Source organism: Rhizobium sp. NZLR10 (assembly GCF_019685125.1).
Classification (GTDB): domain Bacteria; phylum Pseudomonadota; class Alphaproteobacteria; order Rhizobiales; family Rhizobiaceae; genus Rhizobium.
The window spans coordinates 113,830-169,876 of record NZ_JABDWE010000007.1 but is presented as its reverse complement, the minus strand read 5'-3'; the positions used below and the strand labels follow the sequence as shown (position 1 = coordinate 169,876).

General features: G+C 61.2%; 58 protein-coding genes (2 of these 58 running past the window's edge). 21 read left to right on the top strand and 37 right to left on the bottom strand.

Annotation, left to right across the window (positions count from 1 at the left end):
- The 4 genes in view from HJB82_RS13035 to HJB82_RS13020 are tightly spaced (at most 51 nt apart) and all read left to right on the top strand, a layout consistent with a single transcriptional unit that may run on beyond the window.
- Positions 1-51 carry the end of a GntR family transcriptional regulator gene (locus tag HJB82_RS13035; protein ID WP_207582085.1) on the top strand. It extends 660 nt beyond the left edge of the window, so 51 of the gene's 711 nt are visible here — the last part of the coding sequence; the start codon falls outside the window, past its left edge; it ends in the stop codon at positions 49-51.
- Between the two features lie 48 nt (positions 52-99).
- Complete coding sequence (locus HJB82_RS13030; protein ID WP_207582086.1) at positions 100-1,266, top strand: mandelate racemase/muconate lactonizing enzyme family protein; 1,167 nt, start codon at positions 100-102, stop codon at positions 1,264-1,266.
- Between the two features lie 51 nt (positions 1,267-1,317).
- A complete protein-coding gene (locus HJB82_RS13025; RefSeq protein ID WP_207582087.1) occupies positions 1,318-2,679 on the top strand; it encodes a mandelate racemase/muconate lactonizing enzyme family protein in 1,362 nt (453 codons plus the stop codon).
- A gap of 17 nt (positions 2,680-2,696) precedes the next feature.
- A complete protein-coding gene (locus HJB82_RS13020; RefSeq protein WP_207582088.1) occupies positions 2,697-3,896 on the top strand; it encodes a mandelate racemase/muconate lactonizing enzyme family protein in 1,200 nt (399 codons plus the stop codon).
- Positions 3,897-4,093: 197 nt separating this feature from the next.
- Here the strand turns inward: HJB82_RS13020 and lpdA are convergent, their stop codons facing one another.
- The 18 genes from lpdA to sdhC form a co-directional block, all read right to left on the bottom strand.
- Positions 4,094-5,500 (bottom strand): dihydrolipoyl dehydrogenase, encoded by a 1,407-nt coding sequence (gene lpdA / locus HJB82_RS13015; protein ID WP_221140161.1) that lies wholly within the window; start codon positions 5,498-5,500, stop codon positions 4,094-4,096.
- A 26-nt stretch (positions 5,501-5,526) separates the two neighbouring features.
- On the bottom strand, positions 5,527-6,165 hold the full coding sequence (locus HJB82_RS13010) for a LysE family transporter (RefSeq protein ID WP_207582090.1): 639 nt from the start codon (positions 6,163-6,165) through the stop codon (positions 5,527-5,529).
- 19 nt (positions 6,166-6,184) lie between these two features.
- Positions 6,185-6,937: an SDR family oxidoreductase gene (locus HJB82_RS13005; protein ID WP_207582091.1), complete on the bottom strand. Its 753-nt coding sequence runs from the start codon at positions 6,935-6,937 to the stop codon at positions 6,185-6,187.
- Entirely contained in the window at positions 6,934-7,464 is a 531-nt protein-coding gene (locus HJB82_RS13000; RefSeq protein WP_221115496.1) for a hypothetical protein, read from the bottom strand. The genes HJB82_RS13005 and HJB82_RS13000 overlap by 4 nt, the downstream gene beginning before the upstream one ends.
- The gene (locus HJB82_RS12995; protein WP_221115495.1) at positions 7,461-8,210 is read right to left on the bottom strand and encodes a DUF4241 domain-containing protein; all 750 of its coding nucleotides are present in this window, start codon (positions 8,208-8,210) and stop codon (positions 7,461-7,463) included. The genes HJB82_RS13000 and HJB82_RS12995 overlap by 4 nt, the downstream gene beginning before the upstream one ends.
- An 11-nt stretch (positions 8,211-8,221) precedes the next feature.
- Positions 8,222-9,481, bottom strand: a complete 1,260-nt coding sequence (odhB, locus tag HJB82_RS12990; protein ID WP_221140160.1) for a 2-oxoglutarate dehydrogenase complex dihydrolipoyllysine-residue succinyltransferase — start codon at positions 9,479-9,481, stop codon at positions 8,222-8,224.
- Between the two features lie 40 nt (positions 9,482-9,521).
- Positions 9,522-9,830, bottom strand: a complete 309-nt coding sequence (locus HJB82_RS12985; protein WP_221115493.1) for a YciI family protein — start codon at positions 9,828-9,830, stop codon at positions 9,522-9,524.
- A gap of 15 nt (positions 9,831-9,845) precedes the next feature.
- Positions 9,846-12,830 (bottom strand): 2-oxoglutarate dehydrogenase E1 component, encoded by a 2,985-nt coding sequence (locus HJB82_RS12980; protein ID WP_207582096.1) that lies wholly within the window; start codon positions 12,828-12,830, stop codon positions 9,846-9,848.
- Between the two features lie 170 nt (positions 12,831-13,000).
- Entirely contained in the window at positions 13,001-13,903 is a 903-nt protein-coding gene (sucD, locus tag HJB82_RS12975; protein ID WP_207582097.1) for a succinate--CoA ligase subunit alpha, read from the bottom strand.
- Positions 13,904-13,916: 13 nt separating this feature from the next.
- Positions 13,917-14,408, bottom strand: a complete 492-nt coding sequence (locus HJB82_RS12970; RefSeq protein WP_207582098.1) for a DUF1579 family protein — start codon at positions 14,406-14,408, stop codon at positions 13,917-13,919.
- 8 nt (positions 14,409-14,416) lie between these two features.
- On the bottom strand, positions 14,417-15,610 hold the full coding sequence (gene sucC, locus HJB82_RS12965; protein WP_221140157.1) for an ADP-forming succinate--CoA ligase subunit beta: 1,194 nt from the start codon (positions 15,608-15,610) through the stop codon (positions 14,417-14,419).
- Between the two features lie 35 nt (positions 15,611-15,645).
- A complete protein-coding gene (gene mdh / locus HJB82_RS12960; RefSeq protein ID WP_221131674.1) occupies positions 15,646-16,608 on the bottom strand; it encodes a malate dehydrogenase in 963 nt (320 codons plus the stop codon).
- Between the two features lie 178 nt (positions 16,609-16,786).
- Positions 16,787-17,950 carry a cell division protein ZapE gene (gene zapE / locus HJB82_RS12955; protein WP_207582101.1) on the bottom strand — a complete coding sequence of 388 codons (1,164 nt, stop codon included), beginning with the start codon at positions 17,948-17,950 and terminating at the stop codon, positions 16,787-16,789.
- 81 nt (positions 17,951-18,031) lie between these two features.
- A complete protein-coding gene (locus HJB82_RS12950; protein WP_221115490.1) occupies positions 18,032-18,544 on the bottom strand; it encodes a protease inhibitor Inh/omp19 family protein in 513 nt (170 codons plus the stop codon).
- A 362-nt stretch (positions 18,545-18,906) separates the two neighbouring features.
- Positions 18,907-19,686, bottom strand: a complete 780-nt coding sequence (locus tag HJB82_RS12945; RefSeq protein ID WP_007632536.1) for a succinate dehydrogenase iron-sulfur subunit — start codon at positions 19,684-19,686, stop codon at positions 18,907-18,909.
- Positions 19,687-19,704: 18 nt separating this feature from the next.
- Complete coding sequence (gene sdhA / locus HJB82_RS12940) at positions 19,705-21,546, bottom strand: succinate dehydrogenase flavoprotein subunit (RefSeq protein ID WP_221140155.1); 1,842 nt, start codon at positions 21,544-21,546, stop codon at positions 19,705-19,707.
- 7 nt (positions 21,547-21,553) lie between these two features.
- The gene (gene sdhD / locus HJB82_RS12935) at positions 21,554-21,934 is read right to left on the bottom strand and encodes a succinate dehydrogenase, hydrophobic membrane anchor protein (protein ID WP_007632532.1); all 381 of its coding nucleotides are present in this window, start codon (positions 21,932-21,934) and stop codon (positions 21,554-21,556) included.
- Between the two features lie 10 nt (positions 21,935-21,944).
- Entirely contained in the window at positions 21,945-22,340 is a 396-nt protein-coding gene (sdhC, locus tag HJB82_RS12930; RefSeq protein ID WP_221115488.1) for a succinate dehydrogenase, cytochrome b556 subunit, read from the bottom strand.
- Positions 22,341-22,652: 312 nt separating this feature from the next.
- Here sdhC and HJB82_RS12925 point away from each other — a divergent pair, with 312 nt between their 5' ends.
- Positions 22,653-23,147 carry a hypothetical protein gene (locus HJB82_RS12925; RefSeq protein WP_221131673.1) on the top strand — a complete coding sequence of 165 codons (495 nt, stop codon included), beginning with the start codon at positions 22,653-22,655 and terminating at the stop codon, positions 23,145-23,147.
- A 24-nt stretch (positions 23,148-23,171) separates the two neighbouring features.
- On the opposite strand, the gene HJB82_RS12920 is transcribed toward HJB82_RS12925, so the two are convergent.
- The 6 genes from HJB82_RS12920 to HJB82_RS12895 all read right to left on the bottom strand — a co-directional run bounded on the left by HJB82_RS12920 (position 23,172) and on the right by HJB82_RS12895 (position 28,803).
- The gene (locus HJB82_RS12920) at positions 23,172-23,525 is read right to left on the bottom strand and encodes a RidA family protein (RefSeq protein WP_207584395.1); all 354 of its coding nucleotides are present in this window, start codon (positions 23,523-23,525) and stop codon (positions 23,172-23,174) included.
- A 308-nt stretch (positions 23,526-23,833) separates the two neighbouring features.
- Complete coding sequence (locus tag HJB82_RS12915; RefSeq protein ID WP_207582106.1) at positions 23,834-24,703, bottom strand: LysR substrate-binding domain-containing protein; 870 nt, start codon at positions 24,701-24,703, stop codon at positions 23,834-23,836.
- Between the two features lie 131 nt (positions 24,704-24,834).
- Positions 24,835-25,902: an ABC transporter ATP-binding protein gene (locus HJB82_RS12910; protein WP_207582107.1), complete on the bottom strand. Its 1,068-nt coding sequence runs from the start codon at positions 25,900-25,902 to the stop codon at positions 24,835-24,837.
- A gap of 10 nt (positions 25,903-25,912) precedes the next feature.
- Positions 25,913-26,752, bottom strand: a complete 840-nt coding sequence (locus HJB82_RS12905; protein WP_221140153.1) for an ABC transporter permease — start codon at positions 26,750-26,752, stop codon at positions 25,913-25,915.
- On the bottom strand, positions 26,749-27,633 hold the full coding sequence (locus HJB82_RS12900) for an ABC transporter permease (protein ID WP_207582109.1): 885 nt from the start codon (positions 27,631-27,633) through the stop codon (positions 26,749-26,751). Before HJB82_RS12900 ends, HJB82_RS12905 begins: the two co-directional genes overlap by 4 nt.
- 93 nt (positions 27,634-27,726) lie before the next feature.
- Entirely contained in the window at positions 27,727-28,803 is a 1,077-nt protein-coding gene (locus HJB82_RS12895) for an extracellular solute-binding protein (RefSeq protein ID WP_207582110.1), read from the bottom strand.
- A gap of 261 nt (positions 28,804-29,064) precedes the next feature.
- On the opposite strand from HJB82_RS12895, the gene speB reads away from it, so the two are divergent.
- From speB to HJB82_RS12870, 5 genes are all read left to right on the top strand, one after another.
- A complete protein-coding gene (gene speB / locus HJB82_RS12890; protein ID WP_207582111.1) occupies positions 29,065-30,126 on the top strand; it encodes an agmatinase in 1,062 nt (353 codons plus the stop codon).
- A gap of 84 nt (positions 30,127-30,210) precedes the next feature.
- Positions 30,211-31,008, top strand: coding sequence for a transporter substrate-binding domain-containing protein (locus HJB82_RS12885; RefSeq protein WP_221131671.1), 798 nt, complete (start codon positions 30,211-30,213; stop codon positions 31,006-31,008).
- Between the two features lie 144 nt (positions 31,009-31,152).
- Positions 31,153-31,821, top strand: coding sequence for an amino acid ABC transporter permease (locus tag HJB82_RS12880; protein ID WP_221115483.1), 669 nt, complete (start codon positions 31,153-31,155; stop codon positions 31,819-31,821).
- Entirely contained in the window at positions 31,818-32,465 is a 648-nt protein-coding gene (locus HJB82_RS12875; RefSeq protein WP_221140151.1) for an amino acid ABC transporter permease, read from the top strand. Before HJB82_RS12880 ends, HJB82_RS12875 begins: the two co-directional genes overlap by 4 nt.
- Before the next feature lie 168 nt (positions 32,466-32,633).
- Complete coding sequence (locus tag HJB82_RS12870; RefSeq protein WP_221140149.1) at positions 32,634-33,605, top strand: ornithine cyclodeaminase family protein; 972 nt, start codon at positions 32,634-32,636, stop codon at positions 33,603-33,605.
- A gap of 53 nt (positions 33,606-33,658) precedes the next feature.
- Here the strand turns inward: HJB82_RS12870 and HJB82_RS12865 are convergent, their stop codons facing one another.
- From HJB82_RS12865 to tsaD, 5 genes are read right to left on the bottom strand one after another with little or no spacing between them, the layout of a single operon-like run.
- Positions 33,659-34,306, bottom strand: a complete 648-nt coding sequence (locus tag HJB82_RS12865; protein ID WP_221115482.1) for a methyltransferase — start codon at positions 34,304-34,306, stop codon at positions 33,659-33,661.
- Entirely contained in the window at positions 34,303-34,734 is a 432-nt protein-coding gene (locus HJB82_RS12860; protein ID WP_221140147.1) for an EVE domain-containing protein, read from the bottom strand. The genes HJB82_RS12865 and HJB82_RS12860 overlap by 4 nt, the downstream gene beginning before the upstream one ends.
- A 2-nt stretch (positions 34,735-34,736) precedes the next feature.
- A complete protein-coding gene (locus HJB82_RS12855; protein ID WP_221115480.1) occupies positions 34,737-35,030 on the bottom strand; it encodes a YciI-like protein in 294 nt (97 codons plus the stop codon).
- 9 nt (positions 35,031-35,039) lie between these two features.
- Entirely contained in the window at positions 35,040-36,023 is a 984-nt protein-coding gene (locus tag HJB82_RS12850; RefSeq protein ID WP_221115479.1) for an NAD(P)H-dependent glycerol-3-phosphate dehydrogenase, read from the bottom strand.
- On the bottom strand, positions 36,020-37,141 hold the full coding sequence (gene tsaD / locus HJB82_RS12845; RefSeq protein WP_221115478.1) for a tRNA (adenosine(37)-N6)-threonylcarbamoyltransferase complex transferase subunit TsaD: 1,122 nt from the start codon (positions 37,139-37,141) through the stop codon (positions 36,020-36,022). The genes HJB82_RS12850 and tsaD overlap by 4 nt, the downstream gene beginning before the upstream one ends.
- Positions 37,142-37,213: 72 nt before the next feature.
- On the opposite strand from tsaD, the gene hemC reads away from it, so the two are divergent.
- The 6 genes from hemC (at position 37,214) to HJB82_RS12815 (ending at position 43,049) form a co-directional block, all read left to right on the top strand.
- Positions 37,214-38,143, top strand: a complete 930-nt coding sequence (gene hemC / locus HJB82_RS12840; RefSeq protein ID WP_221115477.1) for a hydroxymethylbilane synthase — start codon at positions 37,214-37,216, stop codon at positions 38,141-38,143.
- A 7-nt stretch (positions 38,144-38,150) separates the two neighbouring features.
- A complete protein-coding gene (locus tag HJB82_RS12835) occupies positions 38,151-38,858 on the top strand; it encodes a uroporphyrinogen-III synthase (RefSeq protein WP_221140145.1) in 708 nt (235 codons plus the stop codon).
- Between the two features lie 68 nt (positions 38,859-38,926).
- Positions 38,927-40,192 carry a COG4223 family protein gene (locus HJB82_RS12830; protein WP_221140143.1) on the top strand — a complete coding sequence of 422 codons (1,266 nt, stop codon included), beginning with the start codon at positions 38,927-38,929 and terminating at the stop codon, positions 40,190-40,192.
- 4 nt (positions 40,193-40,196) lie between these two features.
- Positions 40,197-41,804 carry a heme biosynthesis protein HemY gene (locus HJB82_RS12825; protein ID WP_221140141.1) on the top strand — a complete coding sequence of 536 codons (1,608 nt, stop codon included), beginning with the start codon at positions 40,197-40,199 and terminating at the stop codon, positions 41,802-41,804.
- A gap of 17 nt (positions 41,805-41,821) precedes the next feature.
- Entirely contained in the window at positions 41,822-42,307 is a 486-nt protein-coding gene (locus HJB82_RS12820) for a TerB family tellurite resistance protein (RefSeq protein ID WP_207582125.1), read from the top strand.
- On the top strand, positions 42,294-43,049 hold the full coding sequence (locus tag HJB82_RS12815) for a glutamine amidotransferase (RefSeq protein ID WP_259671331.1): 756 nt from the start codon (positions 42,294-42,296) through the stop codon (positions 43,047-43,049). Before HJB82_RS12820 ends, HJB82_RS12815 begins: the two co-directional genes overlap by 14 nt.
- Positions 43,050-43,079: 30 nt before the next feature.
- Here HJB82_RS12815 and HJB82_RS12810 read toward each other — a convergent pair whose 3' ends face one another.
- Positions 43,080-44,315, bottom strand: a complete 1,236-nt coding sequence (locus tag HJB82_RS12810; RefSeq protein ID WP_221131663.1) for an MFS transporter — start codon at positions 44,313-44,315, stop codon at positions 43,080-43,082.
- 111 nt (positions 44,316-44,426) lie between these two features.
- Here HJB82_RS12810 and HJB82_RS12805 point away from each other — a divergent pair, with 111 nt between their 5' ends.
- Together HJB82_RS12805 and HJB82_RS12800 are read left to right on the top strand one after the other, a co-directional pair.
- A complete protein-coding gene (locus tag HJB82_RS12805) occupies positions 44,427-44,747 on the top strand; it encodes a YggT family protein (protein WP_164007631.1) in 321 nt (106 codons plus the stop codon).
- Positions 44,744-45,058: a DUF167 domain-containing protein gene (locus tag HJB82_RS12800; protein ID WP_221131710.1), complete on the top strand. Its 315-nt coding sequence runs from the start codon at positions 44,744-44,746 to the stop codon at positions 45,056-45,058. The genes HJB82_RS12805 and HJB82_RS12800 overlap by 4 nt, the downstream gene beginning before the upstream one ends.
- A gap of 50 nt (positions 45,059-45,108) precedes the next feature.
- Here HJB82_RS12800 and ppa read toward each other — a convergent pair whose 3' ends face one another.
- From ppa to HJB82_RS12780, 4 genes are all read right to left on the bottom strand, one after another.
- Positions 45,109-45,642, bottom strand: a complete 534-nt coding sequence (ppa, locus tag HJB82_RS12795) for an inorganic diphosphatase (protein WP_011653868.1) — start codon at positions 45,640-45,642, stop codon at positions 45,109-45,111.
- A gap of 147 nt (positions 45,643-45,789) precedes the next feature.
- Positions 45,790-46,296, bottom strand: coding sequence for a GNAT family N-acetyltransferase (locus tag HJB82_RS12790; RefSeq protein WP_207582129.1), 507 nt, complete (start codon positions 46,294-46,296; stop codon positions 45,790-45,792).
- Positions 46,297-46,558: 262 nt separating this feature from the next.
- A complete protein-coding gene (gene typA / locus HJB82_RS12785; RefSeq protein WP_221140139.1) occupies positions 46,559-48,379 on the bottom strand; it encodes a translational GTPase TypA in 1,821 nt (606 codons plus the stop codon).
- A gap of 157 nt (positions 48,380-48,536) precedes the next feature.
- Complete coding sequence (locus HJB82_RS12780) at positions 48,537-50,624, bottom strand: M3 family metallopeptidase (protein WP_221140137.1); 2,088 nt, start codon at positions 50,622-50,624, stop codon at positions 48,537-48,539.
- Positions 50,625-50,834: 210 nt separating this feature from the next.
- On the opposite strand from HJB82_RS12780, the gene HJB82_RS12775 reads away from it, so the two are divergent.
- Positions 50,835-51,266, top strand: coding sequence for a hypothetical protein (locus HJB82_RS12775; protein WP_221140135.1), 432 nt, complete (start codon positions 50,835-50,837; stop codon positions 51,264-51,266).
- Between the two features lie 136 nt (positions 51,267-51,402).
- Here HJB82_RS12775 and HJB82_RS12770 read toward each other — a convergent pair whose 3' ends face one another.
- Complete coding sequence (locus tag HJB82_RS12770; protein WP_221140134.1) at positions 51,403-52,044, bottom strand: LysE family translocator; 642 nt, start codon at positions 52,042-52,044, stop codon at positions 51,403-51,405.
- A 455-nt stretch (positions 52,045-52,499) separates the two neighbouring features.
- Here HJB82_RS12770 and HJB82_RS12765 point away from each other — a divergent pair, with 455 nt between their 5' ends.
- Positions 52,500-52,946: an alpha/beta hydrolase gene (locus HJB82_RS12765; RefSeq protein ID WP_221140132.1), complete on the top strand. Its 447-nt coding sequence runs from the start codon at positions 52,500-52,502 to the stop codon at positions 52,944-52,946.
- Positions 52,947-53,120: 174 nt separating this feature from the next.
- Here the strand turns inward: HJB82_RS12765 and HJB82_RS12760 are convergent, their stop codons facing one another.
- Positions 53,121-53,747, bottom strand: coding sequence for a transposase (locus HJB82_RS12760; protein ID WP_405049238.1), 627 nt, complete (start codon positions 53,745-53,747; stop codon positions 53,121-53,123).
- Positions 53,748-54,040: 293 nt separating this feature from the next.
- Positions 54,041-55,264: an argininosuccinate synthase gene (locus HJB82_RS12755; protein WP_221140130.1), complete on the bottom strand. Its 1,224-nt coding sequence runs from the start codon at positions 55,262-55,264 to the stop codon at positions 54,041-54,043.
- 178 nt (positions 55,265-55,442) lie between these two features.
- Here HJB82_RS12755 and HJB82_RS12750 point away from each other — a divergent pair, with 178 nt between their 5' ends.
- On the top strand, positions 55,443-56,047 hold the 5' portion of the coding sequence (locus tag HJB82_RS12750; RefSeq protein ID WP_221115468.1) for an SDR family NAD(P)-dependent oxidoreductase. It continues 247 nt past the right edge of the window; only the first 605 of its 852 coding nucleotides appear in the window; its start codon is at positions 55,443-55,445; its stop codon lies beyond the right edge, outside the window.

Sequence of the window (56,047 nt, the reverse complement as noted above, 5' to 3'; positions counted from 1 at the left end):
CGGCACATCCTCGAACACATGCGTGCGCGAAACGCCGCTCGGGCAGGATAGAGGCCTCGAATATCGTTATCCCGACCACTTCAGATAAAGGCAGTTGAGATGAAAATCACCAGCGTTCGGCCGTGGCTGATCAAGTCCGATGCTTCTTATTGGGGAGAGTATCTGTTCGTCGAAGTGACGACCGACGAGGGGGTGAGCGGCTGGGGAGAAATCACCACAACGACAAGGCTCGCTAATCGCGCCCTCTGCACGATCCTGCGGCAGATCGGTGCCGCTGTGACAGGCGAGGACCCGGCGCGTATTGAGTATCTGTGGCACAAGATATTCCGCAGCTTCACCTACATGGGCAGTCGGGGTGCCGCAGTCGAATGCGTGAGCGCCATCGACATAGCCCTCTGGGATATCCGAGGCAAGGTCCTGGGTAAGCCGATTTACGAACTGTTGGGTGGACCGGTACGCGATGAAATTGCGCTCTACACCCATCCCAACCAGGCCAAATTTACCAGCAACGAGGCTGTGGTCCGCGAAATTCGAGACATCGTCGAGTCCGGCCACACGGCGCTCAAGTTCGATCCTTTCCCCCACCAAGGCCGCACCGCCGATGGACAGTTTCGCGAACAGCGGGACGGCTACCTCGATGGCAGCATGACCCGCAAAGATGAGCGCGAAGCCGCCGAACTCACTGCTCTGATCCGCGAAACGGCGGGCTCTGATGTCGACATCCTCATCGATGCGCACGGCCGGTTCGACGTTCCCACCGCCATTCGCCTTTGTCGAAGCCTCGAGGAAGCTGGTCAGATCGACTGGTTCGAGGAGCCCTGTCCACCGGAGAGCCTCAACGCTCTCAGACAGGTCCGTGAGAAGGTCAGCGCCGCTATCTCGTGGGGCGAACGCGGCCACACGAAGTGGGATTTCGTGCCGGTGCTCGAAAACAAGCTCGCTGACTACATCATGCCTGATGTCACATGGACCGGCGGCATTACCGAACTCAAGAAGATTTCTGCCCTATGCGAAGCCTACTACATCCCGGTCTCGCCGCATGACGCCGCAGGGCCGATCAATGTGGTTGCGGGAGCGCAGGTGATGATGACCGTTCCCAACTTCTACAAACTCGAAACGTCGGAGTGGAACCTGGGTAAATACGATCACCTCATCGACAGACCACTCGATGTTTCGAACGGTAGCCTCAAGCTTACGCCCAAGCCCGGTCTCGGCGTCGAAATGAACCGCGACTACCTTCAAAACCACGAGATAGAGCTGGACTAGCAACCCAGCGTGCACGGCGATGAGCCCAGCCGACCAAAACGAGGATAAATCATGCCAGAGGCAGATGGAGCCGACGAGGCGCTCAATCGGGTGAACACGCATTCCAAGCCGTCCGATCTTCGCATCACCGACATGCGGGTAGCCGAAATTGTCGGCGCGCCGTTCACCTCAGTGCTGCTTAAGATTTACACCAACCAGGGCATCGTCGGGCTTGGCGAGGTGCGCGACGGCGCCAGCGCCACCTATGCGCTGATGCTGAAGAGCCGGTTGCTTGGCGAGAACCCTTGCGACATCGACCGCCTGTTTCGCCGGATCAAGCAGTTCGGCGGGCACGGCCGGCAAGGCGGTGGCGTATCGGCGATTGAAATCGCGTTGTGGGATCTTGCCGGCAAGGCCTATGGCGTCCCCATCTACCAGATGCTCGGCGGTCGTTTTCGGGAGAAAGTGCGCGTCTACTGCGATACCGACGCCACCGTGCCGAGCGGCACCGAGACTGGTAAGCGCCTCAAGCAGCGCATGGAGCTCGGCTTCACCTTCCTCAAGATGGACTTAGGACTGATGCAGATCGCAGATGTGCCCGGTGCCGTCGTCTTTCCTGCCGGCTCACTGGAAGGATACCGCGATCCTCCCAATCGCGGGCCGCTGAAGACCATTGAAGAGCGGCGTGTCCGCAACGCTGCGTACGATTTGCATAACGTCCAGCACCCGTTTACCGGCCTCCACTTTTCCGACAAGGGCCTCGACCTGCTTGAGCAATACATCGCCGAGGTTCGTGAGGTCATCGGCATGGATGTGCCGCTCGCCATCGATCATATCGGCCATATCTCGATGCAGAACGGCATTCGCCTCGCCCGGCGAATTGAAAAATACGTGCCGGCCTGGCTCGAAGATGTGATCCCATGGCAGTATACCGAGCAATACCGACAACTGCAGGACGCCACCACGGTGCCGATCTGCACTGGCGAGGACATATACCTCAAGGAGGGCTTCGAGCCTCTGCTCAACAGCGGCGGCGTCTCCGTTATCCACCCGGACCTGCTCACCAGCGGGGGCATCCTCGAAACCAAGAAGATTGGTGATATGGCGCAGGACCAGGGCGTCGCCATGGCCATCCATATGGCAGAAAGTCCAATCGCCGCAATGGCCGCGGCACATGTCGCGACCGCGACCGAAAATTTCATGGCGCTCGAATACCATTCCGCCGATGTCGACTGGTGGGACGATATCGTCACGGGCCTTCCCCGGCCGCTGGTGAAGAATGGCTTCATCACTGTCTCGGACAAGCCCGGCCTGGGGATTGACGACGTTGTCGACGAGGTGATCTCGCAGCATCTGCAGCCGGGCGTCACCGGCATTTGGCAGCCTACGGATCACTGGGACGATGAGTATTCCTGGGATCGCACCTGGAGCTGAGGCGAAAAGGAACGAAGATGAAGATCACCGATCTCCGCTGCGCCGTTATTGGCAAACACCCGATCGTGCGCATCGTTACGGACGAGGGCCTCTATGGCTTGGGCGAAGTCGAATTCACCAAGTCCTACCTCAAGCCCTTTGTGCTGCATTTCCACGAGGCGCTGGTCGGCGAGGATCCGACCGACGTCGAGAGAGTCATGCTGAAGATCCGCCAACGCGGCTCTTTCAAGCCGTACGGCGCGGCGGTGAGCGCTATCGAGCATGCGCTGTGGGATATTGCTGGCAAGGCCGCGGGCGTGCCCGCCTATAAACTGCTCGGCGGCAAGGTGCGGGACAAGGTGCGCGTCTACAACGGCTCAGTTCGCCAGAAGCGCACGGGCGACCGGCCGGAGGATTACGCCGCTGACGTCAAATGGATGATGGAGCAGCCGCAGAACTTCTTCATGGTCAAGCAAGGAATCTCGTTCCACTCCAACATGAAGGACACCATCGAGGGCTTCCACTACGGCGTGACGCAGAACAAGGCCGGCTATCACGGCGCCATGGATCAAGGCGTGATCAGCGAGCGCGGTTTCAATCACATGCTCGACTGCGTGATCGCGATGAAGGAAGTGCTAGGCGACAAAGTCAGCCTGGCGCTCGACTGCGGCCCGGGCTGGATGCTGCCCGATGCAATTAAGTTCGCTCGCGCGGTCGAGAAGTACAATTTGATGTGGCTCGAGGACATGCTGACCGGCGACTACGTGCCGTGGGTCAATCCGCAGGCCTACCGGGAACTGACAACCTCCACCTCGACGCCAATCCACACTGGTGAGCAGATCTACCTGCGGCACAATTTCAAAGAACTGATCGAGACGCAGGCGGTACGCGTCATCGGCCCCGATCCAGCGGACGTTGGCGGCATTGCCGAGCTCAAATGGGTCGCCGAGCATGCCTACATGCATTCGATCCTGATGGCACCGCACGGCACCGCTAACGGCCTGCTGGGCCTCGGCGCGTTGATCAATGTCTGCGCCACGTTGCCGGCAAATTACGTCGCGTTCGAATATCCGACCGCTTCCGACCCCTGGTGGGAGGATCTTGTCATCGGCTTGCCGCCGCAGATCGTGAAGGACAGCATGGTGGACCTACTGGAAGCGCCGGGGCTGGGCGTCGATATCGACGCTGAAGGAGCCAGGAGATATCTCAGGGAAGAGGATGCAGGCTTTTTCGACTGAACCTCCCTCCACCTGCCGTGCCCATCTTGTCGGGCGTAAGGGAATAGGGTTGTCGAAATAAGCGGCATCGACCTGTAAGCAGGGAATGGCGGTTCGATGCCGCCTTTGCGCACCGCGTCGAAAGCGCTGAAGGTTTAGTCTAAAAAAGCCGCCCGCCTTCCGGCAAGCGGCTGTATGCTTTGTTACGATATGTAGGATTACATATGGATCGGCTTGAAGAAGGTCGCGAGCGCGGCCTCCTTCACCGCTTCCGACATGGTCGGATGCGCGTGGCAGGTACGGCCGAGATCTTCCGACGAGCCGCCGAACTCCATCAGCACGGTGATCTCGTGGATCATCTCGCCGGCGCCGAAGCCGACGATATGGCCGCCGAGCACCCGGTCGGTTTCCTTGTCGGCAAGGATCTTGACGAAACCGTCTGTCGCCAGCATCGCGCGGGCGCGGCCATTGGCCGTGAACGGGAACTTGCCGACCTTGTAGGCGATGCCCGCGGCCTTCAGTTCTTCCTCGGTCTTGCCGACCGACGCGATCTCCGGCTGCGTGTAGACGACGCTCGGAATCACCTCGTAATTGACGTGCCCATGCTGGCCGGCGAGAATTTCGGCGAGCGCCACACCCTCGTCTTCCGCCTTGTGCGCCAGCATCGGACCCTTGACCACGTCGCCGATCGCATAGATGCCGGCGACATTGGTCTTGAAGTGACCGTCGATCTCGACGCGGCCGCGATTGTCAAGCGTAACACCGGCCTCTTCCAGGCCGAGACCCGCTGTATAGGGCTTGCGGCCGGTGGCGATTAGCACGACGTCGGCGTCGAGCGTCACCTTGTCACCGCCCTTGGCCGGCTCGAATGTGATCTTGGCGCACTTGTCGCCCTTTTCGACGCCGGTCACCTTGGCGCCGAGATGGAAATCGATGCCCTGCTTGGCGAGCATGCGCTGGAACTGTTTGGAGACTTCGCCGTCCATGCCGCCGAGAATGGTGTCGAGATATTCGACGACGGTGACCTTGGCGCCAAGCCGCGACCAGACCGAGCCGAGTTCGAGCCCGATGACGCCGCCGCCGACGACGATCAGCGTTTCCGGCACCTTTTCCAGCGCGATGCCGCCGGTGGACGAGATGATGGTCTTCTCATCGATCTCGACCTGCACGCCGGGAATGCCGGCAATGTCGGAGCCGGTGGCAATGACGATGTTCTTGCCTCCGATCTCCTGCACCTTGCCGTCGTCGGCGATGACGGCAACCTTGCCTGCCGAGACGATCTTGCCGCTGCCCTGGAAGGCATCGATCTTGTTTTTCTTGAAGAGGAAGGCGACGCCGTCGACATTCGACTTCACCGTGGCGTCCTTGTGGGCCATCATATTGCCGAGGTTGAGCGTCGGCGCCGGGACGTCGATCCCGAGAGCGCTCATGCCGTGGCCGGCCTGATGGAAGATTTCGGAGGCATGCAGCAGGGCCTTCGACGGAATGCAGCCGACGTTCAGGCAAGTGCCGCCATAGGTCGCGCGCTTTTCGACGACAGCGACCTTGAGGCCGAGCTGGGCTGCTTTGACGGCGCAGACATAGCCGCCCGGGCCGGTGCCGATAATGATCACATCGTAGGACATTGCTTCTTTCCCTTTGGATTTTTCGTTTAGTCGGCCGCGCGCGACAGCGCGAGGCGGAAGCCGAAGCCGACGAGCGCCGCTCCGGTGATGCGGTTGAACCATTTGCCGCTGGCAATGAAGCGGTCACGGATCGCCTTGACCGTGAAGAAATAGGAAACGCCGGCAAACCAAGCGATCAGCGCCGTCGCCATGCCGATGCCGTACGAGAACTGGATCAGCGCCGGCGTGTCGTGATGCACGAGCGTCGAAAACAGCGACAGGAAGAACAGCACCGGCTTCGGGTTCAGCGCATTGGTGATGAAACCCATGCCGAGGCATTTCAGCATCGAGACCGGCTTGCGATCCTCGGCCGTCACCTCGATCTCCTGCACCTTGAAGCCGGGGTCGCGGAACGACTTGATGCCGAGATAGACCAGATAGGCGACACCAGCCCATTTGATGACCCCAAACAGCATCAGGGATTTCGAGACGATCAGGCCGAGGCCGAGGATCGTGTAGCTGATATGAAAGAGCAGCGAGAAGCCCATGCCGAGCCCGGTCATGATGGCGGCGCGCCGCCCATGCACGATGCTCTGGCGCAAAATGACGGCGAAATCGGCCCCCGGCACGACGATGAAGATCGAGAAGACGGCCATAAGGCCGAGGAATTCGAGGATGTAAGGCATGCTGTTTTCGCCCTGTCTTTTAGCGGCCGCCGCTCACGTTAAGGATCGCGCCGGTTATATAGGAAGCCGAAGGGGATAGAAGATAGAGGATCGCATCCGCCACCTCCTCGGGCGTGCCGCTGCGCTGCATCGGGATCGATGGCGCCATTTCACGGGCCCGGTCCGGCAGCCCGCCGGATGCATGGAGATCGGTTTCGATGACGCCGGGCCTGATAGCGTTCACGCGGATGCCCTCGGCGGCGACCTCGCGCGAAAGCCCGACGGTGAACGTGTCGATCGCACCTTTCGAGGCGGCATAATCGACATATTGCGTTGGCGAACCGAGGATCGCCGCCATCGACGAGACGTTGACGATCGCGCCGCCCCGCCCACCATAGCGGCTCGACATGCGGCGCACGGCCTCTGCGGCGCAGAGCATGGAGCCGGTTACATTGATGCGCATCATGCGTTCGATCCGCTCTGCCGCCATCTCGTCGACGCGCTGCGGATAGTCGACGACGCCGGCATTGTTGACGAGCCCATCGAGCCGGCCGAAATGCCGATCGACCGCTGCAAACATCGCGACGATATCCGCAGCCTTGCCGACATCGCCCGCAATCGCCACGGCATCGCCGCCGTCTTCGGCAATCGCCGCAACGACGGCATCGGCGGCTTTGCGGTTGGAAGCGTAATTCACCGCAACACGCCAGCCCTGGCGCGCGGCGAGCCGCGAGACGGCCGCGCCGATGCCCCGGCTTCCGCCGGTCACGAGAACAACCGGTGCATTACTCATATCGCGCACTCCTTGAATGTCAGCACGTCCCAGGGCGCCAAGGTAGCCTTGCCCTCGCCCCAGGCGCTGGATTGGCGGATGGCGGGACCGAGACCGGGGAACACGAGCTTTTCGGCCGCCGCGGCACCTTCCGGCTGCAGATTGTCCATCTCGCCCTTGGCATCCATGCCATAGACGGCGCCTTGCCAGACGGTGCAGGCATTAAGATCGGCACCGGTCGCGTCACCCTCGGGGCAATTGAACATCAAGATGCCGATGGCGCGCACCGGATCTTCCGACGGCATGACATAGCCTTCCATCACCACCGGCGTCTTGAGAGCACTGACCTTGAACTGGTTGCTCGCCGCGGCCGACTGTGAATTCAGCGGGGCAAAGCGCAACTCGTATGCCCCGTCGCGATCGACGTAAATGGCCTGTTCCTGCTTGCAGGCGGCGCTGAGCGTCGATAACGGAACGGCGAAAAACGCGGCGGCTGCGATCGCAGCCATGCCTTTCCGTTTCGCCGTGATCCCAATCCTCCTGCTCATTGCAGCTTCGGCTCCTTCCGCCCGTCGGCATTCTCGACAACGCTGAAATCCGTCAGCAGCACCAGCGCCCGGCCATCGCGATCGAGCCCCCAGAAAACCGGATAGAAGCCGTCGCCCCAACCGCTCCAGAATATCGCGACATTGCCCTTCTTGCCGGCGACCGGCCGGTGCAGCGCGTAACTGCCCTTGTTGGCGTCGAGGTCGGATGCCAGCACGTCGTCGTAATAATTGATGTCGGCGTCAGGCTTTTGCGCCTGCACCTGCGCTTCACGTTCTCCGATCAGACCAAGCGTCTCGGCATCCATGTAACAGCCGAGGCCGGCATCGACGGGGTAACCGAAGATCTCGCCGTCCTTCAGTGTCGCTACATCCTGCCCGGGCAGGACCGCAAGCTCCCAGTGATCCGGCTTGCCCGCGGCAAACCGCATGCTGGCGGCCGCGATGCGTCCGAAGGCCTGGTAGAGTGTCACCGGATATTCGCCCTGCGCAACCGTTCTTGCCAGCGCCGGACGATCGGGCTGAGCGAGCGGATCGGCCGCAACGATGCGCCCCGAGGTCAGCTCGACATTGCCCATATGGATCACGCCGATCGACCGGCCGGAGAGTTCGGCGTCGCTGAGCGCCACCAGTTCGAAATTGCTGCTTGCCTTGCTGATATCTAAGCCGGCCGCCGTTGCTGAAACCGGGACATGCGCGGCGGCAGCGCAGAGAAGAAGACGCGCCGCTCGCATGATCCGGTTTCGCATGGAAAGCTCCCTTAAAGATCGAGAACCAGACGTTCCGGATCTTCCAGGCTTTCCTTGACGCGCACGAGGAAGGTGACCGCTTCCTTGCCGTCGACGATGCGGTGATCGTAGGACAGCGCCAGATACATCATCGGACGGATAACCACCTGGCCGCCGATCGCCACCGGACGCTCCTGGATCTTGTGCATGCCGAGAATGCCGGACTGCGGCGCATTGAGGATCGGCGAGGACATCAGCGAACCGTAGACGCCGCCATTGGTGATGGTGAAGGTGCCGCCCTGCATGTCGGCCATGGAGAGCGAGCCGTCACGGGCTGCCTTGGCAAGACGGCCGAGTTCCTTCTCGATTTCGGCGATCGACATCTGATCGGCGTCACGGATGACGGGAACGACGAGGCCCTTGTCGGTGCCGACGGCCATGCCGACATGGCAATAGTTCTTGTAGATGAGGTCGGTGCCGTCGATCTCGGCGTTGACCGTCGGCAATTCCTTCAGCGCATGCGTCACCGCCTTGGTGAAGAAGCCCATGAAGCCGAGCTTGACGCCATGCTTCTTCTCGAAAATATCCTTGTACTTGTTGCGCAGGTCCATGACCGCCTTCATGTCCACCTCATTGTAGGTGGTCAGCATCGCGGCGGTGTTCTGCGCATCCTTCAGGCGCTTGGCGATCGTCTGGCGCAGGCGCGTCATCTTCACGCGCTCTTCGCGCGAGGCATCCTCGACCGTCGACGGGCCGCGCGGGGCGGCAGGCGTTGCAGCCGGTGCTGCCGCCGGAGCCGAAATGCCCTTGGCGACGGCAGCGATGACATCGCCCTTCAGCACCTGGCCGCGCTTGCCGCTGCCATCGACCTGATCGGCCGAAATGTTGTTTTCAGCAAGCATCTTCGAAGCCGCCGGTGCCGGCGGCATGGTGGAGACGGAAGCGCTCGACGATGCGGCAGCAGCGGCAACCGGCGCCGGCTGAGCAGGAGCAGCCGCGGCTGGCAGGACAGGAGCGGCGGCCGGTACCGCAGCAGCGGGCGCGGCAGCAGCAGCACCATCGGCGATCTGGCCGAGCAGCGCGCCGAGGCCGACGGTCTCGCCGGCGGCGACAACGATTTCCGAAAGCGTGCCGGAGGTCGGCGCTGGAACTTCGATGGTCACCTTGTCGGTTTCAAGCTCGAGAATCGGCTCGTCGGCCTTGATGGCGTCGCCGACCTTCTTGAACCAGGTGCCGACGGTTGCCTCGCTGACGGATTCACCGAGAGTTGGAACGCGGATTTCTGTGGCCATTGTTCAGATCCTGATTTCGTGTGTGTTCGTTTAATGCGTTTCAGACGGCGGGCGGCCGCAAGATGATCGAGGGCATCGGCAGGATATCAAAACGGAAACCGAAACCGGAAGCGATGATCGGATCGCTGTCGGCAAGAACCTGTGCCGCCGCTTGATCCTCGACTTCGACGATCGCCATGCCGAAGGCGCCTTCGCCCTCAAACACCGGACCGACGACGATCGCCGATCCCGCAAGGGCGTGCCGGTGCCAGTATTCGACATGGCGTTTCATCGCCGCCATTTCCTCTCCGGTCCCGTCATGCGGGAAAGTGGGGCGCGGCGGCAGCAGTCTCAGAAAGAAATAAGCCACTGCGCCCCCCTTGTGTTAACCGCCCAATGCATCCTCGAGGAATGCGGCGAGCTGCGACAGATGCTTTGACATCAGGCCCGTCGCCGGCGAGGCGGCGGCCGGACGGCCGGTATAACGGACGCGCTGATACTTTGCATCGATATGGGCAAGCACCCATTCGAGGAAGGGGTCGATGAACGACCATGCGCCCATGTTCTTCGGCTCTTCCTGGCACCAGACCATCTCGGCATTGCGGAAGCGCGACAGCTCGTTGATCAGCGCCTTTGCCGGGAACGGATAGAGCTGTTCGACACGCAAGAGATAGATGTCGTCGATGCCGCGCTTTTCACGCTCTTCGAGAAGATCGTAATAGACCTTGCCGGAGCACATGACGACACGGCGGATCTTGTTGTCCTTCTGCAGCTTGATCGGGCCGTCCTTGATCACTTCGGCATCGTCCCAGAGCAGGCGATGGAAGGCGGATTCTCCGGCCATTTCGGCAAGCGTCGAGACTGCCCGCTTGTGGCGCAGCAGCGACTTCGGCGTCATCAGGACCAGCGGCTTGCGGAAGTCGCGCTTCAGCTGCCGGCGCAGGATGTGGAAGTAGTTCGCCGGCGTCGTGACGTTGGCGACCTGCATGTTATCCTCCGCGCAAAGCTGCAGGAAACGCTCGAGGCGGGCCGAGGAGTGTTCCGGACCTTGGCCCTCATAGCCATGCGGCAAGAGGCAGACGAGGCCCGACATGCGCAGCCATTTGCGTTCGCCCGACGAGATGAACTGGTCGAAGACCACCTGCGCACCGTTGGCAAAATCGCCGAACTGCGCTTCCCAGAGCGTCAACGCATTCGGGCGGGCAAGCGAGTAGCCATATTCGAAACCGAGCACGGCCTCTTCCGAAAGCATCGAATTGATGACTTCGTAGCGACCCTGCGTTGGCGAGAGATTGGCGAGCGGGATGTAGCGTTCCTCGGTTTCCTGATCGTAGAGAACCGAGTGGCGCTGCGAGAAGGTGCCGCGTTCGCAATCCTGGCCGGACAGGCGGATCTTGCTACCTTCGACGCAGAGCGCCCCGAAGGAGAGCGCTTCAGCCATCGCCCAGTCGATACCTTCGCCGGTGGCGATCATATTGGCGCGGTTTTCCATGAAGCGCTGGATCGTGCGGTGTGCAGTGAAGCCCGCCGGAATCTCCGAGAGCTTGCGGCCGATATCCTTCAGCGTCTTCATCGGCACGGCGGTCTTTCCGCGGCGCTGCTCGTCGGCATTGTCGGCCGCGCGCAGGCCCGACCACTCGCCGTCAAGCCAGTCGGCCTTGTTCGGCTTGTAGTGCTGGCCGGCCTCGAACTCCTGTTCGAGATGGGCGCGCCAGTCGGCCTTCATCTTCTCGACTTCACCTTCGGTGAGCAGGCCCTCGGCGACTAGGCGCGCCGCATAGATCTGCAGCACGGTCTTGTGGCCGCGGATCACCTTGTACATCTTCGGCTGCGTGAAGGACGGTTCGTCGCCTTCATTGTGGCCGTAGCGGCGATAGCAGAACAGGTCGAGCACGACCGGCTTGTGGAACTTCATGCGGAATTCGGTCGCGATCTTGGCCGCATAGACCACCGCTTCCGGATCGTCGCCGTTGACGTGGAAGATCGGCGCCTCGATCATCTTGGCGACGTCGGACGGATAGGGCGACGAACGCGAGAAGGCGGGGTTCGTCGTGAAGCCGATCTGGTTGTTGATGATGACGTGCATGGTGCCGGCGACGCGGTGGCCGCGCAGGCCGGAAAGGCCGAGGATTTCGGCAATGACGCCCTGACCGGCGAAGGCTGCGTCGCCATGGATCAGAAGCGGCAGAACCTTGGCACGCTCGGAAAGCGGAATGATGTCGCCGTCCCAGACGGTAGCATTCATGTCCTGCTTGGCGCGGACCTTGCCCATGACGACGGGATCGACGATTTCAAGATGCGACGGGTTGGCTGTCAGCGAGACATGCACCTTGTTGCCGTCGAATTCGCGGTCTGAGGAGGCCCCGAGATGATACTTGACGTCGCCCGAGCCTTCGACTTCGTCGGGTGCGGCCGAGCCGCCCTTGAACTCGTGGAAGATCGCCCGGTGTGGCTTTCCCATGACCTGCGAGAGCACGTTGAGCCGGCCGCGATGGGCCATACCGAACACGGCTTCCTTGAGGCCGAGATGGCCACCGCGCTTGAGGATCTGCTCGAGCGCCGGGATCAGCGATTCGCCGCCGTCGAGGCCGAAACGCTTGGTGCCCTTGAACTTGACGTCAAGGAACTGTTCGTAGCCTTCGGCTTCGGCGAGCTTGGCGAGGATTGCCTTCTTGCCTTCAGGCGAGAAAGCGACGCCCTTGTCCGGCCCTTCGATACGCTCCTGGATCCAGGCCTTCTCTTCCGGATTGGAGATATGCATGAATTCGACGCCGAGCGTCGAGCAATAGGTGCGCTCGAGGATATCGATCATCTCGCGGATGGTCGCGTATTCCAAGCCGAGCACGTTGTCGATGAAGATCCTGCGGTCGTAATCGGCGGCCGTGAAGCCGTAATTCTCCGGCGACAGCTCGCGATAGTCGTCGACGGGAGCGGCGATGCCGAGCGGGTCGAGCTTGGCATGCAGGTGGCCGCGCATGCGGTAGGCGCGGATCATCATGATGGCGCGCACGGAATCGCGCGTCGCCTGCAGCACGTCGGTGCTGTCGGCAGGCTTGCCCTCGGCTTCGGCCTTGGCCTTGACCTTGGTCTCGATAACCTTCTCGACGATACCCCAGTCGCCGTCGAGAGCCGACACCAGATCGCCGCCGGCCGCCAGCGGCCAGTTCTTCCTTCGCCAGGAAGCCCCCTTGGCCGCCCTCTTCACATCGCTGGGATCCTCCTCCAGCGCCTTGAAGAAGGTCCGCCACTGATCGTCGACCGACGCGGGGTCCTCTTCGTAGCGCGCATGCAGCTGCTCGATATAGGCAGCGTTGGCGCCATCCAGAAACGAGGTGATCTGAAACTGCTCGTTGGCTTCTTGCCGTGCCATGGTGATATGCGGACGCTGCCGCCCGCCTCCTGACTTTGATGAATTTGCCGGCTTGCTCGCCGGCTGCCGCATTCCGATTGCCGCCTGTCTGCGGCGCATCTGCATGTCTCGTGCCGTCAAGACCGGGCGGAAGGCGCAGATGCCGCTCCTCCGCCCGGGTATAAGTTGGTTTAGCCCTTGAGGACTTCAACCAGCGTCTTGCCGAGGCGGGCCGGAGACGGCGACACCTTGATGCCTGCCGATTCCATCGCCGCGATCTTCGATTCCGCATCGCCCTTGCCGCCGGAAACCACAGCGCCGGCATGGCCCATGGTGCGGCCCTTCGGCGCCGTGCGGCCGGCAATGAAGCCAGCCATGGGCTTGCTGCGGCCCTTCTTGGCTTCATCCTTGAGGAACTGCGCAGCATCTTCCTCTGCCGAACCGCCGATTTCGCCGATCATGATGATCGACTGGGTGGCTTGGTCGGCCAGGAACATTTCCAGGACGTCGATGAATTCGGTGCCCTTGACCGGGTCGCCGCCGATGCCGACGGCCGTGGTCTGGCCGAGGCCTTCGTTGGAGGTCTGAAACACGGCTTCATAGGTCAGCGTGCCCGAGCGGGACACGATACCGACCGAGCCCTTGCGGAAGATGGAGCCCGGCATGATGCCAATCTTGCATTCTTCCGGCGTCATGATGCCTGGGCAGTTCGGGCCGAGCAGGCGCGACTTGGAGCGGTCGAGGCGAGCCTTGACGCGAACCATGTCCATGACCGGGATGCCTTCGGTAATGCAGGTGATGAACGGGATCTCGGCATCGATCGCCTCGATGATCGCGTCGGCGGCACCGGCCGGCGGAACATAGATGACGGACGCGTCGGCGCCGGTCTTTTCCTTGCCCTCGGCAACGGTTGCGAAGATCGGCAGGTTTTCGCCCTTTGCGCCGGTCCAGGTTTCGCCGCCCTTCTTCGGGTGGATACCGCCGACCATCTGCGTGCCGTAATAGGCGAGCGCCTGTTCGGTGTGGAACGTTCCGGTCTTGCCGGTCAGACCCTGAACGAGGATCTTGGTGTCTTTATTGACGAGAATAGACATGCGAGGCCTTTGTCTAGGAGAGGTTGGAAGACGTGGGGGACGAGCGACGATAGATGCCGCTGACGACCTCCTGCCAAGTATCGCTGCCTGCAGGCGAAAAGCTGACGCCCATCCGGTAGCAGTCTTCATTTTCAAATGTGAATGCGGTGCGCTGTCTGCCGCGCGGCGAAGCCTTCATCAGCACGAGTTCCTTGCCGTTCCATTCGCCGGAAGCTGGCGACGGTGGCGCGAAGCCCGCGCTGTCGAACTGGTAGAGCTTGTAGGTCTGGTCCGAAGCATCGAAGCCGAAAACATTTCGGGCCTCGAACGAAACAGCCCCATCGCGCGACTGGCGATAGCGCTGCTCGAGGAAGAACCCGCCGAACAGCGCCTCGCCGGAAAGTTTAGCACTGGCCTTACCTTCAGTCGTCCACGCCGACCCTGCGACGCGCTCCTCCCCTTCCCATACGCCGGCAAAGGCATTGAGACGGATATGAGCAGCAGATGGCGTGGACTGGAAGGTCATGATCGCTCTCAGCCGTTGATCGCCGCGACGATCTTCTTGGCTGCATCGTCCAAGTCGTCAGCCGCTGTGATCGCGAGACCCGACTCGTTCAGGATCTTCTTGCCGAGCTCGACATTGGTGCCTTCAAGGCGCACGACGAGCGGAACCTTGAGGCCGACTTCCTTGACCGCGGCAATGACGCCCTCGGCAATGACATCGCACTTCATGATGCCGCCGAAGATGTTGACGAGAATGCCTTCGACCTTGGGGTCTGCGGTGATGATCTTGAAAGCCGCAGCAACCTTCTCCTTGCCGGCGCCGCCGCCGACGTCACAGAAGTTAGCCGGCTCCTTGCCGTAGAGCTTGATGATATCCATCGTCGCCATGGCAAGACCTGCGCCGTTGACCATGCAGCCGATGTTGCCGTCGAGCGCCACATAGGCGAGGTCCCACTTGGAAGCCTCGATTTCCTTGGCGTCTTCTTCAGTCTCGTCACGCAGCGTCTTGACGTCGTCGTGACGGAAAAGCGCATTGCCGTCGAAGGACATCTTCGCGTCGAGAACGCGCAGGCGGCCATCCTTCATGACGATCAGCGGATTGACTTCGAGCAGCGCCATGTCCTTCTCTTTGAAGGCCTTGTAGAGCGCCGGGAAGAGCGACTTCGCATCTTCGGCGGCAGCGCCGTCGAGCGCGAGCGCCTTGGAGATCGCGGCAACGTCGGCAGCCGTCACGCCGGCTTCCGGATCGATGGCGATCGTGTGGATTTTCTCCGGCGTGTCATGGGCGACGGCTTCGATGTCCATGCCGCCTTCGGTCGATACCACGAAAGCCACGCGGCCGACCGAGCGGTCGACAAGGATCGAGCAATAGAGTTCGCGGGCGATGTCGGCGCCATCTTCGATGTAGAGGCGGTTGACCTGCTTGCCGGCTTCGCCAGTCTGCGCCGTTACTAGCGTGTTGCCGAGCATATCCTTGGCATGGGCGATCACTTCGTCGATCGACTTGGCGAGACGCACGCCGCCCTTGGCTTCCGGGCCCAGTTCCTTGAACTTGCCCTTGCCGCGGCCGCCGGCATGGATCTGGCTCTTGACCACGTAAAGCGGGCCGGGGAGCGCCTTGGCGGCAGCTTCGGCTTCCTCGACCTTGAGAATAGCCACACCCTCGGCAACCGGCGCGCCATAGCCCTTCAGCAGAGCCTTGGCCTGATATTCATGAATGTTCATGGGTTTATCCCTGTTTGATGACTTCAGCGCGTCGACTACTTGAGGGCAGGCGCGATGTTGATGCAGGCTTCGCAGAGACCGGCAACGGCACCGACGGATTTGTCGAAGGCTTCCCTCTCGGTCTTGTTGAGGTCGATCTCGATGATGCGCTCGACGCCACCAGCGCCGATGATGGTGGGAACGCCGACATACATGTCCTTGACGCCGTACTGGCCGGTCAGCTGGGCAGCGCAGGGCAGAACGCGCTTCTTGTCCTTGAGGTAGGATTCGGCCATCTCGATCGCCGAGGCGGCCGGCGCATAGTAGGCCGAGCCGGTCTTCAGTAGGCCGACGATTTCGGCGCCGCCGTCACGGGTGCGCTGGATGATCTCTTCGAGGCGTTCCTTGGTGACCCAGCCCATGGTGACGAGGTCGGTGAGCGGAATGCCGCCGACCGTCGAGTAGCGGGCAAGCGGCACCATCGTGTCGCCGTGGCCGCCGAGCACGAAAGCGGTGACGTCCTGGACGGACACGTTGAATTCCTTGGCGAGGAAAAGACGGAAACGCGACGAGTCGAGAACGCCGGCCATGCCGACGACCTTGTTGGCCGGAAGGCCGGAGAACTTCTGCAGCGCCCAGACCATGGCGTCGAGCGGGTTGGTGATGCAGATCACGAAAGCGTTCGGCGCATATTTCTTGATGCCGGCGCCTACCTGCTCCATGACCTTGAGGTTGATGCCGAGAAGATCGTCGCGGCTCATGCCCGGCTTGCGGGCGACACCGGCGGTGACAATGCAGACATCGGCGCCTTCGATCGCGGAATAGTCGCTGGCGCCCGTCAGGTTGACGTCGAAGCCTTCGACCGGAGAGGACTGTGCGATGTCGAGACCCTTGCCCTGGGGAATGCCGTCCGCGATGTCGAAGAGGACGATGTCGCCCAGTTCCTTCAGGCCGGCGAGGTGTGCCAGCGTGCCACCAATCATGCCAGAACCAATGAGTGCGATCTTGTTACGCGCCATTTCGCTGTTTCCTTTGCGATCAAATTCGTCGAGCGATGCGCAGCAAGGCACAGCCCAATGACGCAATCGCATAGACCCAAAGCCCAAAAATGGCAACTCATTAATTTTGATGTAGCAATTTCAATCGTTTAGATACTAAAATTCTTACGTAAACGTAAGATATCATGTCACCGGATTGTTACTCGGCGGCGCGCTTTTCATGGTGCAGTGCGAGATATTCAGCGCTGCGCATCTCGAACAGGCGCGATGCGGTGCGGTCGAATTCAAAGCCCTCGGTGCCCCGGCGATGCACCAGAAGTTCCTCCGGCATCGCCGCTGCGGAAATGTAGAGCCGCACGGCATGATCGTAGAACGTATCGACCAGAATGATGAAGCGTTTGATCTGGTTCCGCTTTTCCGGCCCGAGCAAGGGAATGTGATCGACGAAGACCATATCGTAACGCTCGGCGATCGCCAGGAAGTCGACCGCCCCGAGCGGCTTGTCGCAAAGATCGGCGAAGGAGAACCGCGCCATACGGTCGACGGCGAGCGGCACATGGATGTGTCGGCCTTTCATCGGAATGTCCAGCGGTTGCGCCTTGCGCCCATGCAGCGCCTGCGTCCAGGACGCATCCATCGCCATGTCGTTATGATCGTTGATCGGCACCAGATAGACCGGCTGGCTGCTCAGCTTCTCCATGCGGTAGTCGGTCGGCGAACCCAGGGTGACGACATCGACATGCTGCTTGAGAAGGGCGACGAAGGGCAGGAAGAGGCCGCGATTGAGACCATCCGTGTAGAGGTTGTCGGGCTCGACGTTCGACGTCGCGACCAGCACGCATCCGCGCGCGAAAAGCTCGGAGAATAGCCGCGACAGGATCATCGCATCGGCGATATCGGTGACGGTGAATTCGTCGAAGCAGAGCAGTTCCGCTTCCGCGTAGAGGGCTGCGGCGACCGGCGGCATCGGATCGGCCTGCTTCGTCTCGCCGTTCTTCAGCTTCAGCCGGTGCGCCGCGATCCGATTGTGCACATCCGCCATGAATTCGTGGAAATGCGCCCGGCGTTTCTTCCTGCACGGCGCCATCGAGAAGAACATGTCCATCAGCATGGTCTTGCCGCGGCCGACGCTGCCGTGGATGTAAAGCCCCTTGATGCCGTCGGCGGATTTCTTCTTGGCGGCAAACATCCAGCCAAGTGCGCTCGATTTTGCCGCTGGCCGCCGCTGCTTCAGCCCGGCCAGCACCCGATCCAAGCTCTTTGCCACGTCCATCTGGGCGGAGTCGACCTGCAGCGCGCCCGATGCGGTCAGGGCTTTGAGCTGTTCGCAGACGCTGAGCGCATAATCGGGCATTGGCTGCATGAGGGCATATCCGCCTGTCAGACATCGGCGGAGGCCCGCCGGTGGTTTACCGCGCCGGTTCGCCTACCGCGCCGATTCGTTTTACCGGCTGAGACTGATCTGCTGGCCCGTGCTGGTCTGTCCCTGGAAGCGGTTGTCAGCCGTCTTGTAGACGCTGCCGAGCTGATTGCCTGAACGGTCCTTGAGCAGCACCTGCTTGCCGGCAACCTCCCAGGAGCCCATCGCCGTCAACTCGCCGACGCAGCCGCGCGTACCGCCGCGCGAACCGCTGCCGAGATTGGTCAGCGTCAAGAACATGTCGCAGCTGCCATTGACGCGCCAGCTTCCGACCATCGATTCCTTGGTGACATCAAGCGCATTTGCGGCCATTGCGCCGGGCTGCGCGCCCGGCATCGGCGCCGTCGTCGCCGGCGCAGCTGGAAACTGCGAACTGTTGACCGGCGGAAGCTGCCCACCCTGCACCGAGGGAATCGGCTGCGCCGTCAGCGGCGCCGGCCCGGCATTCGAGCCGGAGTTGTAATCATATGCCGTACGCTGACAACCGGCTAGCGCGAGAGTAACCACCAGACCTGTCATCGCATATCGCAACTGCATCATCATACTCCTGAATTCGGCTAGCGCCGCAGAGAAACGGGCGTGAGACAAGTCCGATTACCGTAATTCGCTTTGGTTAATCAAGTCGAGCCGCATAAATTGCCCGTGACAACAACTAACCAAAAAACGATACAGTTCAACTGTCCCGCTGCAAAACTTCCTGCACATAGAATTTGTCAGCAAGGTGTTGGGCGCGCTGATCTCTGTCCGGATCCCTGTCGAACTCCCGCAATATCTCGGAATAACGCTCGCACCGGTACCAATACGGATACCCTGTGCGCGCACCAAGGCGAGCCACGACCTGATCTTCGTGACGGCTTCGAGATCTAAGGCGTCTCATCCGCCAACGGCATGCATGCTGGTCAGACCCGGCGCTCGACCATCATCTTCTTGATTTCGGCGATCGCCTTGGCCGGGTTGAGACCCTTTGGGCAGGTCTGCGCACAATTCATGATCGTGTGGCAGCGATAAAGCCGGAACGGGTCCTCGAGATTGTCGAGACGTTCGCCGGTCGCCTCGTCTCTGGAGTCGATCAGCCAGCGATAGGCCTGCAGCAGAACGGCCGGACCGAGATAGCGGTCGCCGTTCCACCAATAGCTCGGACAGGAGGTCGAGCAGCAGGCACAGAGGATGCATTCATAGAGACCGTCGAGCTTCTGACGGTCCTCGTGGCTCTGCTTCCATTCCTTGGCTGGCGCCGGCGACACCGTCTTCAGCCACGGCTCGATCGAACGATGCTGGGCATAGAAGTTGGTAAGGTCAGGCACCAGATCCTTGACGACGGGCAAATGCGGCAGCGGATAGATCTTCACCGAGCCCTTGATATCGTCGAGGCCCTTGGTGCAGGCGAGCGTGTTGGTGCCGTCGATATTCATCGCGCAGGATCCGCAGATGCCCTCGCGACAGGAGCGGCGCAAGGTCAGCGTCGGATCGATCTTGTTCTTGATGTAAAGCAGGCCATCGAGCACCATCGGCCCGCAATCGTCGACATCGATGTAGAAAGTGTCGATCGACGGGTTCTGGCCGTCATCCGGGCTCCAGCGGTAGACGCGGAATTCGCGGGTGTTTTTGGCACCGGCCGGCTTCGGCCAGACCTTGCCTTCGCGCATCTGAGAATTCTTGGGGAGAGCGAGTTCAACCATGTCCGGTTCCTCTTGAGATCAGTACACGCGAGCCTTCGGCTCGATCTTGTGCGGATCGATGCCTTCGGCGATAAGCTCGGTGTGAACCGGCCGGTAGTCGAGTTTCACGGCGCCTGCCTCGTTCACCCAGGCAAGCGTGTGCTTGCGCCAGTTGACGTCGTCGCGGCCGGCGAATGCACCCTCGGCATAGTCCTCGCGCGCATGCGATCCGCGGCTCTCCTTGCGGGCTTCGGCGCCGTAGATCGTCGTGATGGCGTTGGCCATCAGGTTCTGCAGCTCCAGCGTCTCGACCAGATCCGAATTCCAGATCATCGAGCGGTCGGTGACTTTGATATCGCGCATTTCCTGCCAGATCGCAGAGATGCGCCGGCAGCCGGATTCCAGCGATTCCTGCGTACGGAACACCGCCGCGTCTTCCTGCATGGCGCGCTGCATCTTCTCGCGCAGTTCCGCCGTCGGCGTGCCGCCGCTGGCGTGACGCAGTCCGTCGAAGCGGTCGATGATCTTGTCGCAGGCTGCGACATTGAGATGGGGGATCGGCGCTGCGCGATCAATCACCTCGCCGGCGCGGATTGCCGCGGCACGGCCGAAGACCACGAGGTCGATCAGCGAGTTGGAGCCGAGGCGGTTGGCGCCGTGCACCGAGGCGCAGCCGGCTTCACCGACCGCCATCAGCCCGGGGATGATCCGTTCCGGATTGGCACTGTCGGCGTTCAACACTTCGCCCCAATAGTTCGTGGGAATGCCGCCCATATTGTAGTGAACGGTCGGCAGAACCGGGATCGGCTCGCGCGTGACGTCGACGCCCGCAAAGATCTTGGCGCTCTCGGAAATACCCGGCAGCCGTTCGTGCAGCACGGCCGGATCGAGATGGTCGAGATGCAGGAAGATGTGGTCCTTGTTCTTGCCGACACCGCGGCCTTCGCGGATTTCCAACGTCATGCAGCGCGAAACGACGTCGCGCGAGGCGAGGTCCTTGGCCGACGGCGCATAGCGCTCCATGAAGCGCTCGCCCTCGGAGTTGACGAGATAGCCGCCTTCGCCGCGCGCACCTTCGGTGATCAGACAGCCCGAACCGTAGATGCCGGTCGGGTGGAACTGGACGAATTCCATGTCCTGCAGCGGCAGGCCGGCACGCGCCACCATGCCACCGCCGTCGCCGGTGCAGGTATGGGCAGAGGTTGCCGAGAAATAGGCGCGGCCGTAGCCGCCGGTCGCCAGCACCACCATCTTGGCGGCGAAACGATGGATCGTGCCGTCATCGAGGCACCAGGCGACGACGCCGGTGCAGCGGCTGCCGTCTTCCGACATGATCACGTCGAGCGCGAAATACTCGATGAAGAATTCGGCGTTGTTGCGCAGCGACTGACCGTAGAGCGTATGCAGGATCGCGTGGCCGGTACGGTCGGCAACGGCGCAGGTGCGCTGCACCGGCGGGCCTTCGCCGTAATTCTGCATGTGGCCGCCGAACGGGCGCTGATAGATCTTGCCTTCCTCGTTGCGCGAGAACGGCACGCCGTAATGCTCGAGCTCATAGACCGCCTTCGGCGCTTCCATGGTCAGATATTGCATGGCGTCGACGTCGCCGAGCCAGTCGGAACCCTTGACGGTGTCATAGAGGTGCCACTGCCAGCTATCGGGCGTCATGTTGCGCAGCGAGGCGGCGATGCCGCCCTGGGCGGCGACCGTATGCGAGCGGGTCGGGAATACCTTGGTGATGCAGGCCGTGCGGAACCCCTGCTCGGCCATGCCGAGCGTGGCGCGCAGCCCGGCGCCGCCGGCGCCGACGACGATCACGTCGTAGGAGTGATCGATATATTTATAGGCCTTGCCGTTCTGGGCGGGTGAGGTCGGTGCCATATCGAGCTTATCCTACGAATGCGATTTTCAGAATGGCGAACAGACAGAGGCCGGCGATCACGATCGCAAAGAACGTGTTCAGCATCAGCAGCGCGATCTTGCCGAACTCGCCATGCACGTAATCCTCGATGATGACCTGCATGCCGAGCTTCATATGGATAACGCCGGAGATCACCATTAGCCCCATGATGACCGCGACGAAAGGGTTCGAAAGTGCACGAACCACGTCAGCATAGGGCGCGCCGGCATAGGTGAGCAGGAAGATGAGGAAAAACAGGATCAGCGGAACATTGGCGACGGCCGTCAGTCGCTGGCGCCAGAAATGGTCCGTGCCGTCCTTGGCGGAGCCGAGCCCGCGAACCTTGCCGAGGGGGGTGCGCATATCCATGAGAGGACCTTCAGAAGCGAATGAGGAAGCCGATCACCCAGACCAGCACGGTCAGACAGAGCGACCCGATGATGTTGGCGATGGCGAGCTTGGTCGAGAATTCTTTCCCGAAGCCGTAGCCGAGGTCCCACATGAAGTGGCGGAAACCGCCGAGCATGTGGTGCAGCAACGCCCAAGTATAGCCGAGCAGCACGAGCTTGCCGACAAGGCTGCCGAGCACCCAGTTGGCCCAGTCATAGGAACCCTGGCCGCTTGCCGCTGCGATCAGCCACCAGGCGACCAGCAGCGTGCCGACATAGAGCGCGCCACCGGTAATGCGGTGGACGATAGACATGACCATGGTGGGAATAGGTTTGTAAATTTGCAGATGCGGCGATAGGGGCCGGTTATTTGTCACGTTCGCCATCAGAACCTCGCGGCGGCTTTCTGCGCTCCCGGATTTCGGAGCATGCTCAGTCAACCACACGAATGACAAATTCTCTGTGTGCGTTGCATCAATTGCGACGTTTAATCACCAGGAACGCCGACGACAAGCACAATCGCTGTCGGCTTTTAATTTAATCGATTCGCGTCACCTGGAAGTTTGCAGGCTAAAGAAACTGGTCTTTTCCGCTCAATATTTGTGCCGATTCTGCAGCCTGAATGGACAAGCTTCGGCTTTTGGCGCAATCTGGCGTTAACGATTTGTTAACGATCGGAATTCCGGAGGCCAGCATCCATGTTTCGCAACCTGTCCGCAGTCACCCTGCTTGCCCTGTCTGCGCTTGCCGCATTCCCGGCCGCGGCCGGCGACCGGCATAACGATCATCGCTTTCCCGGCCATCGTCACGCTTTCCACGGCGGATTGTTTCTCGGCGAACGCGTGAACTGGCGCGATCGCGGTATCCGTTTCGATCATGCTTATGGCCGTCGGGCCGGCAGAGACAGGATGCCGTTCCTGAAGCAGTTTTCATCGGCGGCGACCAATCGCGTCGGGCGCAGCAATTTCGTCATCGGCTCACCCGAGCCCCTGGGTTATGACGGCGGCGACACCTATGCCGGCTCTTCCTATGTCTATCAGGCTGATGGCGGAACCTATGTCGGCGGCGACGGCTATGGTTTCTATCCCACAGCACGGCCTGAGCAACTGGCACCGAAGGCGAAGGTTATCGATATTGCAGTGCAGGACGATCCCTGCGCCTATGAGGCCAATGTCTGCGTCATCCGACCTTAAAGCATGATGACGAACGCGGGCGGCTCAAATTTGCCCGGCCTCACTCTTTCGCGACGCGGCTATGTCAATACGTATGGCGCACATCGGCGGGAGATTCTTGTCCTCAAACGTTGCCCGCCGTGGCGTTCCGCTATCCGGCATCCAAGCATCCCAGGCTCTGTTCATTTCCTCGAATGAGGCAAGGTCCCTGAGCCAAATGTTGGCGAGAATGATCTCTGACTTGTCGGTACCTTCGCGTAGCAGCATGTCATTGATGCGCTCCAATATTTCGTTGGTTTGCGCCGTCACGCTCGCTCCCCTCGTGAGGTTTGCGACCTGGCCGGGCAGATAGGCGGCATTTGCGAGGAGAGTTTCGTCAACTTTGGCTTGCCCCATTATCGTATTCGCAGACTTCCATGAATGCTTGAGATTGGGCCGTCGACCCTTCCGATCACTGTGGGGCTTCGCTCGCCATTCCGGTAGAGGGATTTAAATTGACCCGATATAATGGAAGCTGAACGCTCCTAGAGCCTTTCCAGATTGAATCATTCTGTTGGCTGAAGCGATGCGTCTGGTGGGCCGGGCATCTCTAGCCTGGATCAGAGGCGAACGGCTCGGACGTACCAAGGGGTATGCCCCCCGCCAATCGCCTCTGCCCTGACGAAAACCTGCTCCGGCAGAATGCTTCAATCTGACCAGGAAAGGCTCTAGCTGGACAATATGGCCGTATGCCGCGAAATGAAGTCCACAAGGTAGCGCGCGCCTTCGGCCGTCTCAGACTGAGCATACAGACCGATCTCGATGCGCACCGGACCGGGCAGATCCGCCGATCGGTCAAGTGTCCGGCAGCCCTCCGGTTTTGTCGTGAGCATCATTGGCGCGATACCAATACCGACGCGAACCGCGGTCGCCATGGCCACGAGCGTCGATGCGACGCATGCCGTCTTCCACTTGATGTTCCGCTGGGACAGAGCCGCAAGCGTCGGAAGCGTCCAGGGACACTCCTCCTCGAACATAATGATGGGAAGCGGTTTTTCCGCGTCCGCCACAAAGTCGGATCTGACCGTCCACATCAAATATTCGGTCCAGATCAGGTTCGGTTTTCGTGAGAGGCAGGTGATGTCGCAAACCACCAGATCCAGCTTCCTGTCTTCAAACAGGCTGGCGAGGCGGCGATTCGGCTCGACAATGATGTCGATCTCGACCTTCGGGTTCTGGGCTCTGAAGTCACTAAGAATGTCGATCAGGTGGCCAGCTGCGAAGTCCTCAACGACGCCGAGGCGAATGCGGTCCTCGATCATCCTGCCTGTCAGCCTTTTCTCGACCTCGTCGCTGAGGGCGACCATTTCGCGGGCATAAGCCAGCATGATCTGCCCATGGCTCGTGAGCTCGAGGCCTTTTGACGAACGCGAAAACAGCGTAACACCAACAAGCTCCTCCAGCTTGCGGATCTGCATGCTTACGGCCGCCTGCGTTCTATTCAGCTTGACGGCAGCTCCATTGACGGTGCCGATCTCCGCGACGGTCAGAAATGCACGAAGCAGATAGGAATCAAGATCAAGCATCAGAAGCCGCATTCCATAGTTTGGGGCGCTCGAGTGCTGAGGGCCTCTCTGCCTATAAGCGGATATTGGACGAACCATGTTCTTCCGGCAACTGGCGATCCTTAGCCGGGGCGCAGTGCAAGCTGCGCCCCGTCAATAACAGTTTATCGCGCGAAGAGAACGCATGCCTCGGGGAGAATGGAAACGCTGATCGCCTGCCCTCGCGCGAAGGCTATGTCTGGACGGTTCGGGCAAGCCGAGATTATGCGGTCGCCACTGACGAGGTCCAGAACGATATGCCTGAAGGCACCGAGTGTCACAACGTCGGCAATGCGTCCGGGCATGGCCGCCCCGGCACCCGGAACACCGGATGATATCTCGACGTTTTCCGGCCTCACGCAAATCTCGGCGGCACCTGAAAGGCTTCCGGCGGACGCGACCGGAAACTCCCAGCCGGATTCGGAACGGAACTTGCGAGCCGTTCCGCCTGCGGCCGAAATCGAGCCACGAATCCAATTCGTCCGCCCCATGAAATCCGCGACGAAACGCGAGTCTGGACGCCAATACACATCATCCGGCCTGCCGGATTGCATGATTGCTCCATGGTTCATCACGAATATGCGCTCTCCCAGGCTCATCGCCTCCTCCTGGTCGTGGGTTACCACGATCGCGGTCGAGCCGACCGCGGCGAGCACATCTTTCAATTCGGTGCGCAGCTCATGGCGAAGTTTGGCGTCGAGGGCCGACAGGGGTTCATCCAGAAGAACAAGGCTTGGATGGGTGGCGAGCGCCCGCGCAAGCGCAACACGCTGCTGCTGGCCGCCGCTCAACTGGTGCGGCCGCCGCTGTCCGAAACCGACGAGTCGGACGAGCTCGAGCATCTCGGCAATGCGGCGAGGTATTTGCCCCGGCGGGTGGTTGCGATGGCGAAGTCCATAGCCGATGTTCTGTTCGACGGTCATATGCGGGAAAAGAGCGTAGTGCTGGAACAGCAGCCCGACATTGCGCTCATAGGGTTTCAATCCGGCCATCGGCTCGCCGTCGATCAAGATCGAGCCTTTGTCGGGGCGCTCGAACCCGGCAATGAGCCGAAGAATGGTGGTCTTGCCGCAACCGCTCGGTCCAAGCAGTGCGATTGTTTCACCTGGGTTCACCGAGAAGGAGACATTACCGAGGGCGACCGTTTCGCCGAAGCGCTTGCTGACCCCTTGAAATTCCACGGCAGAAATCATCGTATTGTCCTCATGAACGAAACAAACCCTGGCCGACGACAGTGTCGAAGCCGACGACACTGTCCAGCACAACGATCAGCAACGCGGTGACGGCAATCAGGACCACGGCCGCCGCAGCGATCGTCAGATCGAAAGCCGCGCGCATGTTGCTGACCAGCGTAACAGGCAAGGTCGTTGCGGACGGATCGCTCAGAAAGAGACTGATCGATACGTCATCTATAGAAATTGCGAAGGCGAAGATCGCACCGGTGACAACGCCCGTCCGCATGAGCGGCAGGGTAATGGTCCAGAAGGCCTGGCGCTCGGTGGCGCCGAGAACCATTGCGGCTTCCGTCAATCGTTGGTCGCTGCCGAGAAGGCTGGCGAGACTGGTCCTTATGCAATAGGGCAACGTCACGATCACGTGGCCGAGAAGCAGGCGCGCCATACCATTTGTAATACCGGCCTTGGAAAGGAAAAGCAGGAGGCCGAATCCAATGACGACCGGCGGAACGATGAGTGGCGAGAGAAAGGCCGAAGTCAGCGCTGCCTTTCCTGGAAAATTGCCCCGGGCAAGGCCGACAGCCGCCGCAGTTCCGACCGTGACGGACAGAACCGTCGTGAGTACCGCCAAAATGAGGCTGGTGCGTAGGCTGGTAAGGATATCCGCCTGGGAGACGAGCCGTTCGAACCAGTGAAGCGACAAGGCAGGTGGCGGCAGTGGACCGAGGTAGGTCCTGGCGTCGAAAGCCATGAGGCATGTTATCGCCAACGGGATGGCGAGGAACGCCAATCCAAGGCCGATGACACCGTAGGCGAGGGAAACGGCGATCCGGTCTCCGGTTCGCGCTGCAAGAGACTGTCTGCTCATCGGGAAACCTTCCAGGCCTGCGCAAACGTTATGACAGCGACGACCGCCAAGGCTGCGGCAAGCATGACGAGCGAGATCGCCGCGCCGCTCGGATAGTTGGCGATATCGCTGAACCGGGTGTAGATGACGTTCGATATGAAAAGCACCCGGCCCCTCCCGAGCACCATGGGAATGACGAAGGCGCTGATCGCGAAAGTCAGCGAGACAAGCGTGCTTGAGATCAGAGCCGGGAAACTCAGGGGAAGTGTGATCGACAGATGGGCTTTCCATCCCGGCGCGCCGAGCGACTGGGCTGCATCGAGCAGACGCGGATCGATCGATTGCATCGCGCCAATCAGCGTGAGCGTTGCGACCGGTATAATCGAGTGAACCAGACCCGCAGTAACGACGATATTAATATATTCGCGGCTGTTGGGCGAAAAGCCAAGTGTCAGGAGGAGGGGTCGGAAGATGCCGACCGACCCGAAGGTCAGTTCGATCGCGTATGTCTTGATCAGGACGCTGGATAGAACAAGCGTAATCAAAAAGCCGAGGGTGAGCGCGCGCATCCGCGGGGAAATGCGCCGCACGATAAAGTAGGCCAGCGGGAATGCCACAAGCTGACCGATGATCGCGGCAACTCCACCGATCCAGAAGGTCGTCATCAGGACACTCGCAAACGCCTGGTTTGCAAGCTCGTAATAGTTTTGGACCGTTGCCGCGGCATTTTCAACGGAGCCGACGCGCCCCGGCGTAAACTCCTTCAAGCTTTCGATTGCCAGATTGATTAACGGTGACAGAAAACCGAATGCGAACACCAGGAGGGCTGGCCCGAGCGTCAGTGCCGCATCTCGGCGATCAGGAATAGAAATGGCAACGGGTTGCCGCTTTGCTTTGGTCATGGTGGAACAGCCTTTTCCTCGCCCTTACGGGCCACGAGAAAGGGAGGTTATCGAAGCCCGCGTCGCGCCTTCGATAACCTGCCGCGAGGTGCCTTAGAGCAACGGGGCGATGTCCTGTTCCCAGCGTTTGGACCAGGCATCCTGCTGTTCGAGAACGACATTGTAGTCCGGCACATAGACGAAGCTCGAAAACTCGTCCGACGTGAAGGACAGATGCTTGAGATTGTCGGGCGTGAGCGCCTTGCTGTTCAACGGCGCTTCGCCCGCCACCTTGGCGTAGAGCGAATTCATGTCCGGGCTGATTGCGAAGTTGACGAAATCGAGCGTTGCCTTGGTGTTCGATCTATTCTTCAGTACGCCGAAACCGCTCTGGTAGAGGAAGGCCCTGAAGTTGGTGTCCTTGGTGAAACGAGTAACCGGGAAGTTCTTCGCCACGGCCGCCCAGCCGGGCTCAGCAAAGAAGCCGACGGAGGTCTCGCCCGACGTCAGCGAATTTGTGAAATCGATATCGGTGATGGCGACGCGGCCGATATTGCCGGATTTCGCCAATTCCTTCATGAGCTTCCACCCGGGTTCCATATTCGTTTCACTGCCGCCAGCGTGAAGGGCGAGCGCGACAATCTGGAGCATCATGCTCTGTGTCGGGCCCGGCCAGCAGATCGCGCCCTTAAGATCGGGGCTGAGCAGATCATCGATGGTCTTCACAGCGATCGGAGCCGTGTCGGTTCGGGATCCAAAATACATGCCGCCAACTGCGCGTGGGACCGCTTTGATATTGCCCTTGCCATCACGAATGATGATTTTCTCGGGAATATTCGCAAGGTTGGGAACATCGGCAGGATTGATGGTCTCGAGCCAATCTTCCTTCACCATACTGTTGAATGAGCCTTCCCAGCCGGCGACATAGTCGTAGTCGACATTCGGCCAGACGGCCTTGATCTTTGGCAGGATCGCGCCCGCGCCGCCCTGATGAAGAACCCAGTTGAACGTCGCCGCATTCTGGTCGGCGGCGATCTGCTTCATGGCTTCGACGACATCGCCGCCCCATTCAACGGCGGTGAGATTGCCGCTGCCGGCTGCGGCGGATCTCGCAAACCCGGTCATCGTGCCGGCAATCCCCGCGGCAGCGGCGGATCCGAGGAAACGGCGGCGTGTCATATCGTGCAACATGGTAGGTCCCCTTTGTTGTCGGCCCTCTGCTGGACCGTTCGCATCGGAGACTGCTTGGAGGTTGCCAACCGCGGTAGTGGGAAAATTCTCGCCGGGTTATAAAGTTTTCTGAATATCCCGATGAACGCACTACCCGCATCGCGGAGCCTTGGCGGATCCGAGCTATCAAGAATCGTTATATCCCCTCTCGAATTTTCGCGGTTCCAAGAGAAGCGGGTGGCGCCGATGATGATGGCAGCATCAATACCGCGGGAGCCTGCCTTGACCATTGACCGAGATTTTCTGGAAGACTTGAGAAAGCGCTTCGGCAGCGCTGCAGGCGGTGAGATGGAAGATCCGCACTTCCGCGCCGTGGCGGCGAGCGTATTCAAGGACGGCGACAGCCGCAAATGGCCCTTCGCCGATCCTGCGACCTTTCTGGACGCCCGTTTCATCGAGAACGGCTTGCAGCCCGAGGTCCTTGAGGCGCTTGACATAGCTCTGATCGGCGTGCCGATGGATCTCGGCGTCACCAATCGCGCCGGCGCGCGGCTGGGGCCGCGGGCCGTCCGGGCGATCGAGCGTGTGGGCCCCTACGAGCATGTTCTGCGAGTCGCGCCAATGGGAGGGCTAACAGTCGCCGATGTCGGCGACGTGCCGATGCGCAGCCGGTTCGACCTGGCCGAGTGCCATGCCGACATCGAGGCCTGCTACCGGATGATCGCGGCAACCGGGGTTATCCCGCTGTCGGTCGGCGGCGACCATTCGATCTCCGGCGCCATTCTCAAGGGCCTGGCGGCCAGCCAGCCGGTAGGCATGATCCACATCGACGCTCATTGCGACACCGCTGGTCCCTATGAGGGCTCTAAGTTCCACCACGGCGCGCCCTTCCGCGAGGCGGTTCTGGCGGGCGTGCTCGATCCGAAGCGTACGATCCAGATCGGCATCCGCGGCGGCGGCGAATATCTCTGGGAGTTCTCCTTTGCCTCCGGCATGACCGTCATCCACGCGGAAGAGGTGGCGGAGATGGGCCTCAAGGCTGTGGTCGCAAAGGCTCTCGAGGTTGTCGGCGCTGGTCCAACCTATCTCAGTTTCGACGTGGACAGCCTCGATCCGGCCTTCGCTCCGGGAACTGGCACGCCAGAAGTCGGCGGGCTTCAGCCGAGGGAGGTTCTGAGCCTACTGCGTGGCTTCAAAGGCATCAACCTCATCGGCGGCGACGTCGTGGAAATCGCGCCGCAATACGACAACACCACCAACACCGCGCAGATCGCCGCGCAGGTCCTGTTCGAACTCCTGTGCCTCGCGATGTTCAGTCCCGCTGTCAGGACAAAGGTGACCTGAGAATCAACTCCACAACGGCAGCGTGCCTCGTGCCCGCTGCCATCCATCACCTGCCGCACAACACGTCTCAAAAAGGGGAACGACATGACTGCTCTTATGAAATTGCGCTACACCGCCACCGCGGCAATTGCCGTGTTCGGCATCCTTGCAGGGGCCGCGCAGGCCGACGAACTTGCCGATATCAAAGCCGCAGGCGAGATTAACATCGGCATCTTCTCCGATTTCCCGCCCTTCTCTTCGGCAAGCGCCGATATGAGCATCAAGGGCTATGACGTCGACGTCGCCCAGAAGATCGCCGACGGCCTCGGCGTGAAACTCAATCTCGTGAGCGTTACTGGCCAGAACAGGATCGCCTACCTGAACGACGATCGCGTCGACCTGCTGATGAGCGTCGGCTATTCGAAGGAGCGTGCCGAGGTTATCGATTTTGCCGCCCCGTACGCCCCCTACTATATCGCCGTCATCGGTCCGGCTGCGCTGAAGGTGAGCGGCAAGGAAGACCTTGTCGACAAGACCGTTGCCGTCAATCGTGGGACGCTCGAAGACACGTCGCTGACGGCCGCCGCCCCTAGCTCGGCTGCGATCCAGCGTTTCGAGAACTACAATTCGGTCATCCAGGCCTTCATATCCGGCCAGACCCAGTTGATGGTCGTCGGCAATGATGTCGGTGCGCAGGTTCTGGCACGACAGGACGAGCTGAAGCCGGAGCAGAAGTTCCAGCTCCTTAGCTCCCCCTCGCACATCGCGCTCCGCAAGGGCGAGGAAGGCCTGAAGAAGGCTGTCAATGACAGCGTCGCCGCAATGATCTCCGATGGTTCTCTCGACGCAAGCTCGAAGAGCTGGCTGAAAGCGCCGCTCAACCCTGAAAACCTGAAGGACTGACGAGGACGGCCTCCCACTCGCCAGAGCGTGATGCCGAAAGCTGTAAGCGATTCCGGTGGAGTCATGCTCCAATTCTTTGATTGAGAGGCGGATCGAGATTTCGGGCCGACCCGGCCCAGATCATCCGGCTCCAAAGGACAAACGATGAGATACAGCCTCGATTTCAATTGGCTTTGGGACGGAATGGGAGCTTTGGCTTATGGCGCAGGCACGACGCTTGCACTGACGGCCTCCACATCGGTCCTAGGGATCGTTCTCAGCATTCTCGGCGCGGCCGCGCGCCGGGGACCTTATCCATGGTTGCGCAAGGTCGTCGGCCTGTATGTGGAAGTCATGCGTAATACGCCATTCCTGGTGCAGCTGTTCTTCATCTTCTTTGGCTTGCCCAGCCTCGGCATTCGCCTCGATCCGATCTCTGCCGCAGTTCTTGCCATGACCCTCAATATGGCGGCCTACACGATCGAGGTGGTCGGGGCCGGGCTCGATGCCATACCGAGAGGCCAGAAGGAGGCTGCGCAGGCACTCGGCCTGAGGCCCCGGCTGGTGTTCTTCAAAATCATCATGCCGCAAGCGATTGCCATCATTTTCCCGGCGTTGACGAGCCAGATCATCATCATGATGCTGGAATCGGCGGTGGTTTCGCAAATATCAGTCCGCGAGCTGGCGCAGGAGGCCGATCTGCTTCAGTCGCGCACTTTCCGTTCCTTCGAGACCTATCTGGTGGCGACGTTGATCTACCTTTCGATGTCCGCCGCACTTCGCCGGCTCCTTTTCGCCGGGAAACGCCGTTTTCTGGGAGCCGGTCTGGCATGATTGAGTTCACCTTCTGGGACATTCTGCGCAATCTTGTCTTCGCGACACGCTGGACCCTGCTGCTTTCGCTCGCAGCCTTTGCCGGCGGCGCCATCGTTGGATTGGCGATCCTGTCTGCACGGATATCGAAAACGCGCTGGTCGCGCAGCTTCGCGTCCGGCTACATTGCCCTGTTTCAGGGAACGCCGCTCCTCATGCAGCTCTTTTTGATGTTTTTCGGCCTGCCGATGGTCGGCTTCCGGATCGAGTCATGGACCGCCGCCGTCTGCGGCCTGACGTTCTATGCTAGCGCTTATCTTGCGGAAATCTGGCGGAGCGGCGTCGAGGCGGTGCCGCGCGGGCAATGGGACGCCGCAGCCAGCCTGGGCTTGCATCGTCTCCTCGAACTTCGCCTTGTCATCCTGCCGCAGGCTTTCCGGATCACGCGCGCGCCGACTGTCGGGTTCTTGGTCCAGTTGATCAAGAGCACCGCACTGGCCTCGATCCTCGGCTTCGAAGAACTGCTGAAAACCGCGAACGCCATCAACAACGCGACCTTCGAACCTTTCAAGGTCTACGGTCTCGTCGCGTTGATCTTCTTCGCCCTGTGCTATCCGCTTACGCAATACGCCAGAATTCTGGAGAAGAAAGCTGCGTTTTGCTGAGCGGTGCCGAGTTGCTCCGCATTCCGATCGCAACGGAGTGTCCAAAGAGCCGATCCCGGTTGAAAAGATAGCGCGCCGCGAGCAGCGACGCGGCTCAGGCGCTGCTCTCGTTCAGTCACACAGAACTCGCTTTATCCAGCAGTCAAAACTTACTGAGAGATCGCTTCAATGACCGACACACAAATCCGTCTTCTCGATGCCCAGACAACCGGCGAGTTCCTACCATTCGGCGCGCTGGTCGCGACCCTGCGGCAAGCATTTGCCGAAGGCTGTGTTGTGCCGGTACGGCATCACCACACGATAGCCAATAGCGGCGAGCCGGATGCGACGCTGCTTCTGATGCCGGCCTGGCATGAAACGCACCGGTCGGAGCGCTACCTTGGCATCAAGATCGTTACCGTCTCTCCCGGCAACACGGTACGCGGCATTCCCGGTTTGACCTCGACTTACATGCTCTATGATGGCCGGACCGGGATGCAGCTTGCGCTACTTGACGGAAACACGATCACCACGCGCCGCACGGTAGCGGCATCGGCCCTTGCTGCGGACTATCTTGCCCGACAGGACGCACGCCGTCTGCTGGTGATCGGCGCAGGTCGCGTCGCGAGCCTCATACCCGATGCCTACCGCGCCGTCCGGCCGATCGCGCATGTCGATATCTGGGATATCGATCCCGCCAGTGCGGAACGGCTGGTGCAGAGCCTCCGGCAAAAGGGGCTCCAGGCCACTGCCGTTACGAATCTGGAAACCGCGGCGCGGCAAGCCGATATCGTCAGCGCAGCGACGCTGGCGACGGCACCGCTTATCCGGGGCGAATGGCTACGGCCGGGCACCCATGTCGATCTGATCGGCGGCTTCACCCCGGCGATGCGCGAGGCCGATGACGAGGCGCTTCGGCGCTCATCGGTCTATATCGACACTCACGAAGCCCTTCACGAAGCAGGCGATCTGGTTCAGCCGATGAGGGCCGGCGTCATTTCTACGGATGCGGTGCGTGCGACACTTGACGAGCTGTGTCGTCGGGATAGTCCAGCGCGGGCGTCCAACGATGAAATCACTCTCTACAAGGCAGTCGGAACGGCGTTGGCTGATCTTGCCGCCGCGACGATGGTGTATGAAGCCGCTTTGATCGCCGGCTGACGTCTTTTTGTCCGGGCGATCGCGAATGATCGAATCCTGAATGTCGATCCGACTTAGGAAACGAAGCGCCACACCGTCGTCTTCTTGATTTCGCTGTCCTCCAGCGCCCGCGTCACAGGCACCTCATAGGCTGCGCAGAATTCCAGCCGATCCCGAGGCAGGTAGCTGCGTCCGGGATCGCCGACCAGCACCGGCTTTCCCTGGTCCGCCAGCTTCGCGAACCAGGGAACGAGTGCATCGGCAAAAGCGCCGTCGTAGAAGACATCGCCGGCAAGCACGATATCCGCCTCGACGGCCTGCCCGATCAGATCGGCGCCGCTAAAGCCGAGCGAAACTTCATTAGCCCCGCCATTCAGCCGGACTGCCGCCTCCGCCCAGGGATCGATATCATTGGCGGTGACCTCCCGGGCACCGGCCATAGCAGCCGCTATGCCGACAAGACCGGAACCGCTGGCGAAATCCAGCACCCGTTTGCCGCGCACCACCTCCGGATGATCGAGAATGTAGCGCGCCAGTCCTTGGCCGCCCGCCCAGGCAAAAGCCCAAAAGGGCGGCGGCAGGCCGATCGCTTCCAGTTCCTCCTCCGTCTTTAACCAGAGCTCATGCGCCTCGCACGCCAGATGGAGTGAAATCTCCGGCACGTGCGGCGGCGCCATCGGGCTGGTATTGGCGCGGATGAAGGCTTCCGGATCGGTCTTCAACGCGGCGGATTGTCCAGTCCGCCCATGCGGCAGACTTCGAGATATTCCTCTTCCGTCACCGGCTGCACCGAAAGCCGCATCGAGGTGACGAGCGCCATCATGGCGAGCTTCTCGCTCGCCTTGACATCCTTCAGCGTCACCGGCTTCGGCATGTCCATGACGGCGCGAATGTGGACGCAATCCCACTTCGGGTCGCCCTTGGCGGTGGAATCGGGCTGCGACAGCGCTGAGACTTCGACAATGCCAACGACTTCAAGCCCGTCATTGGAATGGTAGAAAAAGCCCTTGTCGCCGATCTGCATCGCCCGCATGTTGTTGCGCGCCAGATAGTTGCGAACGCCCGTCCATTCCGTGCCCTTTTCGCCGGCAGCCTTCTGTTGCTCCCACGACCAGGAGGCGGGTTCGGATTTGTAGAGCCAGTGCGCCATGCTCACGCCTCCGGTTTGTTGAAGACCCAGTTGTAGGCCTTGACGTCGACACTTTCGAACAGTCCGGCCTTGGCATAAGGATCGGCATCGGCAAGCGCCCGCGCTGCCTCTTTCGTCTCAGCGTCGACGATGATCAGGCTGCCGCAGGCCTTGCCCTCGTCATCGAGAAATGGACCGGCGATCTTCAGCGTTCCCTCGGCGTTCAGCCCGTTCAGATACTCGACATGTATCGAACGCGTCTCCATGCGCACGTTCAAATGTCCCGGCTTGTCCTTGCAAAGAAGGGCGAAAAGCATGTCTGTCTCCTATTCGGTGGTGATCGGACGCGTCATCAGTTGCTCTATCGCCTCTGATATATTGAGCCTGCCGTCGATGATGGCGGAAACGGCGTCTGTAATCGGCATGCTGACCGCAAGCTCTGCGGCAAGCCGCGAGGCGACGGAGGCGGCAAGCGCACCTTCTACCAGCGCGCCCTGCAGCGGATCGGCCTTTTCGCCGCGCCCGAGCGCTATGCCGAAGCGCAGGTTGCGCGATTGATGGCTCGTTGCCGTCAGCACCAGATCGCCAAGGCCGGAAAGCCCGCGCACCGTATCGGCCTGGCCGCCCTTGGCGACGACGAAACGCGACATTTCCGCAAGCCCGCGCGCAATCAGCGCCGCACGCGCGGAATCGCCGATGCCGCCGCCTTCGACGATGCCGCAGGCAATTGCCAGCACATTCTTCAACGCGCCGCCGAGCTGCACGCCGACGCGGTCGCTGGAGGCATAGAGCCGGAAGGTCCGGCCGGAAATCGCCTGTGCGAGCCGTTCGGCGACCTCCATATCCTCAGCCGCAATCGCCATCGCCGTCGGCAGGCCCTTGGCGATATCGGCGGCAAAACCCGGACCGGAAAGCACGGCGACGGAATGGTCCGGCAATTCCCGTTCCAGCATGTCGGTCAGAAGATTGCCGGTTGCCCGCTCGATACCCTTGGCGCAGGTGACGACAACGGCATCCTTGGAAAGATAGGGGCCGTATTGCCGCGCCGCATCGGCCTGCGCCTGCGACGGCATCGCAAAAAGCACGATGGAGGCGTCGGCAATCGCCTCCGCCTCGGCGGCAAATTTCAGCGTATCGGGCAGGAGAATACCGGGCAGCACCGCATCATGCAGCCGTTCTGCCTTCAGATCGGCCATCAGCGACGGATTACGCCCGACGAGCGTCACCGCGCTACGGCCGGCAAGGGCGATGACGGTGGCGAGCGCCGTGCCGAAAGCCCCAGATCCGACGACGGCGATGTTTTCGCTCATGCCTTGGCCCCTCTCTTGCCGAAACCGATCAGCGTTTGCGCATGGGAATCGAGCGGCCAGCGTGAACGCGGCTGGACGTCGAGCGCATCCGGCGCGGCTCCGGTCGCCATCCGCTCCAGTCCTGCCCAGGCAATCATCACCGCATTGTCGGTGCAGAGGTGCAGCGGCGGCGCGATGAAGCGGAAGCCGTTCTTGTCGCATAGCGCCTGCAGCGTGCCGCGCAGTTCGAGATTGGCAGCGACACCGCCGGCAACGACCAGTGCCGGCTTCTCGCCAGTCGCTGGGCCAGTCGCTGGGAATGCCGCCGCAAATTCCGTCTTGAACCGCTGCAGGCCGCGGCCGATGCGGTCCTTCAGCGTGCGCGAGATCGCCTTCTGAAACGACGCGCAGATATCCGCCACATCCTGATCGCTGAGCGGCGCGATATCCTGCGCCGCCTGCCGCACCGCCGTCTTCAGCCCGGAGAAGGAGAAATCGAGCCGTGCCTCGCCGACCAGTGGTCGCGGAAAAGCGAAGCGATCGGCATTGCCGTTCCGCGCCATCCGTTCCACCGCCGGGCCGCCGGGATACGGCAAGCCGAGCAGCTTTGCCGTCTTGTCGAAGGCCTCGCCGAGCGCATCGTCGATCGTCGTGCCCCAGCGCTCATACTCTCCGACGCCGCGCACCAGGATGAGCTGGGTATGGCCGCCGGAGACGAGCAGCATCAGATAGGGAAAGGAGAGCCCGTCCGTCAGCCGCGCCGTCAGCGCATGACCTTCGAGATGGTTGACCGCATAAAGCGGCTTGCCGGCTGCCCTGGCGATTGCCTTGCCGGTCATCAACCCCACAAGCAGCCCGCCGATCAGCCCAGGTCCCGACGTCGCGGCAATGGCGTCGATATCGGCCAGCGACACATTGGCGCGCTTCAGCGCTTCCTCGATAAGCTCGTCCAGTGCCTCGACATGGGCACGCGCGGCGATTTCCGGCACCACGCCGCCATAAGCGCTATGCTCGTCGAGCTGGGAAAGCACGACATCCGACAGCACGTTGGAATGCCCTTCCGCATCGCGCTCGACGACGGCGGCGGCGGTCTCGTCGCAGCTCGTTTCGATGCCAAGGATGCGCAGAAAGGGAACCATGAAGCCTGTTCGTTGATTGCGATGGGATGGAAACCCGTTTACGAGAACTCCGGTAACAACGGAATAGAGCGGATGCAAACAAAACCTTTCCGGATCGGCACGCGGGGCAGCCCGCTGGCGCTTGCCCAGGCGCATGAGGCCCGCGACAGGCTGATGGCGGCGCATCATCTACCCGAGGACATGTTCGAGATCGTCGTGCTGACAACCAAGGGCGACCGCATCACCGACCGCTCGCTGGCCGAGATCGGCGGCAAGGGCCTCTTCACCGAGGAAATTGAGCAGAAGCTCGTTGCCGGCGAGCTGGATTTTGCCGTGCACTCCGCCAAGGATATTGCGACGAAGCTACCCGAGGGGCTTTATCTCTCCGCCTATCTGCCGCGCGAAGATATCCGCGACGCCGTCATCGGCCGCACCGCGCGCAAACTGATCGACCTGCCGCATGGCGCCACCGTCGGTTCGTCGTCGCTGCGCCGCCAGGCGCTGATCCGCCGCATGCGGCCGGATATCAATGTCATCACCTTCCGCGGCCTAGTGGAAACGCGCCTGCGCAAGCTCGAAGAGGGTCAGGTCGATGCGACCCTGCTGGCGCTTGCCGGCCTGAAGCGCCTTGGCAAGGTCGAGGTGCTGACCGATATCCTCGATCCCGACACCTTCCCGCCGGCGCCGGCGCAGGGAGCGATCTGCATCGAAAGCCGCATCGGTGATACCAGGATCGACGATCTGCTGGCACCGGTCAACGACGCGCCGACCTTCGATACCGTCTCCTGCGAACGTGCCTTTCTCGCCGCTCTCGACGGCTCGTGCCGCACGCCGATCGGCGGTTATGCGGTCTGCGAAGGCGACCTGATCCGCTTCTCCGGCCTTATCATCACGCCTGACGGCCGCAGCCAGCATGCGGTGACCACCGACGGCCACCGCCGCGATGCGGCAGCCCTCGGCACCCGCGCCGGCCAGGACGTTCGCGCAAGGGCCGGCAGCGCCTTTTTCGACGATTGGCACTGACGCGGCCATGCGCGTGCTCGTCACCCGCCCCGCGCATTCGGCGACGAAAACCGCACAACGTCTGCGCGATATGGGCCACGAGCCGCTGCTGCTGCCGCTGCGTCGGCCCCTGCACGACAGCGCGGCAGCCGCGGCCGCGTTGGCTAGAACCAGCGGCGCAATCGCAGTGACCAGCGCCGAAGCTATCAGGGTCGTTGCCGCTCTCGAAGAGCAGCTTCGTCCGCATCTTGCCCGCCCGCTTTTCGCCGTCGGCGAGACGACGGCGGAAGAAGCGCGCAAGCTCGGCTTCCGATCGGTCGCTTCATCCAAGGGCAACGGCCGCGATCTCGCCGATCTCGTCGCGGCGCGGGAAGCGGACGAATTGCTCTATCTTGCCGGCTTGCCGCGCGCCGAAACTTTCGAAGCAGGATTGCGCCAACGCGGCATCCGCTTTTCCGTCGCCGAATGTTATCGCATGCAGCCGGTCGCCCCCGGCCCGGCAGAGATCGGAGCGATTTTCTCAGGCCGGAGGCCGGAGGTCATACTCTTCTATTCCCGGCAGACGGCCGAGGATTTCTTTCGCGTGCCGGAACTGCGATCGGCTCTGCCGGAGGACAGCGGAATCCGCCTTATCTGCCTCAGCGAAGCGGTAGCGGAAGCGATTCCCGCGGCTCTGAGAAAAAGCGTAATGATTTCGCCAACGACGGATGAGAAAAGCCTTTTGTCGCTGCTTTGAAGGCTTTAGCCGCCCAAATTTGATCTAACCTCTTCCCTTAACTGGCATCACTGTCTAGTTTCGTTGCAATGCAGGATAAAGAGGACCTCATGGTATCGGGAAACCCGCCACGCCATTCGAAGAGCGCCGACGAGCCGGTCACGATCGACCTCGATGCACAGGAATTCGCCTCCGCAGCCGATACCGAAAAACCGGTGGACCATGAAACCGGCGATGCCGACAGCACCGCCGATGTCGGCCCGCCGCCCGAAACCGACACTGGGTCGCATGCCGAATATGAAGAGAAACCGGCGATGGATGCGCCGGAGGAGGAACCGGTAGCCCCGGAACCTTCCTTCACGCCTGCCGAACAGCCCGCGCCGAAGAGCGCCGCCACCTCCGGTCTCATTGCCGCCGGCATCGTCGGCGGCCTCGTGGCGCTGCTTGGCGCCGGCGCCATCCAATATGCCGGTTACCTCCCGGGCGGCTCTTCCGCGCCGCAGACGACCTCGCCGCAGACTGCCGATCTTTCCGGCGAGATCGACGGACTGAAACAGGCCGTCGCCAACCTTGCCGCCAATCCGGCGAGCACGGATGATGGTGCGCTTGAGCAGCGCGTCGCCGCGCTGGAAACGGCGGCGAAGGCCCCGGTAGCCGCCGCACCGGCCAATTCGGCAAATGTCGAGTCACTCAACCAGAAGATTGCGGAACTGACCGGTCAGGTCGACCAGTTGCGCGCCACACTTTCCCAATCTTCCGAGCAGCAGACGACGAGCGGCGCCGATATCGCCAAGCGCCTCGAAGAGGCAGAAAAGAAGCTGAACGCGCCGCGCGAGGATGTCGCCGTTGCCCGGGCGATCGCAGCTGCCGCCCTCAAGGCGGCGATCGATCGCGGTGGGCCGTTCCTGGCCGAACTCGATACCTTCGCCGGTGTCGCACCCGACGATCCTGCGGTCGCTGACCTGCGCGCCTTTGCCGAGACCGGCATTCCCTCGCGCGCTGAACTCGTGCGTCAGGTTCCAGATGTCGCCACCGCGATCGTCGAAGCCGTCAACCAGCCGGATCCGAACGAGAGCTGGTCGGACCGGTTGATGTCGAGCGCCAAGTCGCTGGTGAGTGTCCGTCCCGTCGGCAATATCGAGGGCGAAAGCGTCGAAGCCGTCGCCGCCCGCCTGGAGGATAAAGTGAAGATCGGCGACCTGCCGGGCGCTACTGCCGAATGGAATAACCTGCCGGCTCCCGGCAAACAGGCTTCCACCGCCTTCAAGCAATCTCTCGACGCGCGTATCCGCGTCGAGGAACTGGTCGGCGGGGCGCTGTCGAAAGCGGTTTCCGGCACCGGCAAGGAGGGATGAGACCATGCTGATCCGCCTTGTCGTCTTCGCCCTCTTCGTGCTGCTTCTCGCCTATGGCTTCTCCTGGCTCGCCGATCGTCCCGGAGACCTCTCGCTGATCTGGGAGGGCCAGATCTACCAGACGAAGCTGATCGTCGCTGCCAGTGCGATCATCGCTCTGATCGCCGCCGTGATGATCGGCTGGTGGTTCGTCCGCCTGGTCTGGACCTCGCCGCATTCGGTGACGCGTTATTTCCGCGCCCGCAAGCGCGACCGTGGTTATCAGGCGCTGTCGACCGGGCTGATCGCCGCCGGCGCCGGCAATGCGCTGCTTGCCCGCAAGATGGCCGCCCGCTCACGCGGTCTCATCCGCGCCGACCAGGAGCCGCTGATCAACCTGCTCGAAGCCCAGGCGGCCCTGATCGAGGGCCGCCATGATGAGGCACGCGCCAAGTTCGAGGCGATGGCCAACGATCCCGAGACACGCGAACTCGGCCTGCGCGGCCTTTATCTGGAGGCGCGCCGTCTCGGGGCCAACGAGGCCGCCCGCCAATATGCCGAAAAGGCTGCCGACAACGCGCCTTATCTGCCCTGGGCCGCACAGGCGACTCTCGAGTATCGCAGCCAGGCCGGCCGCTGGGACGATGCCATCGGCCTCCTCGAACAACAGAAGGCCGCCCGCGTCGTCGAAAAGGCCGAAGCCAACCGTCTGCACGCCGTCCTGCTGACGGCGCGCGCCGGCGAAATGCTCGAAAACAATCCGACCGGTGCCCGCGACGACGCGTTGCAGGCACTGAAGCTCGCCGCCGATTTCATTCCGGCAGCCCTTATTGCCGCCAAGGCGCTGTTTCGCGAAGGCGGTGTGCGCAAGGCCGCCTCGATCCTCGAACAGGCATGGAAATCGGCACCGCATCCTGAGATCGGCCAAGCTTATGTCAGGGCCCGCAGTGGTGATTCCACGCTCGACCGGCTGAAGCGCGCCGAACGGCTGGAAGGGCTGCGCCCGAACAACGTCGAATCCCTTCTCGTCGTCGCCCAGGCAGCGCTCGACGCGCAGGAATTCGCCAAGGCTCGCTCCAAGGCGGAAGCGGCAGCGCGCATGCAGCCGCGTGAAGCCGCCTTCCTGCTGTTGGCCGACATCGAAGAAGCCGAAACTGGCGACCAGGGCCGGGTGCGCCATTGGCTGGCCCAGGCGCTCAAGGCACCGCGCGATCCGGCCTGGGTGGCAGACGGCTTCGTATCCGACAAATGGCTGCCGGTATCGCCGGTGACCGGCCGCCTGGACGCCTTCGAATGGAAGGCGCCGTTCGGCCAGGTCGAAGGTCGGCTCGAGGACGGCTCGGCGCCCGCCTCGATCGAAACCGCTTTGAAGACACTGCCGCCGCTGCGCGACGTCAGGCCGGAAAGCCCGGTCAACGACCATCGCATCATCGAACTGGAACGCGCCGCGACGATTGCCGAGGCGGCACGCCCGACGCCGGCACCGGCAAAACCGAAGCCCGCCGAATCCGTCAGCGAAAAAGCGCCCGCACCGGGCGAGACAAAACCTTTCTTTGGCGGCCGGCCGGATGATCCCGGCGTTCGCGATCCCAGGGTGGAACAGGAACCCAAGACCCGGCTCCGCCTTTTCTGAAATGGAACGAAAACCGCATGTTCGAACGCTTTCAGGCATTCTTCCAGAATCTTACCGCCGACCACCCGAAGAAAGGCTTTGCCCCCGATGATCCGCGCATCGCGGTGGCGGCACTCTGTATGCAGGTCATGGAGGCCGACGGTCAGATCAAAGCCAGCGAGAAGAAGCGGCTGCGCAAGCTGTTGAAGGAGCAGTATGCACTCGATGGCAAGCAGCTCGATGCACTGATCGCCGCCGGCCTTGAGGCCGAAAGCACCGCCGTCGACTATTATCGCTTCACCGCCGACTTGAAACGCCATCTCAATACCGAGCAACGGCTGGAGCTGATCGGCATTCTCTGGGACATCGTCTATGCCGACGGCGAACGCAGCGAAATGGAAGACCATGTGATCTGGCGCATCGCCGATCTGCTCGGCGTCTCCTCGCGCGAGCGCATCCAGAAGCGGCAGGAGGCCGCCGCCAGGGTCACAGATGTCCGGGTTGCGCAAGATGACACCGACTGAGCAAAACCCCAACCGCGACCGGCGCCCGATCCTCATTGTCCTGCATCAGGAGCGGTCGAGCCCCGGCCGTGTCGGCCAATTGCTTGTCGAAAAGGGCTACCGCCTCGATATCCGTCGCCCGGTTCTCGGCGAGCCGCTTCCGGCGACGCTCGAAGACCATGCCGGCGCCGTCGTCTTCGGCGGGCCGATGAGCGCCAATGATCCCGATGACTTCGTCAAGAAGGAAATCGGCTGGATCGACGTTCCGCTGCGGGAAAAACGCCCTTACCTCGGCATCTGTCTCGGCGCGCAGATGCTGGTGCACCATCTCGGTGGCAAGGTGCAGCCGAATACCGACGGCTCGACGGAGATCGGCTGGTACCCGCTGCGCCCGACCGAGAAAGGCCGCCTGCTGATGCACTGGCCGAAGATGGTCTATCATTTCCATCGCGAGGGCTTCGAGCTGCCGCACGGCGCCCACCTTCTGGCCGAAGGCGATGCTTATCCGAACCAGGCCTTCCGCTACGACGGTAACGCCTGGGGCCTGCAGTTCCACGCCGAATTGACCCGGGTGATGATGCACCGCTGGGTGGTGCATGGCGCGCATCGCTTCATTCTGCCGAACGCCCAGCAGGGCCGCGAACACCTCGAAGGCCGCATGCTGTTCGACGCGCCGCTGAAAGCCTGGCTGAACGAATTCCTCGATATTGTCTTCGAAGGCAAGACGGCAAAGGCCGCCTCCCCGATCACGCTTCCTGCGTAGAGACCTGTATATACGGCAGCATGCGCTATCTCACGTGCTGGGCGCGTCGAGCGTATCGATCCGCCGCAATTTCGGGAAACTCGAAGCCCAGATCGCCGCCACCGCCAGAGTTCCGATCCCGCCGATAACGACCGCCGGCACAGCGCCGAAGATCGATGCCATCGTGCCCGCCCGGAATTCTCCGAGTTCGTTCGAAGCACCGACGAAGACCATGTTGACTGCATTGACGCGGCCGCGCAGCTGATCCGGCGTCCAGAGCGCAATCAGGCTCTCGCGGACATAGACCGACACCATGTCGGCCGCCCCCATCAGCGCCAGCGCCGCGATCGAGACTTCGGTATTGGTCGAGACCCCGAAAATGATCGTTCCGACGCCGAACAGGGCAACGCCGATGAACATGTAGATGCCGGCGCGGTGCTTGAGCGGATAGGCGGCAAGGAAGATCGCCATGACGATGGCGCCAAGTCCCGGTGCGGCGCGCAGCAGTCCGAGGCCCCAGGGGCCGAGGGTCAGGATATCGCGGGCGAAGATCGGCATCAGTGCGGTTGCGCCGCCGAGCAGCACGGCAAAGAGATCGAGCGAGATCGCCCCGAGCACCACCCTTTCGGCGCGGATGAAACTGAAGCCGCCAAGGATCATCGCCCAGCTCTTGGTCTCGCCGGTCGTCTTCTGCACCGGTTTCGGGATCATGTAGAGAAGAGCCGCACCGAGCACCGAAAAGATCACCGCCACCGTATAGGCGGTCGGTGCGCTGACGCCGTAGAGCAGACCGCCGAGCACCGGCCCGGTGATTGCTGCGAGCTGCCAGGACGACGAATTCCAGGCGATCGCATTGGAGAGATCCTGCTCCGGCACGAGATTGGGAGCCAGCGACTGCACCGCCGGCGACATGAAGGCGCGTTCGATGCCGAAGATCAAAAGCACCGCGAAAACAGGCAGGGGCGTGAAGGTTCCCATCGCCGTCATGACAAGCAGCGCCAGCGTGCAGAGCGCGCTCACCAGCGAGCAGAGGGCCGCAATCGCCCGGCGATTGTACCGGTCGGCCACCGAACCGGTGACGAGCATGAGCAGCAGCGACGGCAGGAACTGCACAAGGCCAATCAGGCCGAGATAGATTGCGCTGCCCGTCTGGTCGTACATCTGCCAGCCGACGGCGACGCTGACGATCTGCTGCGAGAAGGAAAGCAGGAACCGCGCGAAGAAGAACCGCGTGTAGGACGAATGCCGGAACGCGGCAAAACGGTCTCCGGTAGGCGAAAACGACATGGGTGTTTTCCGAGGAGACGGGCGCGCCGGAATTGCGGCAAGGCAGCCCGTTAAACATGATTCACCGCGTGTTTCCACACGGCACTTGCTCGTTTAGTCGCCAATGTCTACATGTCTGTCAACAACGAATTGGAGACGACGATGTTTGCGCTGTTTCAAACCATTGATTTGGCTTTGAATATTTACACCTGGATCCTGATTGGCAGTGCCGTTTTTTCCTGGCTCTATGCCTTCAACGTCATCAACTCCAGCAATCAGTTCGTCAATTCGGTCGGCACATTCCTCTATAATGTCACCGAACCGGTGCTGAAGCCGATCCGCCGCTTTTTGCCGAACCTTGGCGGCATCGACATTTCGCCGATCATCCTGCTGCTGATCATCTTCTTCCTGCGCACCTTGCTTTGGACCACGGTCTACCCGCTGGTCGCTTGAGCCGTCCCTGGAGTCTTTTCAATGATCATCTGCGCCTCGCCGTCCGGCTGACGCCGAATGGCGGGCGTGATGCGATCGATGGCATCGAGGCGGATGGCAAGGGCGGCGAAACCCATCTGAAGGCGCGCGTCACTGCCGTGCCGGAAAAAGGCAAGGCCAACAAGGCCCTCATCCGTCTGGTCGCCGGATCGCTGCGCATCCCCAAAACCAGCGTCAGCCTCATCTCCGGCGACACCGCGCGCAAAAAAATCCTCCGGATCGAAGGCGACCCGGAGGATTTGGCAAAAAAACTAGAAGTGCTTTTCAGTTAGAACGCCGCGCATCCGCTGGATGCGCTAAGGACGCTCTATGCGCTGAGCGATCAGCCCTTCTTCTTGGCGCGCTCGACGGCTTCGAGGATGAGTTCGCCGGCTTCCTTGGAATCGCCCCAACCGAAGATCTTCACCCACTTGCCGGGCTCCAGATCCTTGTAGTGCTCGAAGAAGTGCTCGATCTGCTTCAGCGTGATCTCGGGAAGATCGGTGTAGTCCTTCACCTTCTCATAACGCAGCGTCAGCTTCGGCGACGGCACGGCGATGATCTTCTCGTCCTTGCCGGAATTATCTTCCATCTTCAGGACCCCGATCGGACGCACATTGATGACACAGCCGGGAACCAGCGGGCGGGTGCTGGCGATCAGCACGTCGATCGGGTCGCCGTCCTCAGACAGCGTATGCGGTACGAAACCATAATTGCCCGGATAAGTCATCGGCGTGTAGAGGAAACGATCGACGACCAGCGTGCCGGCTTCCTTGTCCATCTCATACTTGATGGGATGGCCACCGACCGGAACCTCGACGATAACGTTGACGTCCTCAGGTGGATTATTACCGATTGAAATGGCGTCGATGCGCATAGGAAACTCCCGCGAGGTTGAATTGATCGCAGCCAGATAATCAGTTTCATGTGGCAACGCAACATTTGAGATCACCGATGCGTGATGGCACCGGCGCAAAATGCTCAAACTTTCAAATGGGAAAACAGGCGGTCGCAACCAACCCCGTCAGTTCCAGATGAAGCCGATCTTCTTCAACTGCCTGTGGTCGAAATTTTCCATGCCTTCGCAGAAATCGACACCGCCGTGATGACGATAGAAGCGGCCGGCGGTCTCGTTTTCCTCAAGGCACCAGACGACCAGCCCGTTGCAGCCGAGCGACTTCAGCAGCCGGCGCGCCTCGCCGAACAGCATCCGGCCGAGACCGATGCCCTGATATTCCGGACGAAGGTAAAGCTCGTAAATCTCGCCTTCCTGCGGCAGCGCCCGGGCGCGGTTGAGGCCGAGCGTCGCGTAGCCGGCAACGGTTCCGGCGACATCGAGAACCAGCAACGTCGCCGGTCCACGCGTTGCCTTGCGCCACCAGTTTTCACCGCGCCGCTCGATCATCTGCGTCAGCGCGCGATGCGGAATAATGCCTGCATAAGTGTGCTGCCAGGCGAGCCTGTGGGTTTCCGATATGGCTCGGGCATCGTTGGGTTCGGCCCGCCGAACATCGATCGACAACGTCTTCATAACGTTTACTCTGGTCCCGCCAAGGGCAATTAACCATATGCGCCCAGCGCATCGTGATCGATTGCCCACAGACTTGATATGTGGACGACAGCTAAAATTTAACGCTTTTTTAACGATTGTCACAAGTCGGAATCAACGCGGCGCACAACAAAAAACCCCGGCACGAAGGCCGGGGTTTCAAACGTTGTTTTTAAAGCTCTTTATTTATGCATGTCGTTATCCCGGAACCGCTTCACACTTCCGGGCGACATGCATTACGCTCTCAGAGAGCCGCTTTGGACTTTTCGAAGCGCTTGCGATCGTTTGCGTCGAGATACATCTTGCGCAGACGAATATTCTTCGGTGTCACTTCCATCAGTTCGTCTTCCTGGATCCAGGAAAGAGCGCGATCAAGCGTCATGCGGATTGGCGGCGTCAGCTTGACGGCTTCGTCCTTGCCGGCGGCGCGGATGTTGGTGAGCTGCTTGCCCTTCAGGACGTTCACTTCAAGGTCGTTATCGCGCGTATGAATGCCGATGATCATGCCGGCATAGACCTTTTCGCCCGGATCGATGATCATCGGGCCGCGGTCTTCCAGGTTGAACATCGCATAAGCGACGGCTTCGCCGGGAGCGTTGGCGAGCAGCACGCCGTTGACGCGGCCACCGATCACACCCTTGTAGGGCTGGTAGTCGTGGAACAGGCGGTTCATGATCGCCGTGCCGCGCGTATCCGTTAACAGTTCCGACTGGTAGCCGATCAGGCCACGGGTCGGTGCGTAGAAACGCAGGCGAAGACGGTTGCCGCCCGAAGGACGCAGCTCGACCATTTCGGCCTTGCGCTCGGACATCTTCTGCACGACGACACCGGAATGTTCTTCGTCGACGTCGACGACGACCTCCTCGATCGGCTCCAGAAGCTGGCCGTTTTCATCCTTGTGCATCACGACGCGCGGACGCGACACGGCAAGCTCGAAGCCTTCGCGACGCATGGTTTCGATGAGAACGGCGAGCTGAAGTTCGCCGCGGCCGGACACGTAGAACGAATCCTTGCCTTCGGCTTCTTCGATCTTCAGGGCGACGTTGCCTTCTGCTTCCTTAAGCAGACGGTCGCGGATGACGCGGGAGGTCACCTTGTCGCCCTCGGTGCCCGCGAGCGGGCTATCGTTGACGATGAAGGACATGGTGACAGTCGGCGGATCGATCGGCTGCGCCTGCAGCGGCTCGGTGACCGAGGGATCGCAGAAGGTATCGGCGACCGTGCCCTTGGAAAGGCCGGCGATCGCAACGATATCGCCTTGATGCGCTTCGTCGATCGCCGTGCGCTCGATGCCGCGGAAGGCGAGGATCTTGGAAATCCGGCCGGTTTCGATCGTCTTACCGTCGGCGTGAAGAACCTTCACCGCCTGGTTCGGCTTGATGGAACCGGAATTGATGCGGCCGGTAATGATACGGCCGAGGAAGGGGTTGGCTTCGAGGATCGTGCCGATCATCGTGAACGGGCCTTCGTGGACGGTCGGCTCCGGCACATGCTTGAGCACCAGGTCGAGCAGAGGTGCGAGACCCTGGTCCTTCGGGCCTTCGGGATTGACGTTCATCCAGCCGTCGCGACCGGAACCGTAAAGGATCGGGAAGTCGAGCTGCTCGTCGGTCGCGTCGAGATTGGCGAAAAGGTCGAAGACTTCGTTGATGACTTCTTCGTGGCGGCCATCCGGACGGTCGATCTTATTGATCGCGACGATCGGGCGAAGGCCGACCTTCAGCGCCTTGCCGACGACGAACTTGGTCTGCGGCATCGGGCCTTCGGAGGCATCGACGAGAACGATCGCGCCATCCACCATCGAGAGAATGCGCTCGACTTCGCCGCCAAAGTCGGCGTGGCCGGGGGTGTCGACGATGTTGATGCGGACACCCTTCCACTCGACCGAGGTCGCCTTGGCGAGAATGGTGATGCCGCGTTCTTTTTCGAGATCGTTCGAGTCCATCACGCGTTCAGCGACGCGCTGATTTTCTCTGAACGAGCCGGACTGCTTGAGAAGCTCATCCACCAGGGTCGTCTTGCCATGGTCAACGTGCGCGATGATCGCGATATTGCGAAGTGCCATATGTGAAATCTCTGAGGCTGCGGCGCACGCTCTTGAGGACGCGCCTATTGGTTTGGGGCGTCCATACAGTTTTTTTTGCGTTTGCGAAAGAGGGGAACGCGCAAAAGCTGCGGCATGGCTGTCGCCCTGCCGCATCATAGCGTGTCATCAAATTGTCTTAGGCGTCGCTGCCTGTCAATTCCTCGAAGGTCGAAAGCCCCTTTTTGACGAGCATCGCATGCGGGCTCGGCAGCTTGCCGCGGAAGGCCTTGTAGGCGTCCTCCGGATCGATAGAGCCGCCGACGGAATAGATATTCTCCTTGAGCTTGCGCGCCATCTCGCCGTTGAAGGGATCTCCCGTCTCCTCGAAGGCGGCAAACGCGTCGGCATCGAGCACCTCCGACCACATATAGGAGTAATAGCCGGCCGAATAACCGCCGGAAAAGATGTGCTGGAAGTGCGGCGTCGCATGGCGCATGACGATCGATTTCGGCATGCCGATCTCGGCCAGCACCTCCGCCTGCACCGCCATCGGATCCGCAACCGCCTCCCGCGTGTGAAACGCCATATCGACCAGCGCCGACGAGGTGAACTCGACGGTGTTGAAGCCGGCATTGAAGGTGCGGGCCGCAAGCACCTTGTCGAGCAGAGCCTGCGGCATCGGCTCGCCGGTTTCGACATGCACGGCATAGCGCTTCAAAATATCGGGCACCGTCAGCCAATGCTCGTAGAGCTGCGACGGCAGCTCGACGAAATCGCGCGAAACGCCGGTGCCGGAGACCGAAGGATAGGTAACGTTCGAAAGCATGCCGTGCAATGCGTGGCCGAATTCGTGGAACAGCGTGCGCGCATCGTCGAGCGACAGCAGCGCCGGTTTGCCCTCGGCGGGCTTGGCGAAGTTGCAGACGTTGTAGATGATCGGCTGCTCGCCGTGGTGGCCGTTCTTCAGCTCCAGCCTGTGCTGCGATTGCAACGAGCTCATCCAGGCGCCGGATCGTTTTGAGCCGCGGGCGAAATAATCGCCGAGGAACAGCGCGACCAGCCGGTCTTCGCGATCCCAGATTTCAAAAACCCTGACATCCGGGTGATACGCGGCCGCGTCCTTCTTCTCGACGGCGCGGATACCGAACAGCCGGCCGGCCACCTCGAAGCAGGCCTCGACGATCTTCTCGAGCTGCAGATAGGGCTTGAGTTCGGCCTCGGAGAAATCGAACTTTCGCGCCCGGATCTTTTCGGCGTAGTGGCGCCAGTCCCAGGGCATCACCTCGTGGTTTCGCCCCTCCTCGGCGATCAGCGCGGCGATATCGGTCTCCTCTTCGCCGGCGCGCTTTACCGCCCTTGCCCAGACGGCCTTGAGCAGGTCGTTCACCGCACCCGCCGTCTTTGCCATCGTGTTGTCGAGCTTCAGCTCGGCGAAATTGCCGTAACCAAGCAGGCTCGCCACCTCATGGCGCAGCGCCAGCGTTTCCTTGATGACGGCGCGATTGTCCGTCTCGCCGTCATTTTCGCCGCGTGCCACCCAAGCCTTGAAAGCCTGCTCGCGCAGATCGCGGCGCTCCGAAAAGGTCAGGAACGGCTCGATGATCGAGCGTGACAGCGTCACCGCATATTTGCCCTCTTCGCCGCGTTCGCGCGCAGCCGCAGACATTGCGTCGCGCAGGAATTCCGGCAGCCCGTCGAGCTCGGCTCCGGAAGAAAGCGTGAGTGCCCAGGCCTTCTCGTCGGCGAGAACGTTCTGGCCGAATTGCGTCCCGAGGCCGGCAAGCTTTTCATTGATCGACGCAAGTTTCTCCTGCTTGGCCTTCTCAAGCTTGGCGCCCGACTTGACGAAACCTTTCCAGTGGCGTTCCAGCACGCGTGTCTGTTCGAGCGTCAGGCCAAGGCTGTCGCGCGTCTCCCAGAGCATGTCGATGCGGGAAAAAAGCGCGGCATTCATGCCGATCTTCGAATAGTGGCGCGACATCTTCGGCGAGATCTCCCGCTCCAACGCCTGGATCACATCGTTGGTATGCGCGCCCGCCTTGTTCCAGAACAGCGCCGAAACGCGCGACAGCGCGTCACCGGCAATCTCCAGCGCCACGACCGTATTGTCGAATGTCGGCGCCTCGCCGTTACCGGCGATCTCGTCGATCTCCCCCTCATGGGCGGCAAGCGCCGCCTCGAAGGCGGCGGCGAAATCACCGTCGTCAACGGCATCGAAACGCGGCAGGCCGTGAAGGCCGTCCCAAGTCACCAGCGCCGGATTGAAATCATGTGGAGAAGGCATCGGAGAATTCCTTTTTGGCATGCACGGGGTTCGTCAATATAGGAGGGCCATCGCAGAATTGGTATGTTGCCGGGAAGGACCTTTTGCCTCGCCTGCAAAATCTGGTGGACAAAAATTGACGCGCGAAAATTAACCAATCGTTAACGATTGACGCGAATCACGCGTTAGCGCTAGCTTTCCCATGTTTCTTCTTCTACGGGGACATGCGCCATGGAAATTTTTTCTGTGCGGTCTTCTCAGAGTTTGCTCTTTAAAAACAATCCTAATAACGCAAAAAGTTCGAAGACCGCTGATATTGAAATCCAGACCAGGGCGCCCGCCCCGGCCTCGTTCCAGATCGACGACAATAGTGACGAAGGGCCGGATTTCACCGCGGTCAGCCCTGGAGAACTGCGCAATTACGCGCGCCAGAGTTTCGACAGCGGCCTGATCGATCAAAGTACCTACGCGGCGATCTCCGAGCCGCTGCCGATGCATGCAATCGATCCGCTCGGCAACGTCATCGATCTCTCCGGCGTCACCGACGGCACCAGCTTCAATTTTCTCGATTATTACAAAAATCAGTTGCAGATCGCCATGTCGATCGGCGATCCCGATGAGGTCCAGACGCTGAAATCGATCGTCAATTTCCTGGACAGTTGAATTAAAGCATGTCGTGCAAAACTGTGCAGCGGTTTTCCCAGGCAAAGCGCGAAGCGCTTTTGCGGCAACGACATGCGTAAAAACAAGGAGCTAAAGCGCAAGGAGCGGATCTGAAAGATCGCGACGCGCTTTCGCTTTAGGCCTTGCGCCAGCCGATAAGGCCGGGTGTTGCATGCCAGAGTGCCTGGGCGGCAAACCCCATGAACAGCACGCCCGAACAACGCACGATCAACCGTTCGTGCGCCCGATAGAAGCGGCGTACCGCGCCTGCGCCGATGACGCCGATCAGGATGATGTCGGCCGTCACGAAACCGACGAACGACACACCGACAAGCCCCGGCAACGCCTCGAAATCAAGCGCCCCGGCCGAGCCTGCAACCAATGCGGTGAAGGTGGCGAGCGCCACCGGATACCCCTTCGGATTGGTGACGCCGAAGATCAGACCGCGGCGAAACGGCCGCTCGACCACCACAAGCGCCTGCCCCTCCGCTTTCGGCTTGGCATTGACGGCGCTCCAGCCGATCCAGGCAAGATAGAAGCCGCAGGCAAGGCCGAGCAGGTCGAAGACGAAGGTTCCGATCGTCTTTGCCCCGACGATTGCGATCAGCGCCAGCGACGACCAGATGATATCCCCGACCAGATGCCCCATCATGAAGAAGGCGCCGGCCTTACGGCCCTGCCCGGCACCGATGCCGAGCAGCTGAAGAAAGGCGGGTCCGGGGATGAGCACATAGAAGAGTGCCGCCAGAAAGGCGCCGACGACCAGGGACTGCGTCATGGAGATACTCCGGAGGATGATTGCGGCAGAGTAAGTCATCCCCGGCGTCCGTCAAGAGCGCTCCGTGGCCACGAAAAGCGGGATAAGAGCAAATCCTACTATCGGTAACTTCTGCCTGAAGCGGCGATTCGGATCTGTAGACTAGCGATACACCCTCGGGATCCTGTTGAGCGGGCTGTTTGGATGCTTCTTCGGTAAGATGCTTTTGCGTTGGTAGTTCTCATCGCAACGCCAGCAGCCCTTCTACGTTGCTAGCTCCTCTTAAGGAACGCCTGCTGGTGAAAAGCGACCAAATTTGCCGGCGCGGATAATCACAAGCTTGTGAGGTTTGTAACGCCTGGCGATCAGCACTGAATGTATCAGGGCAAGCCACATCGTGGCTCCCCTTCTGAGCGGAACACCCCCGGACGAGTCCTCGGGGGAGCTCAGTCGTCTATTCGTGAAAGGAGAACTATATGAATCACCTGGTTTCCGCTTTCGCCGCGCTTGCCGGCTTCCCCTTATCTTCCGCACCGGTCTACAGCGCTGAGCCTGTTAAAAATATCGTGTTGGTTCACGGCGCTTCGGATGGGTTTCGCACGTTGGACCCCAAGACGTTCCATGAGGACTTCGCCGCAGACCTGCCTGAAGCCGACGCGGATTTCATGGCGCGATCTCAGGTTCCGGTGAGCGAGAAGGCGCTAGGTACAAAAGTCACCGAAGCCGCTTGGCGTTCTAAACCAAGCTGGTATGTCGTTGCGACGGAAGATCATAAGATTAATCCTGACTTTGAACGGTATATGGCCAAGCGGGCCGGTAGCTCGACGGTCGAGATCAAGGGAAGTCACGCCGTGTACGTGTCCCAACCCCAGGCAGTCGCCGATCTGATCAAAGATGCTGCGGAAGGTGCCGCTTCGAACTAAATAAAAAAGCGTTGACGCGCGGCCAGCGTCCTCTCCGTCGTCTGCTCAGACAGCAGACAGGGGCAAAGTTCTGTCAACCCAATTCCTCGCTGATCGGTACAGAACAGTCCCGCGTCACCGCACCTTCAACGTCATTGGGCTGGTATCGATGAGATGATCGATGCCCGACCGAGACTACGACGGGTCGAGGTTGCAAAATTCGGTTCGCTCAGGGATGGCTTTGGTACATCGATCATGGAGTAAAGGGATTTCGCTCTTTGATGCTTCGGCTATGCCGTGCCCGGACGATTTCGGGCGTGCGCATGCAAGCATGCGATTGAGGACGGCGTAGCCGATGGCAACTTCCGTTTGCTGCGCGCCGAATGAGCGTGCCCGCAGTCGGTGTCCGATGATCGACTTGTAGCGGCCGATCGCGGTCTCGATCAGCGGCCGTTTGCCATAGTCGGTGGCGGCTTGCCATTTCATCCGGCCGTCCGTGTTGATTGCTGCGATGTGCCGGTCGCGCTGGTTGGTGGTCTCTATATCGGATCGGTCGACTGCATTGATCCGTGCCGGGATGACAACAGCCGCGTTGGCGCTATGCCTGGCGACGGCGTCGTAGGTCGTTACCGTCATGGGCCCCATCGGCCGTGATCTGGCCGATCGGAGCGTCGATCTGGTCGAGCAAGGGCTTGACCTGGGATCGCCAGCCTCGTGATCGGTCATGACGTCAGCGATGATCTCGCCGCTGTCCGCGTCCAACGCCAGATGCAGTTTCCGCCAGCTGCGACGGGATTTGGCGCCGTGCTCTCTTCCAGCCACTGGCCACCACCGTCGACTTCGAGCCCGGGACTGTCGATGAGGACGTGAACAGGCCCCTTTATCGAAGCGCTGCGGCCGTCCCGCCTGTCAGCTGATCGCCATGTCCGTGCACGTCGGCTCAGCGGGCACAGTGAGATCCAGTCCCATTAATCGCAGCACCGATGCCAGAAGATTGCGCTTGTCGCTCACCTACGCCAACGCCATTAACGATCCGCGCACCAAGGCTCTGGGCAATGAAAGAGCCCGCGCGGCGATGCCGGCGGGGCCATATCCGGTGTGCAGGCGAAGCGTGATTACTTCGTGAGGTTGCGCTTGGCGAGCGTGCGCAGGCGCAGCGCGTTGAGCTTGATGAAGCCAGCCGCATCCTTCTGGTCGTAGGCGCCCTGATCGTCCTCGAAGGTGACGAGCTTGTCGGAATAGAGCGACTTTTCGCTTTCGCGGCCGATAACCATGACATTGCCCTTGTAGAGCTTCAGCGTCACTTCGCCCTCGACATGCTCCTGGCTCTTGTCGATCAGCGCCTGCAGCATCTCGCGCTCCGGCGAGAACCAGAAGCCGTAATAGATCAGCTCGGCGTAGCGCGGCATGATCTCGTCCTTGAGATGGGCAGCACCGCGGTCGAGCGTGATCGATTCGATGGCGCGGTGCGCCGAGAGCAGGATTGTGCCGCCTGGCGTTTCGTAGATGCCGCGCGACTTCATGCCGACATAACGGTTTTCGACGAGGTCGAGACGGCCGATGCCGTTGTCGCGGCCGTAATTGTTGAGTGTCGCCAAGAGTGTCGCCGGGCTCATCCGCACGCCATTGATCGAAACCGCGTCACCCTTTTCGAAGCCGACCTTGATCACCGTTGCCTTGTCGGGTGCCGCCTCGGGCGAAATGGTGCGCATATGCACATATTCCGGCGCTTCCTGAGAGGGGTCCTCGAGCACCTTGCCCTCGGAGGAGGAATGCAGCAGGTTTGCGTCGACGGAGAACGGCGCCTCGCCTTTCTTGTCCTTGGCAACCGGGATCTGATGCTGCTCGGCGAAGGCAAGCAGGTCGGTGCGGCTCTTGAACGCCCAGTCGCGCCACGGCGCGATGATCTTGATGTCGGGGTTCAAAGCATAGGCGGACAATTCGAACCGGACCTGGTCGTTGCCCTTGCCGGTCGCGCCGTGCGCGATCGCATCCGCGCCCGTCTTGCGGGCGATATCGATCAGATGCTTGGAAATCAACGGCCGGGCAATCGACGTGCCGAGCAGGTAAACGCCCTCATAGACGGCATTGGCACGGAACATCGGGAAGACGAAATCGCGCACGAATTCCTCGCGCACATCCTCGATGTAGATCTCCTTGATGCCGAGCATCTCGGCCTTCTTGCGCGCCGGTTCCAGCTCTTCGCCCTGGCCGAGATCGGCGGTGAAGGTGACGACTTCGGCGCCGAGCTCGGTCTGCAGCCACTTCAGGATGATCGAGGTGTCGAGGCCGCCGGAATAGGCGAGAACGACTTTCTTCACGTCTTTGTACGATGCCATGATGATGAGGTCCGTTGCATAAAAGGCCGGCGAAAACCCGGTGTCGCGGCACTTTTAGCGAGATTGGCGCGTGACGCAAGGGCAAGTGCGGCGCCACCGGCGGCGATAGCGTTTGACAGCGCGAAAGCGGAGCCCATATTCGCCTGCGTCCGAACAACGCTCCTGGAGAGACTGAGCCGTGACGAATATTCAAGACATTTTCAAGAAGTCCAATGTTGCCGTCATCACCGGCGGCGCTTCCGGCATCGGCCTGGCGGCAGCGAAATATTTCGCCGGACGCGGCATGAGCGTCGTCATCGCCGATCTCGGCGGTGATCGGCTGGCCAACTCCGCCGACGAACTCAAGGCCATCGCCGGCGAGGAAAATGTGATGGCGGTCGAGACCGACGTCGCGGCCAAGGACTCGCTGGAGGCGCTCGAACGCGCCGTGCTCCAGCGTTTCGGCCGCGTGCACGTGCTGATGAACAATGCCGGCATCGGCCCGGAAACTTCGATCTTCAGCCCGCAGGCGAACTGGGACAATATCTTCGCCGTCAACCTGATGGGTGTCATCAACGGCACGCGCACCTTCGGCCCGAAGATGCTGTCGCATGGCGAGCCAGGCCTGATCATCAACACCGGCTCGAAGCAGGGCATCACGACGCCGCCCGGCAACCCCGCCTACAACATTTCCAAGGCTGGCGTGAAAGTTTTTACCGAAGCGCTCGAACACGAACTTCGCAACATCGGCGGCGGAAAGATCTCCGCGCACCTTCTCATCCCCGGCTTCGTCTTCACCGGCTT

Excerpts from the sequence above, each read along its gene's own strand:
- HJB82_RS12995 (WP_221115495.1), bottom strand. The coding sequence starts at position 8,210 with ATGCGAAACCGGATCATGCGAGCGGCGCGTCTTCTTCTCTGCGCTGCC.
- HJB82_RS12945 (WP_007632536.1), bottom strand. The coding sequence starts at position 19,686 with ATGGTTGAACTCGCTCTCCCCAAGAATTCTCAGATGCGCGAAGGCAAG.
- HJB82_RS13030 (WP_207582086.1), top strand. The coding sequence starts at position 100 with ATGAAAATCACCAGCGTTCGGCCGTGGCTGATCAAGTCCGATGCTTCT.
- mdh (WP_221131674.1), bottom strand. The coding sequence starts at position 16,608 with ATGGCGCGTAACAAGATCGCACTCATTGGTTCTGGCATGATTGGTGGC.
- HJB82_RS13010 (WP_207582090.1), bottom strand. The coding sequence starts at position 6,165 with ATGCCTTACATCCTCGAATTCCTCGGCCTTATGGCCGTCTTCTCGATC.
- HJB82_RS12850 (WP_221115479.1), bottom strand. The coding sequence starts at position 36,023 with ATGAGCGAAAACATCGCCGTCGTCGGATCTGGGGCTTTCGGCACGGCG.
- HJB82_RS12875 (WP_221140151.1), top strand. The coding sequence starts at position 31,818 with ATGATTGAGTTCACCTTCTGGGACATTCTGCGCAATCTTGTCTTCGCG.
- HJB82_RS12755 (WP_221140130.1), bottom strand. The coding sequence starts at position 55,264 with ATGGCATCGTACAAAGACGTGAAGAAAGTCGTTCTCGCCTATTCCGGC.
- sdhC (WP_221115488.1), bottom strand. The coding sequence starts at position 22,340 with ATGGCGAACGTGACAAATAACCGGCCCCTATCGCCGCATCTGCAAATT.
- HJB82_RS12910 (WP_207582107.1), bottom strand. The coding sequence starts at position 25,902 with ATGATTTCTGCCGTGGAATTTCAAGGGGTCAGCAAGCGCTTCGGCGAA.
- sdhD (WP_007632532.1), bottom strand. The coding sequence starts at position 21,934 with ATGGATATGCGCACCCCCCTCGGCAAGGTTCGCGGGCTCGGCTCCGCC.
- HJB82_RS12855 (WP_221115480.1), bottom strand. The coding sequence starts at position 35,030 with ATGCTTTTCGCCCTTCTTTGCAAGGACAAGCCGGGACATTTGAACGTG.
- HJB82_RS13025 (WP_207582087.1), top strand. The coding sequence starts at position 1,318 with ATGCCAGAGGCAGATGGAGCCGACGAGGCGCTCAATCGGGTGAACACG.
- HJB82_RS12970 (WP_207582098.1), bottom strand. The coding sequence starts at position 14,408 with ATGACCTTCCAGTCCACGCCATCTGCTGCTCATATCCGTCTCAATGCC.
- HJB82_RS12770 (WP_221140134.1), bottom strand. The coding sequence starts at position 52,044 with ATGACGCAGTCCCTGGTCGTCGGCGCCTTTCTGGCGGCACTCTTCTAT.
- HJB82_RS12905 (WP_221140153.1), bottom strand. The coding sequence starts at position 26,752 with ATGAGCAGACAGTCTCTTGCAGCGCGAACCGGAGACCGGATCGCCGTT.
- HJB82_RS12825 (WP_221140141.1), top strand. The coding sequence starts at position 40,197 with ATGCTGATCCGCCTTGTCGTCTTCGCCCTCTTCGTGCTGCTTCTCGCC.
- HJB82_RS12810 (WP_221131663.1), bottom strand. The coding sequence starts at position 44,315 with ATGTCGTTTTCGCCTACCGGAGACCGTTTTGCCGCGTTCCGGCATTCG.
- lpdA (WP_221140161.1), bottom strand. The coding sequence starts at position 5,500 with ATGTCCTACGATGTGATCATTATCGGCACCGGCCCGGGCGGCTATGTC.
- HJB82_RS12900 (WP_207582109.1), bottom strand. The coding sequence starts at position 27,633 with ATGACCAAAGCAAAGCGGCAACCCGTTGCCATTTCTATTCCTGATCGC.
- HJB82_RS12830 (WP_221140143.1), top strand. The coding sequence starts at position 38,927 with ATGCAGGATAAAGAGGACCTCATGGTATCGGGAAACCCGCCACGCCAT.
- HJB82_RS12820 (WP_207582125.1), top strand. The coding sequence starts at position 41,822 with ATGTTCGAACGCTTTCAGGCATTCTTCCAGAATCTTACCGCCGACCAC.
- HJB82_RS12775 (WP_221140135.1), top strand. The coding sequence starts at position 50,835 with ATGGAAATTTTTTCTGTGCGGTCTTCTCAGAGTTTGCTCTTTAAAAAC.
- HJB82_RS13000 (WP_221115496.1), bottom strand. The coding sequence starts at position 7,464 with ATGAGCAGGAGGATTGGGATCACGGCGAAACGGAAAGGCATGGCTGCG.
- HJB82_RS12835 (WP_221140145.1), top strand. The coding sequence starts at position 38,151 with ATGCGCGTGCTCGTCACCCGCCCCGCGCATTCGGCGACGAAAACCGCA.
- HJB82_RS12870 (WP_221140149.1), top strand. The coding sequence starts at position 32,634 with ATGACCGACACACAAATCCGTCTTCTCGATGCCCAGACAACCGGCGAG.
- odhB (WP_221140160.1), bottom strand. The coding sequence starts at position 9,481 with ATGGCCACAGAAATCCGCGTTCCAACTCTCGGTGAATCCGTCAGCGAG.
- hemC (WP_221115477.1), top strand. The coding sequence starts at position 37,214 with ATGCAAACAAAACCTTTCCGGATCGGCACGCGGGGCAGCCCGCTGGCG.
- HJB82_RS12950 (WP_221115490.1), bottom strand. The coding sequence starts at position 18,544 with ATGCAGTTGCGATATGCGATGACAGGTCTGGTGGTTACTCTCGCGCTA.
- HJB82_RS12860 (WP_221140147.1), bottom strand. The coding sequence starts at position 34,734 with ATGGCGCACTGGCTCTACAAATCCGAACCCGCCTCCTGGTCGTGGGAG.
- HJB82_RS12895 (WP_207582110.1), bottom strand. The coding sequence starts at position 28,803 with ATGTTGCACGATATGACACGCCGCCGTTTCCTCGGATCCGCCGCTGCC.
- sucD (WP_207582097.1), bottom strand. The coding sequence starts at position 13,903 with ATGTCTATTCTCGTCAATAAAGACACCAAGATCCTCGTTCAGGGTCTG.
- HJB82_RS12980 (WP_207582096.1), bottom strand. The coding sequence starts at position 12,830 with ATGGCACGGCAAGAAGCCAACGAGCAGTTTCAGATCACCTCGTTTCTG.
- ppa (WP_011653868.1), bottom strand. The coding sequence starts at position 45,642 with ATGCGCATCGACGCCATTTCAATCGGTAATAATCCACCTGAGGACGTC.
- HJB82_RS12815 (WP_259671331.1), top strand. The coding sequence starts at position 42,294 with ATGACACCGACTGAGCAAAACCCCAACCGCGACCGGCGCCCGATCCTC.
- HJB82_RS12915 (WP_207582106.1), bottom strand. The coding sequence starts at position 24,703 with ATGCGGCTTCTGATGCTTGATCTTGATTCCTATCTGCTTCGTGCATTT.
- HJB82_RS12880 (WP_221115483.1), top strand. The coding sequence starts at position 31,153 with ATGAGATACAGCCTCGATTTCAATTGGCTTTGGGACGGAATGGGAGCT.
- HJB82_RS13005 (WP_207582091.1), bottom strand. The coding sequence starts at position 6,937 with ATGAGTAATGCACCGGTTGTTCTCGTGACCGGCGGAAGCCGGGGCATC.
- HJB82_RS13020 (WP_207582088.1), top strand. The coding sequence starts at position 2,697 with ATGAAGATCACCGATCTCCGCTGCGCCGTTATTGGCAAACACCCGATC.
- HJB82_RS12925 (WP_221131673.1), top strand. The coding sequence starts at position 22,653 with ATGTTTCGCAACCTGTCCGCAGTCACCCTGCTTGCCCTGTCTGCGCTT.
- HJB82_RS12790 (WP_207582129.1), bottom strand. The coding sequence starts at position 46,296 with ATGAAGACGTTGTCGATCGATGTTCGGCGGGCCGAACCCAACGATGCC.
- HJB82_RS12765 (WP_221140132.1), top strand. The coding sequence starts at position 52,500 with ATGAATCACCTGGTTTCCGCTTTCGCCGCGCTTGCCGGCTTCCCCTTA.
- typA (WP_221140139.1), bottom strand. The coding sequence starts at position 48,379 with ATGGCACTTCGCAATATCGCGATCATCGCGCACGTTGACCATGGCAAG.
- sdhA (WP_221140155.1), bottom strand. The coding sequence starts at position 21,546 with ATGGCACCGACCTCACCCGCCCAGAACGGCAAGGCCTATAAATATATC.
- HJB82_RS12885 (WP_221131671.1), top strand. The coding sequence starts at position 30,211 with ATGACTGCTCTTATGAAATTGCGCTACACCGCCACCGCGGCAATTGCC.
- tsaD (WP_221115478.1), bottom strand. The coding sequence starts at position 37,141 with ATGGTTCCCTTTCTGCGCATCCTTGGCATCGAAACGAGCTGCGACGAG.
- HJB82_RS12805 (WP_164007631.1), top strand. The coding sequence starts at position 44,427 with ATGTCTGTCAACAACGAATTGGAGACGACGATGTTTGCGCTGTTTCAA.
- HJB82_RS12780 (WP_221140137.1), bottom strand. The coding sequence starts at position 50,624 with ATGCCTTCTCCACATGATTTCAATCCGGCGCTGGTGACTTGGGACGGC.
- sucC (WP_221140157.1), bottom strand. The coding sequence starts at position 15,610 with ATGAACATTCATGAATATCAGGCCAAGGCTCTGCTGAAGGGCTATGGC.
- zapE (WP_207582101.1), bottom strand. The coding sequence starts at position 17,950 with ATGCAGCCAATGCCCGATTATGCGCTCAGCGTCTGCGAACAGCTCAAA.